The organism is Sphingomonas sp. AC435, from assembly GCF_979253005.1.
On the sequence record NZ_CEEDCJ010000009.1, the window covers coordinates 110,863 to 160,991 of the forward strand.

53 protein-coding genes, 1 tRNA gene and 2 pseudogenes are annotated in these 50,129 nt (G+C 66.9%); 15 read left to right on the forward strand and 41 right to left on the reverse strand.

Translation table 11 applies throughout. The annotated features are described in order from the left end of the window. Positions 1–145: 145 nt before the first annotated feature. The 4 genes from AC0CH8_RS15825 to AC0CH8_RS15840 form a co-directional block, all read right to left on the reverse strand. Positions 146–880, reverse strand: a complete 735-nt coding sequence (locus AC0CH8_RS15825; protein WP_465240728.1) for a Crp/Fnr family transcriptional regulator — start codon at positions 878–880, stop codon at positions 146–148. 116 nt (positions 881–996) lie between these two features. Beyond that, positions 997–1,851, reverse strand: coding sequence for an oxygenase MpaB family protein (locus tag AC0CH8_RS15830; RefSeq protein WP_465240729.1), 855 nt, complete (start codon positions 1,849–1,851; stop codon positions 997–999). A 26-nt stretch (positions 1,852–1,877) separates the two neighbouring features. After that, entirely contained in the window at positions 1,878–2,819 is a 942-nt protein-coding gene (dapF, locus tag AC0CH8_RS15835) for a diaminopimelate epimerase (RefSeq protein ID WP_465240730.1), read from the reverse strand. Between the two features lie 65 nt (positions 2,820–2,884). Next, positions 2,885–3,325, reverse strand: a complete 441-nt coding sequence (locus AC0CH8_RS15840) for a DUF6456 domain-containing protein (RefSeq protein WP_465240764.1) — start codon at positions 3,323–3,325, stop codon at positions 2,885–2,887. Between the two features lie 171 nt (positions 3,326–3,496). On the opposite strand from AC0CH8_RS15840, the gene AC0CH8_RS15845 reads away from it, so the two are divergent. Then, positions 3,497–4,204: a YopT-type cysteine protease domain-containing protein gene (locus tag AC0CH8_RS15845; protein WP_465240731.1), complete on the forward strand. Its 708-nt coding sequence runs from the start codon at positions 3,497–3,499 to the stop codon at positions 4,202–4,204. Here AC0CH8_RS15845 and AC0CH8_RS15850 read toward each other — a convergent pair. From AC0CH8_RS15850 to AC0CH8_RS15880, 7 genes are all read right to left on the reverse strand, one after another. Next, a tRNA-Val gene (locus tag AC0CH8_RS15850) sits at positions 4,192–4,267 on the reverse strand. The genes AC0CH8_RS15845 and AC0CH8_RS15850 overlap by 13 nt on opposite strands. A 27-nt stretch (positions 4,268–4,294) precedes the next feature. Then, entirely contained in the window at positions 4,295–5,257 is a 963-nt protein-coding gene (locus AC0CH8_RS15855) for a winged helix DNA-binding protein (RefSeq protein WP_204198912.1), read from the reverse strand. A 2-nt stretch (positions 5,258–5,259) separates the two neighbouring features. Further along, positions 5,260–6,693 (reverse strand): NAD(P)(+) transhydrogenase (Re/Si-specific) subunit beta, encoded by a 1,434-nt coding sequence (locus AC0CH8_RS15860; RefSeq protein WP_204198913.1) that lies wholly within the window; start codon positions 6,691–6,693, stop codon positions 5,260–5,262. 21 nt (positions 6,694–6,714) lie between these two features. After that, positions 6,715–7,005, reverse strand: a complete 291-nt coding sequence (locus tag AC0CH8_RS15865) for an NAD(P) transhydrogenase subunit alpha part 2 (protein ID WP_055844357.1) — start codon at positions 7,003–7,005, stop codon at positions 6,715–6,717. Positions 7,006–7,078: 73 nt separating this feature from the next. Continuing rightward, positions 7,079–7,306, reverse strand: a complete 228-nt coding sequence (locus AC0CH8_RS15870; RefSeq protein WP_465240732.1) for an endonuclease domain-containing protein — start codon at positions 7,304–7,306, stop codon at positions 7,079–7,081. Positions 7,307–7,489: 183 nt separating this feature from the next. Next, positions 7,490–8,611 (reverse strand): NAD(P) transhydrogenase subunit alpha, encoded by a 1,122-nt coding sequence (locus tag AC0CH8_RS15875; RefSeq protein WP_465240733.1) that lies wholly within the window; start codon positions 8,609–8,611, stop codon positions 7,490–7,492. A 7-nt stretch (positions 8,612–8,618) separates the two neighbouring features. Then, positions 8,619–8,744: an aa3-type cytochrome c oxidase subunit IV gene (locus AC0CH8_RS15880; protein ID WP_204198916.1), complete on the reverse strand. Its 126-nt coding sequence runs from the start codon at positions 8,742–8,744 to the stop codon at positions 8,619–8,621. Positions 8,745–8,902: 158 nt separating this feature from the next. Here AC0CH8_RS15880 and AC0CH8_RS15885 point away from each other — a divergent pair, with 158 nt between their 5' ends. From AC0CH8_RS15885 to AC0CH8_RS15900, 4 genes are all read left to right on the forward strand, one after another. Then, the gene (locus tag AC0CH8_RS15885; RefSeq protein ID WP_204198917.1) at positions 8,903–10,318 is read left to right on the forward strand and encodes a sigma-54-dependent transcriptional regulator; all 1,416 of its coding nucleotides are present in this window, start codon (positions 8,903–8,905) and stop codon (positions 10,316–10,318) included. 89 nt (positions 10,319–10,407) lie between these two features. Then, a complete protein-coding gene (locus AC0CH8_RS15890) occupies positions 10,408–12,225 on the forward strand; it encodes a DUF885 domain-containing protein (RefSeq protein WP_465240734.1) in 1,818 nt (605 codons plus the stop codon). Between the two features lie 67 nt (positions 12,226–12,292). Then, entirely contained in the window at positions 12,293–13,735 is a 1,443-nt protein-coding gene (locus AC0CH8_RS15895; protein WP_465240735.1) for a M48 family metalloprotease, read from the forward strand. A gap of 106 nt (positions 13,736–13,841) precedes the next feature. After that, entirely contained in the window at positions 13,842–14,948 is a 1,107-nt protein-coding gene (locus AC0CH8_RS15900) for a glycosyltransferase family 2 protein (RefSeq protein ID WP_465240765.1), read from the forward strand. Here the strand turns inward: AC0CH8_RS15900 and AC0CH8_RS15905 are convergent. Next, complete coding sequence (locus AC0CH8_RS15905) at positions 14,847–15,572, reverse strand: class I SAM-dependent methyltransferase (protein WP_465240736.1); 726 nt, start codon at positions 15,570–15,572, stop codon at positions 14,847–14,849. The genes AC0CH8_RS15900 and AC0CH8_RS15905 overlap by 102 nt on opposite strands. A 1-nt stretch (position 15,573) precedes the next feature. Continuing rightward, positions 15,574–15,984, reverse strand: a complete 411-nt coding sequence (locus AC0CH8_RS15910) for a GtrA family protein (protein WP_465240737.1) — start codon at positions 15,982–15,984, stop codon at positions 15,574–15,576. A gap of 243 nt (positions 15,985–16,227) precedes the next feature. On the opposite strand from AC0CH8_RS15910, the gene AC0CH8_RS15915 reads away from it, so the two are divergent. Further along, positions 16,228–17,595, forward strand: a complete 1,368-nt coding sequence (locus AC0CH8_RS15915) for a S41 family peptidase (protein ID WP_465240738.1) — start codon at positions 16,228–16,230, stop codon at positions 17,593–17,595. 60 nt (positions 17,596–17,655) lie between these two features. On the opposite strand, the gene AC0CH8_RS15920 is transcribed toward AC0CH8_RS15915, so the two are convergent. From AC0CH8_RS15920 to AC0CH8_RS15935, 4 genes are all read right to left on the reverse strand, one after another. Continuing rightward, positions 17,656–18,495, reverse strand: coding sequence for a hypothetical protein (locus tag AC0CH8_RS15920; RefSeq protein ID WP_465240739.1), 840 nt, complete (start codon positions 18,493–18,495; stop codon positions 17,656–17,658). Between the two features lie 307 nt (positions 18,496–18,802). Then, entirely contained in the window at positions 18,803–19,042 is a 240-nt protein-coding gene (locus AC0CH8_RS15925) for a PIN domain-containing protein (protein WP_465240740.1), read from the reverse strand. Positions 19,043–19,159: 117 nt separating this feature from the next. Further along, a complete protein-coding gene (locus AC0CH8_RS15930) occupies positions 19,160–19,351 on the reverse strand; it encodes a hypothetical protein (RefSeq protein WP_465240741.1) in 192 nt (63 codons plus the stop codon). Positions 19,352–19,497: 146 nt separating this feature from the next. Then, positions 19,498–20,052 (reverse strand): GNAT family N-acetyltransferase, encoded by a 555-nt coding sequence (locus AC0CH8_RS15935; RefSeq protein ID WP_465240742.1) that lies wholly within the window; start codon positions 20,050–20,052, stop codon positions 19,498–19,500. A gap of 439 nt (positions 20,053–20,491) precedes the next feature. On the opposite strand from AC0CH8_RS15935, the gene AC0CH8_RS15940 reads away from it, so the two are divergent. Together AC0CH8_RS15940 and AC0CH8_RS15945 are read left to right on the forward strand one after the other, a co-directional pair. Further along, the gene (locus tag AC0CH8_RS15940; RefSeq protein ID WP_465240766.1) at positions 20,492–22,270 is read left to right on the forward strand and encodes an AcrB/AcrD/AcrF family protein; all 1,779 of its coding nucleotides are present in this window, start codon (positions 20,492–20,494) and stop codon (positions 22,268–22,270) included. A 62-nt stretch (positions 22,271–22,332) separates the two neighbouring features. Beyond that, positions 22,333–22,515: a hypothetical protein gene (locus AC0CH8_RS15945; RefSeq protein ID WP_465240743.1), complete on the forward strand. Its 183-nt coding sequence runs from the start codon at positions 22,333–22,335 to the stop codon at positions 22,513–22,515. On the opposite strand, the gene AC0CH8_RS15950 is transcribed toward AC0CH8_RS15945, so the two are convergent. From AC0CH8_RS15950 to AC0CH8_RS15960, 3 genes are all read right to left on the reverse strand, one after another. Further along, positions 22,502–23,119: a MarC family protein gene (locus tag AC0CH8_RS15950; protein ID WP_055845006.1), complete on the reverse strand. Its 618-nt coding sequence runs from the start codon at positions 23,117–23,119 to the stop codon at positions 22,502–22,504. The genes AC0CH8_RS15945 and AC0CH8_RS15950 overlap by 14 nt on opposite strands. 11 nt (positions 23,120–23,130) lie before the next feature. After that, positions 23,131–24,015, reverse strand: a complete 885-nt coding sequence (gene folD, locus AC0CH8_RS15955) for a bifunctional methylenetetrahydrofolate dehydrogenase/methenyltetrahydrofolate cyclohydrolase FolD (RefSeq protein ID WP_465240744.1) — start codon at positions 24,013–24,015, stop codon at positions 23,131–23,133. 64 nt (positions 24,016–24,079) lie between these two features. After that, positions 24,080–24,388: a YggT family protein gene (locus AC0CH8_RS15960; protein WP_204198947.1), complete on the reverse strand. Its 309-nt coding sequence runs from the start codon at positions 24,386–24,388 to the stop codon at positions 24,080–24,082. Positions 24,389–24,551: 163 nt separating this feature from the next. Here AC0CH8_RS15960 and AC0CH8_RS15965 point away from each other — a divergent pair, with 163 nt between their 5' ends. Further along, entirely contained in the window at positions 24,552–25,271 is a 720-nt protein-coding gene (locus AC0CH8_RS15965; protein ID WP_465240745.1) for a MerR family transcriptional regulator, read from the forward strand. Between the two features lie 34 nt (positions 25,272–25,305). On the opposite strand, the gene argB is transcribed toward AC0CH8_RS15965, so the two are convergent. Together argB and AC0CH8_RS15975 are read right to left on the reverse strand one after the other, a co-directional pair. Beyond that, complete coding sequence (gene argB, locus AC0CH8_RS15970) at positions 25,306–26,217, reverse strand: acetylglutamate kinase (protein ID WP_465240746.1); 912 nt, start codon at positions 26,215–26,217, stop codon at positions 25,306–25,308. 137 nt (positions 26,218–26,354) lie between these two features. Next, the gene (locus AC0CH8_RS15975) at positions 26,355–26,987 is read right to left on the reverse strand and encodes a queuosine precursor transporter (RefSeq protein ID WP_465240747.1); all 633 of its coding nucleotides are present in this window, start codon (positions 26,985–26,987) and stop codon (positions 26,355–26,357) included. 245 nt (positions 26,988–27,232) lie between these two features. Between AC0CH8_RS15975 and AC0CH8_RS15980 the strand changes: the two genes are divergently transcribed. After that, positions 27,233–28,561, forward strand: coding sequence for a NupC/NupG family nucleoside CNT transporter (locus tag AC0CH8_RS15980; RefSeq protein ID WP_465240748.1), 1,329 nt, complete (start codon positions 27,233–27,235; stop codon positions 28,559–28,561). 39 nt (positions 28,562–28,600) lie between these two features. Here AC0CH8_RS15980 and AC0CH8_RS15985 read toward each other — a convergent pair. The 4 genes and pseudogenes from AC0CH8_RS15985 to AC0CH8_RS16000 form a co-directional block, all read right to left on the reverse strand. Then, a pseudogene (locus tag AC0CH8_RS15985) lies at positions 28,601–28,702 on the reverse strand (PEPxxWA-CTERM sorting domain-containing protein); the annotation flags it as partial. Positions 28,703–28,882: 180 nt separating this feature from the next. Next, positions 28,883–30,073, reverse strand: a pseudogene (locus tag AC0CH8_RS15990) (esterase-like activity of phytase family protein); the annotation flags it as partial. A gap of 135 nt (positions 30,074–30,208) precedes the next feature. After that, positions 30,209–30,760: a fasciclin domain-containing protein gene (locus AC0CH8_RS15995; RefSeq protein WP_204198953.1), complete on the reverse strand. Its 552-nt coding sequence runs from the start codon at positions 30,758–30,760 to the stop codon at positions 30,209–30,211. A gap of 109 nt (positions 30,761–30,869) precedes the next feature. Beyond that, positions 30,870–31,739, reverse strand: a complete 870-nt coding sequence (locus AC0CH8_RS16000; protein WP_465240749.1) for a 3-hydroxybutyryl-CoA dehydrogenase — start codon at positions 31,737–31,739, stop codon at positions 30,870–30,872. A gap of 73 nt (positions 31,740–31,812) precedes the next feature. On the opposite strand from AC0CH8_RS16000, the gene AC0CH8_RS16005 reads away from it, so the two are divergent. Next, a complete protein-coding gene (locus AC0CH8_RS16005; RefSeq protein WP_465240750.1) occupies positions 31,813–32,955 on the forward strand; it encodes a DUF1176 domain-containing protein in 1,143 nt (380 codons plus the stop codon). On the opposite strand, the gene egtD is transcribed toward AC0CH8_RS16005, so the two are convergent. The 5 genes from egtD to gluQRS are packed head-to-tail and all read right to left on the reverse strand — an operon-like array spanning position 32,952 to position 36,881. Beyond that, positions 32,952–33,929, reverse strand: coding sequence for an L-histidine N(alpha)-methyltransferase (gene egtD, locus AC0CH8_RS16010; protein WP_204198956.1), 978 nt, complete (start codon positions 33,927–33,929; stop codon positions 32,952–32,954). The genes AC0CH8_RS16005 and egtD overlap by 4 nt on opposite strands. A 1-nt stretch (position 33,930) precedes the next feature. Beyond that, entirely contained in the window at positions 33,931–35,178 is a 1,248-nt protein-coding gene (gene egtB, locus AC0CH8_RS16015; RefSeq protein WP_465240751.1) for an ergothioneine biosynthesis protein EgtB, read from the reverse strand. Between the two features lie 37 nt (positions 35,179–35,215). Then, entirely contained in the window at positions 35,216–35,764 is a 549-nt protein-coding gene (locus AC0CH8_RS16020; RefSeq protein ID WP_465240752.1) for a cob(I)yrinic acid a,c-diamide adenosyltransferase, read from the reverse strand. A 25-nt stretch (positions 35,765–35,789) separates the two neighbouring features. Beyond that, the gene (locus AC0CH8_RS16025; protein ID WP_204198959.1) at positions 35,790–36,017 is read right to left on the reverse strand and encodes a twin transmembrane helix small protein; all 228 of its coding nucleotides are present in this window, start codon (positions 36,015–36,017) and stop codon (positions 35,790–35,792) included. A 9-nt stretch (positions 36,018–36,026) separates the two neighbouring features. Continuing rightward, positions 36,027–36,881 carry a tRNA glutamyl-Q(34) synthetase GluQRS gene (gene gluQRS / locus AC0CH8_RS16030; RefSeq protein ID WP_465240753.1) on the reverse strand — a complete coding sequence of 285 codons (855 nt, stop codon included), beginning with the start codon at positions 36,879–36,881 and terminating at the stop codon, positions 36,027–36,029. Positions 36,882–36,961: 80 nt separating this feature from the next. Here gluQRS and AC0CH8_RS16035 point away from each other — a divergent pair, with 80 nt between their 5' ends. Next, positions 36,962–37,528 (forward strand): HNH endonuclease, encoded by a 567-nt coding sequence (locus tag AC0CH8_RS16035; RefSeq protein ID WP_318293487.1) that lies wholly within the window; start codon positions 36,962–36,964, stop codon positions 37,526–37,528. A gap of 26 nt (positions 37,529–37,554) precedes the next feature. Beyond that, the gene (locus AC0CH8_RS16040) at positions 37,555–37,959 is read left to right on the forward strand and encodes an EF-hand domain-containing protein (RefSeq protein ID WP_204198961.1); all 405 of its coding nucleotides are present in this window, start codon (positions 37,555–37,557) and stop codon (positions 37,957–37,959) included. 39 nt (positions 37,960–37,998) lie between these two features. On the opposite strand, the gene AC0CH8_RS16045 is transcribed toward AC0CH8_RS16040, so the two are convergent. The 3 genes from AC0CH8_RS16045 to AC0CH8_RS16055 form a co-directional block, all read right to left on the reverse strand. Then, the gene (locus AC0CH8_RS16045) at positions 37,999–38,259 is read right to left on the reverse strand and encodes a hypothetical protein (protein ID WP_465240754.1); all 261 of its coding nucleotides are present in this window, start codon (positions 38,257–38,259) and stop codon (positions 37,999–38,001) included. A 36-nt stretch (positions 38,260–38,295) separates the two neighbouring features. Beyond that, positions 38,296–38,595, reverse strand: coding sequence for a hypothetical protein (locus AC0CH8_RS16050; protein WP_465240755.1), 300 nt, complete (start codon positions 38,593–38,595; stop codon positions 38,296–38,298). A gap of 148 nt (positions 38,596–38,743) precedes the next feature. Further along, on the reverse strand, positions 38,744–38,944 hold the full coding sequence (locus AC0CH8_RS16055; RefSeq protein WP_204198964.1) for a hypothetical protein: 201 nt from the start codon (positions 38,942–38,944) through the stop codon (positions 38,744–38,746). A 203-nt stretch (positions 38,945–39,147) separates the two neighbouring features. Here AC0CH8_RS16055 and ppc point away from each other — a divergent pair, with 203 nt between their 5' ends. Beyond that, positions 39,148–41,832 (forward strand): phosphoenolpyruvate carboxylase, encoded by a 2,685-nt coding sequence (gene ppc / locus AC0CH8_RS16060; protein ID WP_465240756.1) that lies wholly within the window; start codon positions 39,148–39,150, stop codon positions 41,830–41,832. 6 nt (positions 41,833–41,838) lie between these two features. Here the strand turns inward: ppc and AC0CH8_RS16065 are convergent, their stop codons facing one another. From AC0CH8_RS16065 to argH, 5 genes are all read right to left on the reverse strand, one after another. Then, on the reverse strand, positions 41,839–42,792 hold the full coding sequence (locus AC0CH8_RS16065; RefSeq protein ID WP_465240757.1) for a zinc transporter ZntB: 954 nt from the start codon (positions 42,790–42,792) through the stop codon (positions 41,839–41,841). Next, positions 42,789–43,544 carry a precorrin-2 dehydrogenase/sirohydrochlorin ferrochelatase family protein gene (locus AC0CH8_RS16070; protein WP_465240758.1) on the reverse strand — a complete coding sequence of 252 codons (756 nt, stop codon included), beginning with the start codon at positions 43,542–43,544 and terminating at the stop codon, positions 42,789–42,791. Before AC0CH8_RS16070 ends, AC0CH8_RS16065 begins: the two co-directional genes overlap by 4 nt. 170 nt (positions 43,545–43,714) lie before the next feature. Then, the gene (gene lysA, locus AC0CH8_RS16075; protein ID WP_465240759.1) at positions 43,715–44,977 is read right to left on the reverse strand and encodes a diaminopimelate decarboxylase; all 1,263 of its coding nucleotides are present in this window, start codon (positions 44,975–44,977) and stop codon (positions 43,715–43,717) included. 122 nt (positions 44,978–45,099) lie between these two features. Beyond that, positions 45,100–45,333: a hypothetical protein gene (locus tag AC0CH8_RS16080; protein WP_204198969.1), complete on the reverse strand. Its 234-nt coding sequence runs from the start codon at positions 45,331–45,333 to the stop codon at positions 45,100–45,102. Further along, positions 45,330–46,694, reverse strand: coding sequence for an argininosuccinate lyase (gene argH, locus AC0CH8_RS16085; RefSeq protein WP_465240767.1), 1,365 nt, complete (start codon positions 46,692–46,694; stop codon positions 45,330–45,332). The genes AC0CH8_RS16080 and argH overlap by 4 nt, the downstream gene beginning before the upstream one ends. A 16-nt stretch (positions 46,695–46,710) precedes the next feature. On the opposite strand from argH, the gene AC0CH8_RS16090 reads away from it, so the two are divergent. Further along, a complete protein-coding gene (locus AC0CH8_RS16090) occupies positions 46,711–47,307 on the forward strand; it encodes a TlpA family protein disulfide reductase (protein ID WP_465240760.1) in 597 nt (198 codons plus the stop codon). Between the two features lie 359 nt (positions 47,308–47,666). On the opposite strand, the gene AC0CH8_RS16095 is transcribed toward AC0CH8_RS16090, so the two are convergent. Together AC0CH8_RS16095 and AC0CH8_RS16100 are read right to left on the reverse strand one after the other, a co-directional pair. Further along, the gene (locus AC0CH8_RS16095) at positions 47,667–48,890 is read right to left on the reverse strand and encodes an NF038122 family metalloprotease (protein WP_465240761.1); all 1,224 of its coding nucleotides are present in this window, start codon (positions 48,888–48,890) and stop codon (positions 47,667–47,669) included. 74 nt (positions 48,891–48,964) lie between these two features. Beyond that, entirely contained in the window at positions 48,965–49,558 is a 594-nt protein-coding gene (locus AC0CH8_RS16100) for a PEPxxWA-CTERM sorting domain-containing protein (protein WP_204198973.1), read from the reverse strand. Between the last annotated feature and the right edge of the window lie 571 nt (positions 49,559–50,129).

The following is a 50,129-nucleotide window of genomic DNA, read 5'->3' on the forward strand; positions in this document are numbered from 1 at the left end:
TGCCGTCATGCCGGGCTCGTCCCGGCATCCACCGGTCGGCAGGTGCAAACGCTCGCGGTGGGGAGCAATGCTGCCGCAGGGACATCCGGACCGGGCGGTCTTTGGCCGGGAACTATCCTGCTCGGCCCACGCCTCGCAAGCGCGCCTATTCAGCGCCGACCTGATCCAGATGCAGGTAGCGCGAGTTGAAATCGGCCACGTCGACGATCCGATCCCAGTCGATCAGGCGGATGTGTCGCCGGTCGCGCGCGATCAGTCCATCGACTTCCAGCGCCTTCAACGTGCGATTGACGTGCACGCTGGTCAGCCCGGTCGCATCGCCCAGTTGTTCCTGCGTCATCGGCAATTCATACTGGAGATGCCCGGCGATCCCGGCCGCCCGCGCGCGCAGCGTGAACTCGCACAGCAGGTGCGCCACGCGCGTTTTCGCATCGCGTCGACCCAGATTGGTGATCCATTCGCGATACACCGATCCCGCCACCAGAGCATCGACCCACAAGGCCTCGCCGATCGCCGGATGAGTCAGCGCCAGTTGCCGCAACCCTTCGCGGCTGACCTCCGCCGTCTCCAGCCGCGTCAGCGACTGGACGTTATGATCCGCGCATCGCAGGAACAGGTGCTGCACGTCGATGAAATCGCCCTGCATCTCCAGCGCCACGATCTGCCGCGCACCCTCCCGCGTCAGCTTCTGGCGATAGGCGATGCCGGAGATGATGAAGGCGCAGGTCGGGCGTGGCGGCTCGCCTTCGCGGACCAGATAGCTGCCGGCTTCGTACTGACGGTGCTGAACAACCATCGCCGCGACAGCCGTCCGATCGGCGGCGCTGAGCCGCGCCCGCATTTCCAGCTTCCGGACGACGATCGCGGCAACATCGGACACTGGCCTACTCCCTGGGGCGGGAGCGCAAGTCTGTCTCTGTCGCCTGAACCCAGCGCGTTAGCCGAACGCCGATTTGCGCTCGCTAACATGGTCCACGAGTGTAACGACAACATAGATCAAGAGGTCGGCTTCAACGCCCAGCGCAGGACGTGTCCGATGCCCGCTGCACCCACCCGGATGCCGGCCCCGGCCCGCGCCTGGGCCGGCGCATCCCAGCCATGCAGCCGCTTCGACCAACGCGGCAATAGATCGATGGCAGCCTTTAACATCAAGGTGTTAGCTGGTCCACCAATCATCCCGCCGACCGGCTGGTCCAGCAGTCGGCGCGCCACGTCGCGCGTGCGGTGATCGACGCGCAGGGCCGGTCGCATCCCTTCCAGATACGCCGCCAACATCGCCCGGCTGGTCGGAACATTTTCTGCACCCAACGCCTGAGCGATTTGCGCCATTTCGGAGATATAGGCGTCCTGCCGCGCCATCGGCATCGCCGGATCGCGATACGCCAGATGCGCGCGCAGGAAACACTCGACCTCCGCCGCATGGACCCAGGTCAGCAACGCCGGATCGTCCGCGGCATAGGGTCGGCCATCGGGCAGCGTCCCCACGACGTGCCGGTGGATGCCGCGCACGCGGGCGATCGACGCGTTCGCCGCCGCCGTCGATCCATAGGTGGTCACGGTCACGAACTGCGCCGTCCGCTTCAGCCGCCCCGCCATGCCGCGCCGAAAATCGCTATGATCCCAGACGCCTGCCAGCGCGCCGGGATGCAGCATCTGCATCAGCAGCGACGCCGTGCCGCCGATCAGCATGCTCGGAAAGTCGCCATGTACCGCCCACGTCGCCGATGCCGGACCGAACAGACCGTCGTCACCCTCGGGCCGCGACAGGTCGAGTTCGGTCGATCCGACCATCGCCCGCATCCGATCGCCCAGCACGGTGCGGACGCGTTCGCCCAGCGCCCGGTCTGTCAACGCCCATTCTTTCAACGCCCGTTCTTTCAATGCCACCGCGCCGCCGTCCGCTCTACGCCGTCCCATGCCGCGATTTCCGAGTCGTACCGGTCGGTCACCGTCAGTTCGCAGACATCGTCCGCACCGATCACGACCTCGCCGACCCACTCGAACGTAGCGTTGCCCGACAGCGTGACCATCGCGTCCTCGCCCGCCACCGCGCGGACCAGCCCGCCGCGGTTGAAGACGGTGACGGGCACGTCCCAGCCGATCCGCCCGGTCAGCCCCGCCGCATAGGTCGATGCCGCCATCGCGCTGCCGCAACTGTTGGTCAGGCCGACGCCGCGCTCGAACGTCCGCACGAACAGGCTGTCGCCGCGCACCTGCACGAAACTGACGTTCGCCCGCCGCGGCAACCAGTCGGGCGCGGCCTCGCAGATGTCGCCGATCGCCGACAGTTCCGCATCGTCGATCGTATCGACGAAGCTGACGAGGTGCGGATTGGGGATCGCCACCGCCGTGAACGCCCGCTCGCTGTTCAGCATCGGCACCGGCTGCTCGATCACCCGCGCCAGATCGCCGAGCGGCCACGCACTGGCATCCAGCGACGCAGGGCCGGCCCGCTCCGACACCGTGTAGACGCCCGGCGCGATGTCGCCGTCCCGCTCCGCCCACGCGGTCGAGCCGTTCAATTGCACGCCGCCGCCGTCGATCTCCAGCGCCTCGAACCCCATCCGCGCGACGCAGCGCAGTCCGTTCAGGCACGTCTCCGCTTCCGACCCATCGACGTTGAACATCCGGAACCCGATCGGCCGCTCCGCCGTGCCGGGGGTCATCAGCAACAGCCCGTCGCCGCCGACCGGTCCGACCCGATCCGCCAGCAGCCGCGCGACCCGCGCCCACTCGGCATCCGACAGCGCGATGTCCCGCGCGTCGATCATCGGGAAATCGTTGCCGGACCCGTGGCACTTTGTAATGGCGAACCGCATGCCTGCCTATCTAGGGGCGCGGGGCGGCGGATGCCACGCGGCGGATGCCCGCAACCGATCAAAGTTCAGCCGATCCGGTAATGGCTCGCCAGCCGGTCCAGCGCCATGGTCAGCACCAGCCGTCCCGACCGCGTCGGCCACCCCAGTTTCTTCTCCGCCGCCGGCAACGCCTCGCCCGCGCACACCACCCGCCACAGCACGTCGCACAGCCCCGGTCCCACGCCCGCGATCGCCGCATCGAACCGCCGTTTCGCCGCCAGTTGCGCGGTCGCCGGGTCCAGCCCGTCGCCCCCGCCGCCATCCACCCGCTCGCTCCACCGCATCGTCACCGACGGCGCCATCGCCGCCCGCTCGTGATCCATCCGCAACCGCTCCCCCGCCGCAACCTGGGCGCGCGTGACCAGCCCCCGCGCCGCCAGCCACGACAAGGGCGACTCGGCGACGTTCACCGCCACCCGCCTGCCCCCGACCGTCGCCGCCGTAATCTCCCGCCGTAGTTCCTGCATCACACCGTCCTTCGCTCTCGATGTGGCGGATGACATGATCCGGCTCCTGCAGGACAGCCGGTGCAGCAATTTTGATGGAGCTGCGTTCCGCCGCGACGATGCTGTCCAAATTGATTGACGAACGGGCGTGGCGACGCGATGCGTATCGTTCGGGATTCAAGGGGATCTGACATGCCGGATATGGACAAGTCTTGGAACAAGGTTCGGGACAAGCTGCCGGAATTCATCGCCCTTGCGCGCAAGTTCAACGCGACAGATATCGTACCTACCTCACAAGCCCTTATTCTTGCTGAACTTAGTCCGGATTCTGGTGGCTGGTGTTTCGGATTGTCGATGGCCTACATCATTGGCATGGCCCGCGGCGACAGCGCCGCGTCGATCATCGGCAACGGGTATCAGGCTGCCGGTTTCGCCGCCGGTAAAACCGATCAGACCCGCATCGGGCAGTGGACCGGCAACATCCGAAACTACCACAGTCGCCAGCACGCGGAATATCAGGTGTCGGAAGATGTCGGCCAGGCGGGTCTCATTACGTCCGAGTGGAATACCGAATATTCGGATTATTTCGGCCGGTTCGGGAAGGTCGCCAAGGGGCTGGTTTCGATCGGCACCGGCTACGCGCTCGTCAATTCTCCCAATCACTCGATGGCGGCGGCGGTCGGCCGGACCTTCAGCTTCTACGACCCCAATTTCGGCTCGGTGACGTTCACGACCGCGCAACAGTTTCAGGATTTCTTCGTCGCGTGGTTCGACAAGGATTTCATCCAGCGGTCGTACAAGGGCACCGCCGGCGGTGCGAAGAACGGCCCGCCCGCAAAGTCGCTGGTCATCAAGCTTTGCGTCTTTCAGGCGCAGCGGCAACGGTCTGGTGGGCGCTGACGGGCTCGAACCGCCGACCCTCTCGGTGTAAACGAGATGCTCTACCAACTGAGCTAAGCGCCCCCGGTGGGTCCGGGTGGACCAGTCCTGCTACGCGATCGGCAGGCCGGCTCGCCGGACCGCCGCCACATAGGCATGCATCCCCTGCCGCGCTTTTTCGGACAATGCAACAAAGGCGCGGCGGCGATCGCTCGGATCGGGTTCGCGCACCAGCAACCCGATCGCGGTCAGCTTCCCGATCCAGCGCAACGCCGTCGTCGACGCCACCGCGGACGCGATGCACAGGCTCGACACCGACACGCGTTCGCCCTCCAGATGCGCGGCATACAGGTCCAGCACCATGTCCCACGCCGGATCCTCGAACAGCCCCTCGCCCAGGAAACCGTCCCGCAATCGCCGCGCGCGGATGGTCTGGCGGACCAGCGCGGCCACCTCGGCGGCGTCGATCCCGGCCTGCTCCGCGCCCGGTTCGATGCCGAAGCCGTTGCGCCGGTCCGCGACCACGCTGGCATCGTTCCGCGGCGGCTCCACCCCGTTCGCGCGCGCATCACCCTCTCGCGCCAGTCGCGCGAGCAGGTCGGCGATCCGCGCGACCTCCTCGTTCAGACGCGCCAGCGGCGACGGCTCGCCCTCGCGGACGTGGTCGCGGAGCATCGGGTCGCCCAGCCGCCCCGCCGCCGCCGCAACCGCCGCCAGCCGGTCGAACGCGTCCGGCTCCACCAGCAGCGCCTGATCCCGCGTCAGCAGCAGCGCCGCAACGAGATCGATCTGCGCGGTGCCCAGCGCCACCACCAGCGGCAGGCCCAGCGCGGTCGCCACCGCATCGATCCGCGGCAGCGTACCGAGCAGCACCGCCTCCTGAACCCCCTCCGCCTCGACCAGCAGCATCGGCCGCCCGGCATGCCGCCCCAGTTCCACCGCCAGGACATCCCAGCCCAGCGTCGCGAGCATCCGCCCGCCGCACCGCGTCACCGCCGCCTCGTAGCCGCGATCGGAATCCCCGATCGCCAGCGCCGCGAAGCTGGCGGGCGCGGCGCCCCACCCGGTTGCCACGGTCAGCCGATCGCCTTGACGATCTCTTCGACCATCTTCTTCGCATCGGCGAGCAGCATCATCGTATTGTCCATGTAGAACACGTCGTTGTCGACGCCGGCATAGCCGACCCCGCCCATGCTGCGCTTGATGAACAGCACCGTCTTCGCCTTCTCCACGTCCAGCACCGGCATGCCGTAGATCGGCGACGTCTTGTCGGTCTTGGCGGCGGGATTGGTCACGTCGTTCGCGCCGATCACGAACGCGACGTCGGTCTGCGCGAATTCGGAGTTGATGTCCTCCAGCTCGAACACCTCGTCATACGGCACGTTCGCCTCCGCCAGCAGCACGTTCATATGCCCCGGCATCCGCCCCGCGACCGGATGGATCGCGTATTTCACGCGCACCCCGTGCTCTTTGAGCTTATCGCCCATTTCGCGAAGCACATGCTGCGCCTGCGCCACGGCCATGCCGTATCCCGGCACGATGATGACCTGTTCGGCCTGTTGCATCAGGAACGCCGCATCCTCCGCCGATCCGCGTTTCCACGGGCGGTCGACCTTGTCGCCGCCGCCGCTCGTGTCCGCCACCGCGCCGAAGCCGCCGGCGATCACGCTGATGAAGCTCCGGTTCATGGCCCGGCACATGATATAGCTCAGGATCGCGCCCGACGATCCGACCAGCGCCCCGGTGATGATCATCGCCGTGTTGCCCAGCGTGAAGCCCATCGCCGCCGCCGCCCAGCCCGAATAGCTGTTCAGCATCGACACCACGACGGGCATGTCCGCGCCGCCGATCGGGATGATGAGCAGGAACCCGATCGCGAACGACAACAGGGTCACGGTCCAGAACACCCACGGCGCCTGATCCTGCGTGAAATACATGACGAGCCCGACGATCGACCCCAGCACGCCCAGGTTCAGCATGTGCCGCCCTGGTAACAGGATCGGCTTGCCGCCCATGTTGCCGTTCAGCTTCAGGAACGCGATGATCGACCCCGAAAACGTGATCGCACCGATGGCCACGCCCAGCCCCAGCTCGATCCGGCTGGCGGGATGGATGACGGCGAAGGGCTCGCCGATCATCGGCACGACCAGTTCGGCGATTCCGAATGCGGTCGGGTTCAGATACGCCGCCACGCCGACCAGCACCGCCGCCAGCCCGACCAGCGAGTGGAACGCCGCGACCAGCTGCGGCATCGCGGTCATCGCGATCCGGCGCGCGATGACGAAGCCGATCCCGCCGCCCACCGCGATCGCGACGAGGATCTCCGGCAGGCTGGCGATCTCGTGCGTCACCAGCGTCGTCACGACGGCGATGCCCATGCCGATCATACCCAGCCGGTTGCCCCGCTGGCTGGTCGCCGGGCTCGACAATCCCCTGAGCGCGAGGATGAAGCACACCCCCGCCGCGAGATAGGCGAGCGCCACCCACGGATTTACGGCGACTTCATGCATGGCGGCCCCCTCTCGCCCCCGTCACGCGGACGGACGCTCTTTTTTCTTGTACATCGCCAGCATCCGCGCGGTGACCGCGAAGCCGCCGAAGATATTGACGCTCGCCAGCACCACCGCCCCCAGCCCCAGCCACTTCGCCACCGGCGACCCGGCCGCGGCCGACGCGACCAGCGCGCCGACGATGATGACGGACGAGATGGCGTTGGTCACCGCCATCAACGGCGTGTGCAACGCCGGCGTCACCGACCACACGACGTAATAGCCGACGAAACACGCCATGACGAAGATCGACAGGATCGCGATGAAGGTCATGATCGGCGCTGCTCCATGGAACGGACGATGGCGGTGACGACGCTCTCGAGATCGGCAAGGACATCCCTGGCGGTCAACCGTGCCACCCTGATGCCGCGTTGCGCAAACCCAGTGTCGCGATCAGCGTCGCGCTTCGGTCGATCGCCGCGAGTATGCGATCCCCGTCCACCTCGACGATCAGCCGCGCTTCATGACAATAGAAGTCGGCGACATAGGGCCCGGAAGGATGCTGCCGCCGGAACTTCCATCCGCCCGGTCGCGCGCGCAGGGCCTGCAACAGCAGCACCTCGGGCAACGACATGTCCGATCGCAACACTCGCGCCCTTTGGCTGGTCAATACCGTCCCTTGCAACATCTCAAGTCCTCCCCTGCAAGGGGAGGTGGCAGGCCGCAGGCCTGACGGAGGGGTGACGCGTTCTCCGGAGAGGCCGACACCCCTCCGTCGCGCCGTAGCGCGCCACCTCCCCTTGCAGGGGAGGAACAGTCACGAGAGCAACCTCGAATGCACCACCGCGCCGCCCTGCGTCAGGCGGATCGCGTCGCCGATCTCCGCGTCCAGCACCGGCCGGCCGGCCTCCTTGTCCCAGAATGCGCTCAGGAAATTGTACAGGTTGCGGCTGAACAGCGCCGACGAGTCCGCCGCCAGCCGGCTCGGTACGTTACGGTGGCCGACGATCCTGACGCCGTGGCGCACCACGACTTCGCCCGGCCGCGATCCCTCGACGTTGCCGCCCTGCTCCACCGCCAGATCGACGATCACGCTGCCCGGTCGCATCGTCGCGACCTGCGTGTCGGTAATCAGGCGTGGTGCGGCGCGGCCGGGGATCAGCGCGGTGGTGATGACGATGTCCTGCTTGGCGATATGACCGGACACCAGCTCCGCCTGCGCTGCCTGATATTCCGGGCTCATCTCGCCGGCATAGCCGCCTGCGCCCTCGCCCTCGATTCCGGCGACCTTCTCGACGAAGATCGGCTTGGCGCCCAGCGACTGGATCTGCTCCTTCGTCGCGGAGCGCACGTCGGTCGCCGACACCTGCGCACCCAGCCGCCGCGCGGTCGCGATCGCCTGAAGCCCGGCGACGCCGACCCCCATCACGAAGCATTTCGCCGCGCTGACCGTGCCCGCCGCCGTCATCATCATCGGAAAGGCGCGGCCATATTCCGCCGCCGCGTCCAGCACCGCCTTGTACCCGGACAGGTTCGACTGCGACGACAATATGTCCATCGACTGCGCGCGCGTGATGCGCGGCATCCATTCCATTGCCAGCGCCTCGATCCCGGCCGCGGCATAGCCGTCGATCCGCGCCCGCTCCGCCACGGGGTTCAGCGACGCGACCAACCACGCGCCCGGCGTGGCCCCGGTCAGCGTGGATGCGTCCGGCCCCTGCACGCCCAGCACGATGTCCGCACCGGCCAACGTCGCCGCGCGGTCGCCCACGCTCGCACCCGCATCGGCATAGCCGCCGTCCGCAAAGCCCGCCGCTTCGCCCGCTCCCGACTCGACCGCAACGGTCGCGCCCAGGGCGGCGAACTTCTTCGCGGTTTCGGGCGTCGCGGCGACGCGTTTTTCGCCGTCCGCAGTTTCCTTGAGGACGGCAATCTTCATGACCGGATCAGGCCGCGATCAGCCAGATGACGATCGCGACGATGATCGCGACGCCGACGGAGCCCCACTTCATCATGCCGATCATCCGATCATAGCTGGCGACGTGCGCGTTCAAGTCGGTGTTGCCGGCCATAGTACCTCTACCCAAGTCCCGAAGAAGGATGTTTCGAATTCGGACCCTAATCACGCGATCCGTTACCCTCAAGCCCCTTGACGTGCCCATTCCGGACTTAAGCCCGCCTTTACCCGTCAAGGACTATGCCGCGTACCGAACGGGGACGGACGACACGCATGACGCGAAATGGGCAGCGACTGCTTCTGCTGATCGATGACGAGCCGGCCCAGCGCCGGCTGGTGTCGGCGCTCGCCGCCCGCGCGGGGTGGCGCTCGGTCTTCGCCAGCGATGCGGAGATGGCGATCGCCACGCTGGGGACTCAGGACGGGATGCAGTTGGACGCGATCCTGCTGGATCACTGGGGCACCGATGCGGAATCCGACGCGCTGCTCGCCGAATTGCGGTCGCGCCGTCCCGCCCTGCCGATCCTGGTGCTGACCGCGAACGGGTCGGTCGCGCATGCCGTCGCAGCGATGCGCGCCGGCGCGACCGACTTCCTCGTCAAGCCGCTCGCCCCCGAACGGCTGCTCGCCGCGCTCGACACCGCGGTCGGCGGCACCACCGCGGGCGAATTGCGCCCGCTGACCGAGAAGATTCCGGCGCTGCTCGCCTTCGACGAGATCGTCGGGTCCGCACCCGATTTCCGCACCGCCTTGGCGATCGCCGCCAAGGCCGCGCGCGCCCGCGTGCCCGTGTTGCTGGAAGGCGAAAGCGGCGTCGGCAAGGAGGTCGTGGCGGAGGCGATCCACGCCGCGTCGCCGCGCGCGAAGAAGCCGCTCGTCGCGGTCAATTGCGGCGCGATTCCCGCCAACCTCGTGGAATCGGAGCTGTTCGGTCACGAGAAGGGCGCGTTCACCGGCGCCTTCGAACGCAAGATCGGGCGTTTCCAGGAAGCGGACGGCGGCACGCTGCTGCTCGACGAGGTCGGCGAGATGCCACTGGAGGCGCAGGTCAAGCTGCTCCGCGTCCTTCAGACGGGAGAGGTCCAGCCGCTCGGCAGCCGCCACCCGCGCGAGGTCGATGTGCGCGTCATCGCCGCGACCAACCGCCGCCTGATCGACGAGGTCGAGGCGGGGCGCTTCCGCGAGGACCTCTATTACCGCCTCAACGTCGTGCAGGTGACGATCCCGCCCCTGCGCGAACGCACCGGCGACATTCCGGCCCTCGCCCGCCATCTGCTCGCGCGGATCGCCAAGCAACCCGGTCTGCGCCCGCTCGGCATCACCGACGACGCGCTGCAACTGCTCGGCGATTACGAATGGCCGGGCAATGTCCGCCAGCTTCAGAACGCGCTCTTCCGCGCCGCCATCCTCTGCGAGGGCGACGCGCTGACCAGCGCCGACTTCCCACAGATCGCCGCGATGGGCCGTCGCGGCAGCGCGATGCGGACTGCGCCGGAGGGGGGCGGCGTCACCCTCTTCTATCCCGACGGCAACATGCGCCCGCTCGAGGATATCGAGGCCGACGTGATCCGGCTGGCGATCGGCCACTATCGCGGCCGGATGACGGAGGTCGCGCGTCGCCTCGGGATCGGCCGCTCGACGCTGTACCGCAAGCTCGGCGAGCTCGGGATCGACAACGCCGCGGCCTGATCGCCGGCTTTTCCGTCGCCACGCTGACGGGCTTTCCCCTGCCGCCGCCACCGGTTAGTCCTCCCTCGCGTCATTTGCGGGAGAGCTTCATGAACCGTCGTCATTTCATCGCCGGTGGCACCGCCGCCAGCGCCCTTGCGCTGTCGCCGCTCGCCCGCGCCGCGGCGCAGACGGCCGCACCAGCCGCGCCGGGCGACGCCGCGCTGAAGACGGCCTTCGACGCCATCCTTGCCGAACGCGTCCGCGAATCGCCGCAATTCGCCACCTCGCTCGGCTTCGACAAGGGCGCGAACGCCGACCTACGCTCCCAGCTTGGCGACAACTCGCTCGCCGCCCGCGCCAGGGATCTCGCCCGCGCCAAGGCGCAGCGCGCGACGCTGACCGCGATCGATCCCAAGACGCTGTCGCCACAGGCTGCGATCGACCGCGACGTCGTGCTCTACTCCACCGATCAGGGGATCCTCGCCCCCGAACGCTTTGGCATCGACGCGGCGACCCAGCCCTATCGCATCACGCAGCAGCGCGGCGTCTATTTCAGCCTGCCCGACTTCCTCGATTCGACGCACAGCATCGCCAATGCCGCCGATGCGGAGGCGTATATCGCCCGCCTCGACCAGATGGGCACCGCGCTCGACAATGACACGGAGGTGCAGCGCGCCGACGCCGCCCGCGGCTATGTCGCGCCCGACTTCTCGCTCGACCTCGCGCTCGGCCAGATGGCGAAGCTGCGCAGCCCCGCGGCCTCCGCGAACATGCTCGTGACGTCGGTGGAGCGCCGCGCCGCCGCCGCCAAGCTCCAGGGCGACTATGCCGCCCGCGCCGCAAAGATCGTCGAGACCAAGGTCTATCCGGCGCTCGAGCGCCAGATCGCCGCGATGAAGGCCCTGCGCGTCAAGGCCCGCAGCGACGCCGGCCTGTGGGCGATCCCGCAGGGCGAGGCGATCTACGCCGCCGCCCTCGCATCGGCGACCACGACGACCCTCTCGCCCTCCGAAGTGCATGCGATGGGCCTCGAACAGGTTGCCGACCTCTCGTCGCAGCTCGACGTCATCCTGAAGCAGCAGGGCATGACCAAGGGCAGCGTCGGCACCCGCCTCGCCGCGCTCAACGCTTTGCCGGCGCAGCTCTACCCCGATACCGCCGCCGGCCGCACCGACCTGATCGCGAGCCTGAACGCCAGCGCCGGCGCGATGCAGGCGAAGCTGCCGCAGGCGTTCACCAACGCCCCCGACGCGCCGCTGGAGATCAAGGCGGTGCCCGTCGAGATCCAGGACGGCGCGTCGAACGGTTACTATTACCGCGCCCCGCTCGACGGTTCCCGCCCGGCGATCTACTGGATCAACCTGAAATCCGTCGCCGACTGGCCGAAATACACATTGCCCTCGCTCACCTATCACGAGGGCGTGCCCGGCCATCACCTCCAGATCTCGACCGCGCAGCGCGCCGACGTGCACACGCTGCGCAAGATCAGCTTCTTCGGCGCGTATCTGGAGGGCTGGGCGCTCTATGCCGAGCAACTCGCCGACGAGCTCGGCGGCTATGCCGGCCCGATCGAGCGAGCCGGCTACCTTCAGTCCTTCCTGTTCCGCGCCGCCCGGCTGGTCGCCGACACTGGTATCCACACCAAGCGCTGGACCCGCGATCAGGGGACGCAGTATTTCGTCGACACCGTCGGCTTCGCGCGTCCCCGGTCGCAGCGCGAGATCGAGCGCTACTGCACGATGCCGGGTCAGGCGTGCAGCTACAAGATCGGTCACGCCAGCTGGCTTCGCGCGCGCGCAAAGGCGCAGGCCATCGCCGGTCAGCGTTTCGACCTGAAAAAATTCCACGACGTGCTCGACGCGGGCGCGGTGCCGCTGGTGATGCTCGAACAGCTTACCGAACAGGCAGCGCGCCGGATGGCCTAGGGGAGCCCCGACCGGAGCGGAACTCTGGCCGGATCGGCGCTTTCTGTCCGCAAAGGGAGATACCAGCATGATCCGGCCTACCCACTGTGCGCTGCTGCTCGCCGGCATCGCCGCCCCACTCGCCGGGCCGCTAGCCGCACCGGTAACGGCCCAGCAGACCCGCGCGATCTCCGCCTCGGACAAGCAACAGGGCGCGCAGGCGAACCCGCAGCTCGTCGCCGAATATGGCGGCGCGTACCGGGGACCGCAGGCGGCCTATGTCGAACGCATCGGCCGCCGCGTCGCGGTCCAGTCCGGCCTGTCGAACGCGACCGGCGACTTCACGATCACGACGCTGAACTCGCCGGTCGAGAACGCCTTCGCGATCCCCGGCGGCTATGTCTACGTCACGCGGCAGCTGCTCGCGCTGATGAACTCGGAAGCCGAACTCGCCTCCGTACTCGGCCACGAAGTCGGCCACGTCGCCGCCCGTCACTCCGCCAGCCGCAACACACGCTCGAAGATCGGCTCGATCGGCGCCGCCATTCTCGGCGCCGTCACCGGCAGCAGCGCGGTCGGCCAGCTCGCCGGCACCGGCGCGCAATTGTACACGCTGGGCTATGGCCGCAGCCAGGAATATCAGGCCGACGGCCTCGGCGTTCGCTACATCACCGCCGCCGGCTACGACCCCTATGCCGCCGCCGCGATGCTGACGCAGCTCGACGCCGAGACGACGCTGACTGCGCGTATCGCCGGCCGCGACGCGAAGGGCACGCCCAGCTGGGCCTCCACCCACCCGAACGGCGCGGACCGGATCGCCCGCGCGCGCAAACTGGCGCAGGACACCGGTCGTCCGCCCGCTACCGGCGCTCAGGACACCGCCTTTCTGCGCATGCTCGATGGCCTGCCCTACGACGACGATCCCGCGCAAGGCGTGGTCGACGGCCAGACCTTTCGCCACCCCGAACTGCGCGTCCGCTTCTCGGCACCCACCGGCTACACGATCGCCAACGGCACGGACGCGGTAACGATCGCCGGCAGCGGCGGTCAGGCGATGTTCCAGGGCAGCCAGGCGTCCAGCCCCGATGCGGCGATCACCGCCCGATTCCGCGCGCTCGGGGCCGATGTCGGCGAGAGCGAGTCGCAGTCCGGTACCGCCAACGGCCTGTCCTACACATACCGCACGATCCGCGCGGCCGCGAACAACCGCGCCGTCGACGCGACCGTCGTTGCCTATCGCTTCCCGTCGGCGATCTACACCTTCACGCTGGTGACGCCCGGCGGCGCAGGCATCGGCCCATTCCAGCCGCTGCTTGCCAGCGTCGCCGCACTGACCCCAACTCAGGCAGCGGCGATCAAGGGTAAGGTCGTCCGCGTCGTCGCGATCAAGCCCGGCGACACGATCGAATCGCTGTCGGCGCGCATGTCCTATCCGAACTATCGCCGCGAACGCTTCCTGACGCTCAACGGCCTGTCGGCGAACGACCGCCTGCAACCCGGCCGTCTCGTGAAACTGGTGGTGACGGGCTGACCCTACCGGCTTCTGCTTCCCTTCACGTCAGGGGATGGGAGCAAGCCCCCGCCACCCCCGCAACAACGCCGATGACGCCCCACGCCGCGGCGGCTATGACGGTCGGATGCCCGCCACCTCGCCCGCCCTGTCGATCGTCATCCCCTGCTACAACGAGGCGGCGTGCCTCGACATCCTGCACGCGCGCGTGTCGGCGGCGGCGCGCGCGGCGGTCGGCGACGATTACGAGGTCGTCCTCATCAACGACGGATCGCGCGACGATAGCTGGCCCGCGATGCAGCGGTTGAGCGCGACCGACCCGCACCTCGTCGCGATCAACCTGTCGCGCAATCACGGTCACCAACTGGCGCTGACCGCCGGACTGGACCTGTGCGCCGGGCAACAGATCCTCATCATCGACGCTGATCTTCAGGACCCGCCCGAACTTCTGTCCGACATGCGCCGCATGATGGCCGATCTCGACGCCGACGTGGTCTACGCCGTCCGTCGCAAGCGGGAAGGGGAGACGCTGTTCAAAAAGGCCACCGCCAAGCTCTTCTACCGCGTGCTCGACCGAGTCACCGATACCGACATCCCGCTCGACACCGGCGATTTCCGCCTCATGAGCCGCCGCGCGCTGGACGCGTTGCTGTCGCTGCCCGAACAGGCCCGCTTCATCCGCGGCATGGTTGCCTGGGTGGGCTTTCGTCAGGTGCCGTTCCCCTATGATCGCGCCGAACGGCTGGCGGGGGAGACGCATTACCCGCTCGGCAAGATGATCCGCCTCGCCTTCGACGCGGTCACCGGCTTCTCGACCGCACCCCTGCGCTGGGCGAGCCATGTCGGCCTCGCGCTGACCGGTGTGTCGCTGCTGCTGTTCGTCTATATCGCCGTCGGCTGGCTGTCGGGGTCGGCGGTGCAGGGCTGGACCTCGACGATGCTCGTCACCGTCTTCCTCGGCGCGGTGCAGATGTTCGTACTCGGCATGATCGGCGAATATCTCGGCCGACTGTATATCGAATCGAAGCGCCGCCCGCTCTACCTCGTCGCCGATGTCGCCGGCCCGGTGCGGGGCCATGCGACGCTGGGCTTCACCGCCGCGCCCGCCCCGCTCCCTACCGACCCGGCGACGTCAGGGCTTGGCGAGCGTGACGAGGGAGACGCCGGGCGGCATCGGCAAGCGGCCGACCAGATGCCGCTCCAGCCGGAAAATGGCCTCGAACATCGTATTTAGCGGCTTGGCCGGCGGCGAATCGTCGCTGTCGTCGCGCCCCGTCATCCGCCCCGCGATCCGCGCCGCCGCCGCCAGCGGGAACAGCAGCGTGTTGAAATAGCCGAGCTTGTCCGGCTTCAGCCCGGCCCGCTCGATCGCCGTCTTCAGCGTCGCCTTCGAATAGCGGCGGTGGTGGTGGTTCACCACGTCGTGCGCGCTCCACATCCACTGGTGTGCGGGCACCGCGATCAGGATCTTGCCGCCCGGCTTCAACAGCGACTTCATCGCCGCCAGCGCAGCGACATCGTCCTCGATATGCTCGACCACATCGAGCACCGCGACCAGGTCGTACGCGCCCCGCTCCACCCCCGGCAGTTCGGGCAGCGGCGCGTCGCCGACCGGCTGCCCCAGCCGCTCGCTCGCGATCGCGCGCGCCGCCGGATCGATCTCGATCGCCTCGACGGAGCCGAACTTCGCCAGCATCGGCAGATTATGCCCGGTGCCGCACCCGATCTCCAGGATGCGTGCGCCCGCCGGCACGTCGCCGTACCGCGTCAGGTAGTCGGCCAGGATGTCGCGTCGCGCCCGGTACCACCAATGGGTGGAATCATGCGCCGCCATGCGGTCGTAGACTATGCGGTCCATATCACCTGAACACCCAATTGCGTTGCAGCCCGAACGTCACCAGCGGCACCACGAACACCGCCGGCACCAGCGGCCACCATGTCGGCCCATGCACGAACGGCCCCGTTACCAGCGCCCAGGTAAATCCCTGGTTGAGCAGGAAACCCAGCGCCTGCACCACCGTGAAGCGCACCGCCGTGCCGCGATCGCGGGTGCCGTGCCCGCGGAAACTGACCGCACCGTGCGCGAACCGGCCGACCGCGGTCGCCAGCACGAACGCGACCAGCACCGCCAGATTGGGGTTCATGACATAGGTGGCGAGCGGCCAATACACCGCGGCATAGAACAACGTCACGGCCACGCCGGTCACGCCGAACCGGACCAACTGGCCCAGCACGCCGCTCGTCCGCCATTGCTCGATCCTGGATGCCACGCTTGCCTGCCTGTTGGGTTGCCCGCCCTAGGGGGTGGAGGGGGCGGGGGCAATGGTGGGGTGGCCGCACGCGGCCGGCACCTCTGGCGGACCTTCGAAGACCCGGATGGCTATCGCACTGTGATACGGAACGCAGACCGGAATACCTGAACCTTTCCCGCAAACGATCCCAATCGAAAAAGTTAACAGCCGCAACTGTATTGTTATGACAATACACAGCGCCTATGGTTCAATGGAAAGGCGATGGCGGTGACACTGACTGGTAAGCTCATCCGATATGCCGCGAGTGCGACACTAGTCGCAGCGGGCATCTCTCCTGCCTTGGCCGGCTCATGGGTGCCGATGGTGACAGCGGGTAAGGCTGTCGACGGTGTTTGGCGATCACGCGGCTACGGGCATATCCTTGTCGTGCAAGACGGGGCGCGTACACTATATCATGTCGCTGGCGCGTTCTGTTATCGTGATCCAACTGGCGACACCGACGACGATGCTTATCGGCTTGTGTCCATCGTAAGCCCGACGCACATCGTATTTGCAGCCTCGGCCGACCAGACACACTATGGGTTCGATCGCATCGCCGCGCTTCCGCGTCGCTGCACCATGCAACGAGGTTGGACGGCGCACGATCTTGGCGAGGTAATTGCCGCCACCTTCGCCGATCTTTATCCCGGCTTCGGCCGACGCGGACGAACGTTGGGCACGCTCACCGCTGCCCTTGCCACTCCGGGCACTTCACCTCCCAACCTCGGCTTTTTCCAGCGCGCTACCCAGGCGCTCGCGAGCCTCGACGATGCTCATGTAGGCTTGCAGGCCACGATCGACGGTGTCGATCACGACTTCGAGGGCGGTGAAGCGCCAACCATATTGAGCGCACAAGCCAACCCTGCTTTGGGGACCGATCCCGCAGGGAGGGAGCGAGCCTGGTCCAAATCATATCGAGAGGGCATTGCCGGTCTGCTCGAGGGCGGTGGGCATCAGGTCGCGAACCGCCGCATCCTGTGGGGCACGATCGGGCGGATAGGCTACCTCAACATCGTTGCGATGGGCGCGTTCGACAAGGACGCGGCACCGAACGATACGAAGGCGCTGGACGCGGCGCTCGACGAGGCCTTGATCGCTTTCCAAGGACTTCCGGGCGTGATCGTGGACGTTACCAACAACCGCGGTGGGTATGATGCGATCAGCCTCCACATCGCCGGTCGGTTCGCGGGCGAGCACCGGTCAGCCTTCTCGAAGCGAGCGGTCGGAGCGAAGGGCGCGTATCAGCGGTTCGAGGTCGTTCCGACCGATCGCGTCCGGTATGTCGGCAAGGTCGCGCTGCTGACCAGCGACGTGACGGTCAGTGCGGGCGAAACGTTCACCCTTGCGATGCGGGCGCTGCCAAATGTGAGGCAGATCGGCGGGAGGACGCGAGGTGCATTATCCGATCAACTCGCCAAGCCCCTGCCGAATGGCTGGACGTTGACGCTGCCAGCCGAGGACTATCGCGATCCCGGTGGCCGGTCGCAGGAAGGGGTCGGCATCGATCCCGAGCGATCCTTGTCCCCCTTCAAACCCGATCACCAAACCATGATCCGGCGGGTAGTGCAGAGCATGTCACCTCCAAGCTAAGTGGCATGATCCTGCTTTCCCGTTTCAGCATCCGTTTCGAGACGGTACCGGACCCCTTAATTAAAGTACCGGCTTGCCGGCCGCCTTTTTGGCGGCTTCCACCTGGGCGTGCCGCCTTAGTTCAAGGAATTCGTCGCGCTTCGCCGTCATGGATTCCATTTGAGCTTGATCTACAAGCAATACATCGACGTTCGTGACTAGATTAGTGGTGCGATCGGGCACGCGATAAAAAATCAGTAGGCCAATCGCGCAAAGCTCCTGCGGCACGATGATACCCACTCCCGGTCGCGGACCACGGCCCTCCATTTTACCATATACCGGCATCATAGTTTTTACACGCAACGCTTCTTCGGACGACCGCACGGTAATTCCCGTCACACAGGCGTTAGGGTAGCTGGAAGGAAGTGAATCCAGCATTTTGAATAACCCGCCGCGCTTCTTGCCGCTCCGGGACCACTGCACGTATTGCTCTACGCCGCTACCACCGAGGTCGCGCCAATACGTCTCGTTCCCCGCCTTGCTTCGGACAGCGGCACGGTAGCTTTCCAGAGTTGGAGCCTTTCCCGCCTTAAAGGCAATCGAGCGCCACACGAGAAAGGCACGGGAACTTGATGGTGGCTCGTCGAACCGGACCACAACCGTCTCACGGGTCGAATCGTCCTCCTTGTCCGCCTGTACGGCATGTACAAACGGACTATCAGCAGCCACTTGATACTTACCGTTTATCTTCGCAACGGAGAAGCCGCGGCTCGCCAGTGCGCCAGTAGCTTGAGCAACGCTGCTGCCGAGCAGTACGCCTGCACTGTCGAAGGTGGTGCCATCCTGAGCAATCGCGCTTGTATGAATGTTCATGACCAGAGCAGCCAGCAGGCTGACCCTGAAGGTCTGAGTCTTCGTCATGTGCGCTTCTCCCCCCAAGCGACCTAAATATGCCGGCGTCCGCTGAAGTACGCAACACGTCTGACTGACCATTCCCAACGCGAACCGTTTACAATGGAGATGTCCGGCCTAGCCTCTCACTGGCCATCATACAGGAAGCCATCGTAAATGGGCGGTCCGTCTCGAAAACGACGGTCTATCAAGACAGGCGAGGGGGGCTGGGCCGATCGCGGCATCGTGTGGATCAGCAGACGATGACATCCAGATAATCAGGCCGATCAGCCGATACTGCGCGAATCGCCCCGTCGCGCGTGACCAACGGCACCTTTCAAACCCGAGCTGTCGCAATCAGAAAGCAGTCACCGGGGTCTCTGTGGCCGGTTTCGACGGCGACCTTGGCTGCCTCTATGGCAATCCGCTGGTGGATCGGCACGACCCGCGCTCGCGTCACCGCAACAGCATCGCGAAACCACTGATCCGGCGCATCATCGCCAAGGTGCGGACGATCGGCCACCCGGTTTTTCTGCGAAGCGACCGCCAGTTCCCATGCCGTTATCGGCGACGCCAAAAGCGCACCGCCTCTTGGCTATTGCCGATCGCCACCAACGACTCTTCTGTGAGGGGATCATTGCCGGTTACAAGCCAATAGAGAGTGTGCGTGTCGAGAAGGACGCCTGCCAAGCGATTACGACTTGGCCGCAGTCAGTCGGCGAGGTTTGTTGCCTTTCAATGCCTGCGAGGCGATCGGCTTCGTCAGGTCAACGCCCTTCTTCAGCGTCAAACCCTTGAGCGCACCAGCGCCTAGAACCGTGACAAGCCGGCCTGTCTTCGTGTCGCGAACAACCGTGCTAGTCGATGTGGCATGGGGCTTCGCCATACCCGCAATATACTCCTTCCCGCGCCAAGCTCCAAGCGACCGATCGTAATCCACTTGTCCGGGATGGGTCGGTGGCAGAGTGATCGGAAACGTACGATAGGCCGCCCGGCATTTCCCAGAGGGATCGAGAAATGGGAATGGTGATCTCAACGCTTCCGGGTGGGCGAAGCTGCCGTATTGTCGCTCACGGGCTGGCATAGCTCAACGCGTCGGTGGCTCCGCGACTTGAATGTATCAGGGCCGACCCGCCGAAGCTCTCTGTAACCTAGCGACCGCCAGAACCTTTCCGCCGCCTCATTCACCTCAAAGACAGCCAGCCGTATCTCCTGCGCTCCGTGCGCCGCCACCCACCGCTCGATCGCGGCATGGATCGATCGGCCGATGCCTTGGCCTCTCACCAAGGGATCAACGACTAGGAAGCCGAGATACCAAACACCATCGCATGGATAGTCACGCAAGGCGGCGGCCACGGCTATCAGCCCGCTTCCTCCCCGCCAGCCCATAACGACCTGATCGGCCAAACTCTTTTCCGCTGGAACATCACGAAACAGGTCCAGCGCATCCGCCAGCGTCGCCGGCTCCCCATCCTGTAATATGAAATAGTCGGTGCAACGGGCATATAGGTCAGCGACTTCGCCGGCATCATGCTCTGTCAGGATCAGCGGCGGTTCATTGAAGGCAGCATCAAGCGGGGGCATCATCCATGCCTAGCCAACTCGTCGAGCAGGTTCGACCTTTCTCGAATAGGAAGGAATGGCGGGACAGTGGCCCGACCGGTTGCTCCGGAAGTCATCGAGGCCTTCTCGTTTTCCCAGAACCTGTTCCCGATTGCTCTTCCCCGAAATGGCCGATCGGGGACGGAGAAATGAGAAAGGTTGCATTTAACGGACGACCATGATCGGCCGCCTGAATGTACGCCGTGAAGAACTCCGGGACATAGCCGATCACCGGCATTCCGCTTGACAGAAGCAACATCGCAGCCGCACGCCGGCACCTCGCCGCCGCGCCCCACCCCCCGTTGCTCCCGGCCCGGACACTCCCTAGAGCGGCAGGCCACACCGCGGGGCGGACAGGGTTCGGGGAAGCAGCGTCTTGATCGCCAATGAAGATCAGTCCCGGCACGTTCGGCCGCAATCCGGCATCCCCGTATCCGGCCCGCTGGTCCGGGACCTCGAACGGCGCTGGCTCGGCTTCGCGCTGCTGGCATGGGCGGTCGTCGCCGCATGGTATGTGTTCGATCGCTGGACCAGCATCCACTGGCTGTCGCTGGGCGATACCGACGACAATATGCGCCTCGCGCAGGTGCGCGCGTGGCTCGCGGGGCAGGACTGGTCCGACCTTCGCCAGTACCGGCTGAACCCGCCCGCCGGCTTCGACATCCACTGGAGCCGCATCGTCGACCTGCCGATCGCCGGCCTGATCCTGTTCTTCCGCCTGTTCACCAGCAACGCCTGGGCCGAGCGGCTGGCGTGCGGCATCGCGCCCCTGCTGCCGCTGTCGATCGTGTTCGTCGCCCTGTCGGCGATGGTCCGCCGTCTCGTCGCGCCGATGGCGTGGACGCTGGCGCTCGTCATCCTCGTCACCGGCGCGACCGCGACGATGCTGATGTTCATGCCCGAACGCATCGATCACCACGGCTGGCAGCTCGCCTGCCTCGCGGCGACCGTGGCCGGTCTCGGCGACCATCGCGGGGCCCGAGGGGGGGCGCTCGTCGGCCTCGCCAGCGCGATGTCGCTCGCGATCGGGCTGGAATTGCTGCCCTATGCGGCGATGGCGGGCGCGATCATCGCGCTGCGCTGGGTATGGGACGCGCGAGAGGCGCGGCGGCTGGCCGTCTACGCGCTGACGCTGGGCGGCGGCGGCGCGATCGGCTTCGCGCTGTTCGCCTCGAACGCCAATTACGCGATGCGCTGCGACGCCTTGACGCCGGTCTGGCTCAGCGTCGTCGTCGCGGCCGGCGCGCTGCTGCTGCTGCTCGCGCTGGTATCGCCACGGTCGGCGGGTGTCCGGCTCGGGCTGGCGCTCGTCGCCGGCGCCGTGATCGCCGCCGGTTTCGTCCACTTCTTCCCGCAATGCCTCGGCCGTCCAGAGGGCGTCTCGCCCGAACTGGCGCGCAACTGGCTGGACAATGTCCGCGAGGCGAAGCCGATCTACAAACACCCGTTCCGCGTCGCCTTCCCGATCGTCGCGCTCCCCGTGGTCGGCCTGATCGGCGCGTTCGTCGCCGCGTGGCGCGCCCGCCGCGGCCCGCAGGCGGTCGGCTGGGCCGCGGTCGCGCTGTTCAGTGCGTTCGCGGTGGCGATGCTGTTCTGGCAGGCACGGGCCGGCCCCGCCGCGCAGTTGCTGGCGATCCCGGGGGCGGTGGCGCTCGCGTGGCTGTTGCTGCCGTGGTTGTTCAACCACCGCCTGATGCCGGTGCGCGTGTTCGGCACCGTGATCGGCTTCCTGGTCGTGTCGGGGCTCTTCGCCGGCCTCGCGATCCAGTATCTGCCGATCGACCGGCCGACCAAATACACCCGCCGCGTCAATGCCGCGACCGGGGAGTGCCTGCGCACGTCGCGGCTGATGACGCTGGATCGCATTCCGAAAGCGACGCTGTTCACGTTCGTCGATCTCGGCCCGCGCCTGATCGTCGTCACGCATCACGATGCCATCGCCGGCCCGTACCACCGCAACGGCGACGCGATCCTTGACGTGCAGCATGCCTTCGGCCGCTCGCCGATGGAGGCGCGCGCGATCATGAAGCGCCACGGTGCGACGATGCTGCTGGTCTGTCCGAACATGGCGGAGGCAACGATCTATCGCGCGCGCAATCCCGGCGGCTTCTACGACCGGCTGGCGAACGGGCGGACGTTCGACTGGCTGACGCCCGTGCCGTTGGTGCGCGGGTCGCCCTACCGGCTGTACCGGATCGACTAGGAAACGATCCGTTTCATCCTCGGGACGCCCTTAACCATCGACTTCTCCGTATACGCTTTCCGATGCAGACGTTCAGCCCCACCGATCAGCATAGGCAGCTTGCGGCGATGATCGCGGAGTCGCTGTCGCTCGCCGACACGCTCGGGCTGCACCGCGTCGGCATCGGATTGAACGACGCGCTCGAACAGCTGACCGGCTTCGGCTACGCCCCGCCGGGGACGGAGCCCGCCGTCAACGCAGCGTGACCGCCAGCCCGTCCATCACGAACTGAACCGCCAGCGCCGCCAGCAACACGCCGAGCAGGCGCGTGATGACCGCCTCGATCTTCGCACCCAGCATCCGCATCAAAGGCCCCGCCGCCAACAAACTCACAAGCGTCAGCAACAGGATAGACGCCAGCGCCGCCATCACCACCGCGGAGCGTTCCAGCCCGTCGTTGCGGCTCATCAGCAGCATGACGGACGCGATCGACCCCGGTCCGGCGATCATCGGCATGGCCATCGGGAAGATCGACACGTCCTCCGCTTCGTCGGAGGAGATGTTGGCGGCGCGATCCTCGCGCCGCTGCGTCCGCTTTTCGAACACCATCTCCAGCGCGATGAGGAACAGCATAATTCCGCCCGCGATGCGGAAACTGGCCAGGCTGATCCCAAGTCCACGCAGCAGCGCCTCGCCGAACAGCGCAAACACGACGAGGATCGCGGCCGCGACACCGACCGCGCGCACCGCCATCGTGCGGCGGTGGATCGGCGTCGCGCCCGCCGACAGGCCGGCATAGATCGGCGCGCAGCCGGGCGGATCGATGACGACGAAAAACGTGATCAGCGACGAGACGAACAGCTCGAGCAGGCCGGACGTGCTCACAACTCCGGCTCGGCGACGCCAGCGCGGCGGCTGGCCGCGACCAGCGTATTGCGCAACAGGCACGCGATCGTCATCGGCCCGACGCCGCCCGGCACCGGCGTGATCGCCCCTGCGACCTGAACTGCGCTATCGAAGTCGACGTCGCCGACCAGCCCATCGTCGGTGCGGTTGATGCCGACATCGATCACCGTCGCGCCGGGCTTGATCCAGCCACCCTCGATCATCTTCGGAATTCCGACCGCCGCGACGACGATGTCCGCCCGCCGCACCGCCGCGAACAGGTCGCGCGTGCGGCTGTGCGCGATCGTGACCGTGCAGCTCTCGGCCAACAGCAGCTGCGCCATCGGCTTCCCGACAATGTTCGACCGTCCCACCACTACGGCGTCCAGCCCCGCGAGATGGCCGTGCACCGCCTTCAGCATCATGATGCAGCCTAGTGGTGTGCACGGCACCAGTGCCGGCAATCCGGTCGCCAGCCGCCCCGCATTGACGGGGTGGAAGCCGTCGACATCCTTTGACGGATCGATCGCGGCGATCACCGCGTGGCTATCGATGTGCGACGGCAGCGGCAATTGCACCAGAATGCCGTCAATCCCGTCGTCGGCGTTGAGTTCGGCGACCAGTTCCAGCAGTCCGGTCTGGTCGATATCGGCCGGCAGGCGATGCTCGATGCTGTTCATGCCCGCGGCGGTCGTCGCCTTGCCCTTCGAGCGGACATAGACAGCAGACGCAGCATCCTCGCCCACCAGCACCACCGCCAGTCCCGGCTGGCGTCCCGTCGCGGCGGTGAAGGTCGCGACACCCTCTGCGACGCGCTGCCGCAGGACGGCGGCATGCGCCTTGCCGTCGATGATCGTGGCGGAAGAAATAGGAGCCGTCATGGCCGTCCCATAAAGCCCCGGCGTCGTTTTCGCCAGCGTAGCGATCGCCGATCGGCGCGGGGGTTCAGACCGCGGTCGTCGCCGCCATGTAGTTCATCATGATGTTGGGCAGTACGATGTTGGACAGGATGTACACGATCAGCAGCACGACCATCGGCGACAGGTCGAGTGCGCCGAAATCGGGCAGGATCCGCCGGATAGGCCGATAGAGCGGCTCGGTGATCCGCTGCAGCGCATTCCACACCGTCCGCACGAAGTCGCTGTACGTGTTGATGACATTGAACGCGATCAGCCACGACAGGATCGCCTGCACGACGATGATCCACCACAGGACGTTGAGGAGCAGCTGGACGATCTGAAGGATGGCGATCAAGACGGGAACTCTCCGAAACGGGTGTCGTCAATATCTATAGGGTGTCGCGGGCGGCGCGAACACCCGATGCCATGCAAAAACCGCTTGAAGCTGACGCAGCGTCATCCGCTACCCGGCGAATCATGCACACGCCACCGACATCGCACCACTCGGCACCGCCGACGTGGTCCGCCGCACCGGGCTGAGCGCCCGCGCGCTCCGCTTTTACGAGGCGCGCGGGCTGGTCCGCCCGCTGCGCACCGCCGCCGGCCGCCGCATCTTCGGAGTCGCGGAACTGGACCGCGTCGGCCGCATCGTCGCGCTGAAGGCGGCGGGGTTCACGCTGTCCCAGATCGGTGCGGTGCTCGCCGACCGTCCGCTCCCGATCGCCGGGATCGTCGCCGCACAACTCGCAGCGCTCGACCGGCGGATCGATGATCTCGCCGCCGCCCGCGCGGTGTTGATCGCCGCCCGGTCCCGCCTCGACCGCGGCGAGCCGCTCGATGCCGCGACCCTCTGCTCGCTGATTTCACAAGGAGACAGGATCATGACGCACGCCGACTGGAAACAGGTCGTCGACCGCTACTACACGCCCGAAGAACAGGCCCGCTGGGCCGATCGCATGCCGACCGGCTTCGATCAGCAGGGCTATGCCGACCAGTGGGAGGCGCTGGGTACCCGCATCGCCGCCCTCCCGCTCGACCCAGCATCGCCGCAGGCCGTCGAACTATATGACGCGTGGCAGGCGCTGCTCGCCCCCTTCACCGCAGTCGCCACGCCGGAAATGATGACAGGCGCGACGAAACTCTACGACGCGATGCCGGAATGGCAGGGCGATCGCCAGCCACCCTTCTCGCCGGAGGTGTGGAGCTTCATCAAGGTCGTCAAAGCCGCTCGCGGCTAGCGTGCGGGAGTGAAGGGGCGGCCGATAGCGTCGGCTATCGCGCCGCCTTCGCGCTCACCAACGTGCCCGCACCCTGCCGCGTGAAGATCTCCAGCAGCATCGCGTGAGGGATGCGGCCGTCGAGGATGACCGCAGCGTCGACGCCGGACTGCACCGCCGCCACGCACGTCTCGATCTTGGGGATCATGCCACCGGTGATCGTCCCGTCGGCGCGCAGTTGCTCCACCGCGACCGGGTCGAGCGAGGTCAGCAACTCGCCCTGCTTGTCGAGCACCCCCGCCACGTCGGTCAGCAGGAAGAACCGCGACGCCCCCATCGCCGCTGCGATCGCGCCGGCCATCGTATCGGCGTTGATGTTGTACGTCGTCCCGTCCGCGCCAACGCCGACCGGCGCGACGACCGGGATGATGCCCGCGTGCGACAGCGTGTCGAGAATGCGCCGGTCGATCGCGATCGGCTCGCCGACAAAGCCCAGATCGACATGCCGCTCGATTCCCTGCAACGGATCGGGATCGCGCAGGCCGACCTTCTCCGCCAGCACCAGCCCGGCATCCTTGCCGGAGATGCCGACCGCGCGTCCGCCCGCCTGTCCGATCCAGCCGACGATATCCTTGTTGATCGATCCCGCGAGAACCATCTCGGCGATCTTCGCGGTCTCCGCGTCGGTCACGCGCAGTCCGTTCACGAACTGCGACTCGACGCCCAGCCGCTTCAGCATCGCGCCGATCTGCGGACCGCCGCCGTGGACGACGACCGGATTGATCCCGACCGCCTTCAGCAGCACCACGTCCTCCGCGAAGTCGCGTTGCAGCTCCGGATCGCCCATTGCGTGGCCGCCATATTTCACGACGAAGGTCTGGCCGGCGTAACGCTGAAGATACGGCAACGCCTCGGTCAGCGTCTCCGCCTTGGCGAGCAGGGCGGCGTCGGGAGAATGATCGGTCATGCTGCGCCCTTAACGATCGTGACGAGGAGACGAAAGCGGATGTCGGTGTAAGCAGGGCGCCTTATGAGGCGTTCAGCGCGACAAGCCGCCACACCGCCGGTTCCGCATCGATCGGCCATCCCGGAGAGGTCGCCGCCCTACCGGTCCAGCCGCCGCCCCAACCCAACGAACAGGTAGATTGCCGGCGGCACCAACACCGCCGACAGCACCACCTTTGCCAGCATCTGCCCGGCCAGCAACTCGCCGATCGGAAACACGCCGAGGAACGCAATGGACACGAACAACAGCGTGTCGACGATCTGGCTCAGGATACTGGCGATGCCTGCGCGCAGCCACAGCAGCGTCGATCCCTCCCGTCCCTTCAGCCACGAAAAGATCGTGACGTTGAGCGTCTGCGAGATACCATAGGCGACGATCCCGCCCAGCCAGATGCGCGGCGTGCCGCCCATCATCAGCGCGAACGCGTCGCGCCTGGCCGGCTCCATCTGCGGGCTCGCCGGCACCGCCAGCACCACGACCGCCAGCAGGATCGACACGATCAGGGGGACGAAGCCGATCCGCACCAGCCGGTTGGCGATGTCGCGCCCGTGCAGTTCCGCGACCGCCGACGACGTCACCACCAGCAGCAGGAACGCGAAGATCCCCGCCTCGACCGCGAGCGGCCCGAGGGCCACCTGCTTGTTGCCGAGCACGCCGGCGATGCACACCATCCCGCCGTAGAAGATCGAAAAAGCGAACAGCGAGCGTGGGATGCGGAGGGCGGTATCCATCGCCGGAGTGCTAGCGCCCACCGTCGACGGGCACAATCGCGGCCGTGGCATCGCCGTTCATGCTTTTGCGCGCTCCCTGTTCCTGCATTGCCGGCTGCCCGCCACCACGGGGCTGTCCTACGCCCGCGATTATTGCCATAACGTGCGGCAATATCGAGGTTCGGGGCGTGCAAACGTCTCAAGAAGGGGCTGTTTGCCGTGACGTTTGGGACCAATCGCGCGTTTTCCGGCCGGGCGGGCCGTTCGTGAGCCGCTTCCTGATCGGTATCGCCGGCATCGTCGTCATTCTCGGTATCGCCGTCCTCCTGTCCAACGACCGGCGCGCGATCCGGCTGCGCGTCGTCGGCGCGGCGTTTGCGCTTCAGGTCGGGATCGCGGTGCTGGTGCTGTATGCTCCCTGGGGCCGCTCGGTGCTCGCCTTCCTGTCGGGCGGCGTCGCGGACCTGCTGAGCTACGCCAAGGCCGGCACCGACTTCCTGTTCGGTCCGCTCGCGACGCCGGCGATCGGCGGCAACAGCTTCGCGATCGCGGCGCTGCCCGTCATCATCTTCTTCGCCAGCCTCGTGTCGATCCTCTATTATCTCGGCGTCATGCAGCTGGTCGTGCGTTGGATCGGGGGCGGCATCGAAAAGGTGATCGGCGTATCGAAGGTCGAGTCGCTCTGCGCGGCGGCCAACATCTTCGTCGGTCAGTCGGAATCACCGCTCGTCATCCGCCCCTATCTCGCCGGCCTTACCCCGCCGCAATTGTTCACCGTCATGACCAGCGGCATGGCCGGCGTGGCGGGCACGATTCTCGCAGCCTATGCCTCGATGGGCATCTCGATCGAATATCTGCTCGCCGCCAGCTTCATGGCCGCGCCGGGCGGTATCCTGATGGCCAAGATCATCATGCCGGATGCACGCGTCCCGGTGCAGGGCGAACTGCCGCTCGGCGATGTCCACGCGAACGACGTGCACCTAGCCGAGGCGCGGATCAGCGGCGTCGGCCCCGCCGCTTTGCTGCCGGAGGGAACACCCGGCGAGCCGTTGCCCGACGCGACGCATGATGAGGAACGCCCCGCGAATCTCATCATGGCCGCCGCGCAGGGGGCGCAGACCGGCGTCAAGCTGGCCGTGGCGGTCGGGGCGATGGTGCTGGCGTTCGTCGCGCTCGTGGCGCTCGCGAACGGGCTGCTCGGCGGGTTCGGCAACATGATCGGGCTGACCGGCCTGTCGTTCCAGGGGCTGCTCGGCTATGTCTTCGCGCCCGTGCTGTTCCTGCTCAACGTGCCCTGGCGCGAGGCCGGGATCGCGGGTGGCCTGTTCGGGCAGAAGATCGTTCTGAACGAGTTCGTCGCCTATATCTCGCTCGGGCAGCAGGCGGCGGCGTTGTCGCCGCGCACGGTCGCGATCGTCACCTTCGCGCTGTGCGGCTTCGCGAATTTTTCGTCGATTGCGATCCAGATGGCGGTGACGGGCAGCCTCGCCCCCAATCAGCGGCCGATGATTGCAAAATTGGGCATCCGAGCGCTGGTCGCCGGCAGCCTCGCGAACCTGATGTCCGCCGCGCTTGCCGGCCTGCTGATCGGCTGAAACCGGGGGGAGGGGCCGCAGCCCCTCCCCCTTTATGCTTCAGGCGAAACGCAACGCTGTCCGCCGGCGCCGCATCGCTCCGCCGACCAGACCGAAGCCCGCGATCATCATCGCCCACGTCGCCGGCTCCGGCACCGCGCCGGTCAGCGACAGATACTCGGCGCGCGACAGTTTGAAGCTGTAGACCAGATTGGGGATCAGCGACTGGCCGGTCGGGCATGCGCCGCCCAGCGCCACCTGCGACCGCACCGTGTTGGTCGCATTGACGCACACGTCGAACTGCGTGCCACTGCCGTTCTGCGTGACGGAGAAGTCGTTGTCGGTTGCGACGATCAGCGTGATGCCGCCATCCGCCGTGCGCGGTCCGAAGGTGAAGCCCTCGATCTTCTCCGGCACCTGCAATCCACGCGCCTTCAGCGCGGCGGCAATGTCGATGAACGGCGTCGCATCCTTCTTCGCCGCAACCACGCCAGTCGGCAGCGTGTTGGTGCCCGCCAGGCTGATGCTGGCCACGTTCGTCGCCCCCGTCAGGTCGATCTGGTAGATTCGCTTGGACGCGACTTCGGTCGACGCCGTATCGTCGACGCTCAGGCCGCGGTTGTCCCGCTCCAGCACCAGGAACTTGCCATTGCCGAGCGATTGGATCGCCGACACGCCAATCGACCGGCCCTGATTGTTCGCCCCGAACGTGTCCGTCACGCGCGCGTTGATGTCGGCACGATCCTCGAGCTGATAGATGAACTGACCGGTCGACTGGCCGGTCGCGATATCGAACGCGACGATACGGACGTTGCGGCTGAAGCGGCCGTCGGCACTGCCGTTGTTGGCGCGGCCTTCCTCGACCAGCGGGTCCTGCAGGATCGCATAGGCGGTCTTGCCGTCCGGCGTCACCGTCAGCCCCTCGAACCCGCGATTGTCCTGACGACCGCTGGTGATCGTCGGGCGACCATCGACATAGTTCGGCGTTCCGTTCGCCTCTTTCGGCAGCAGGTTGGCCGGTGTCGTGAAACTGCGGATCATTCGGCCGTTCGCGTCGAACTCGTACAAGGACGGACCATATTCGTCGGATACGAGGATGTTACCGTTCGCCAGCCGCGCCAGCCCCTCGGAATCGAACGAGCGACCAAGCGTCGCGCTATTCCCGTTCAGCAGGCGCGGGTTCAAGCCATTGAACGCCTGACCGGTCATGTCGGTAAACACCGTCGTCCGCTGCAACGTGAAGCCGCCGATCGCGCCGGTCGAATCGATGTCGAGCGAAAATGCCTGCATGCGCGGTGCATAGGACAGCACGCCACCGCCCGGCCCGCGATCGGTGATGCCATAGAATAGTCCGTCGGTGGCGTTGTAGACGAGGTCCGACCCGAACCCGCCCAGTCGGTTGTTACCGATGCCCGCAAAGCCCGACAGGTCGGTGCCATTGGCGATCGACAGGCTGGAGACGAAGCTGGCGGCGTGGGCCGGCAGGGCCGGGATGGCAACGGCGATCAGTAACGTAGCGATACGGCGCATCATGGTTCACTCCTGTTAACCGTTCGGCCAGACAGGATGGCGATGACGCGCCCATGACGCTTCAGCGACGGGACGAAGACTCCCGCGGGCCTTGGTGGTTCTTCGGCACCAGCCGGAGAACCACCAAAGCCCCGTTTGTTACGGCATCATCACCGTGTCGATGACGTGGATGACGCCGTTCGACTGATACACGTCGGCGATCGTGATCCGGCCCATATTGCCCTTGGCGTCCATGATGCCCCAGCCGGCACCCGCCTTGTGGAACGTCAGCGGCTCACCCTGCACGGTCGTGTAGGTCGCGGTACCGCCGTTCGCCTTCGCCTTTGCCGCGATCTCCTTCGCGGTGATCCGGCCGGGTACGACGTGATAGGTCAGGATGCCGGTCAGCGTCGCCTTGTTCTCCGGCTTCACCAGCGTGTCGACGGTCCCGGCCGGCAGCTTCGCGAACGCCGCATTGGTCGGCGCGAAGACGGTAAACGGTCCGGGGCCGGACAGCGTGCCGACCAGATCGGCCGCCTTCACCGCCGCGACCAGCGTCGTGTGGTCCTTTGATGCCGCAGCATTCTCGACGATGGTCTTGGTCGGGTACATCGCGGCACCCCCGACCTTGGGATTCTTCTGCGCGTAGACCGCTCCGCCGCCCGCGACCATCGCGACCACGGCCACTGCGTTCAGGATATTCCGGTTCATGCTGCTCTCCTCCGCGCCGTCCAGCGACGCGGAGGAGATACGGACGGCTCATGGTTATTGATGCAAAGCAACTTTGCGTACGGGCAACGTGCGTTACCCGCGCGCAAGATCAGCGCGTCGGCACTGGCGTCTCGCCCGAATAGTCATAGAAGCCGCGCCCGGTCTTCTTCCCATACCAACCCGCCTCTACATATTTCACCAGCAGCGGCGCGGGCCGGAACTTGGGATCGCCCGTCCCCTCGAACAACACGCGCGTGATCTCCAGACACGTGTCCAGCCCGATGAAATCCGCCAGCGTCAGCGGCCCCATCGGATGATTCAGGCCCAACTGGCAGGCGGCATCGATATCCGGGATCGTCGCGACGCCCTCGCCCAGCGCGAAGCACGCCTCGTTCAGCATCGGCATCAGCACGCGGTTGACGATGAACCCCGGTGCGTCGTTGGCGCGCACGACACGCTTGCCCAGGGCCTGCGCGTAGCGCTCCACCGTCGCCACCGTGTCGTCCGACGTGGCGAGGCCGCGGATCAGTTCGATCAGGCCCATCACCGGCACCGGGTTGAAGAAATGCACACCGACGAAGCGCGCCGCGTCGGGCGCAGCCTGCGCCAGCCGGGTGATCGGGATCGACGAGGTGTTCGACGCCAGCACCGCGTCGGCGCGGAGCACCTTGCTGACATCGGCGAAGATCTGGCGCTTGATCGCCTCGCGCTCCGTCGCCGCTTCGATGACCAGTTCGCAATCGCCCATCGCCGCCACCGACTCGACCGGTTCGATCAGCATCAGCGCAGCGTCCCGCGCGTCGCCGGTGATCTTCTCCTTCGTCACCGCCCGGTCGAGCTGCTTGGCGATCCCCGCCTTGCCCTTGTCCGCCTGTGCCTGCGACACGTCGGCCAGCAGGACTTTGAATCCTGCCTGGGCAGACACTTGCGCGATGCCTGCGCCCATTTGCCCCGCCCCGATCACGCCGATAGTCCGCATGCTGCTCTCTCCTCTATGTCCGCGCGCATAGCGGCTGCGGAACGCGCTCGCCAGCATCGGGGTTTGTCCCTGCATGCGTATCGCTTTGCCCGCCGCTACGGCGCTCGTCTTCGGCTCCGTCCTGCTGGGGGCGTGCACCGTCTCCGACGCGCCGGAGTCCGCGCCCAGCCCGACTCTCAACGCCGCCGCCGCCTCACCACAGGCGGCACCGACACCGACACCAGTGGCGGACGCCGCCCCGACACCGGTGAAGCCGGGCGAACAGAAGACGTTCGGCGACTGGATCGTCGCGTGCGACAATACCGCCCTGTGCCAGATGGCCTCGCTGGGGCCGGAGGATGGAGCCTACCCGTTCCCGCCGGTGACGATGGCCGTCTTGCGGCAGCCGGGACCGGACGGCGCGATCGATCTGTCCTTCGACGTCGCGGGCGACGAAAAGCCCGTCCGCCCCGTAGCAGTGACGATCGACAGTCGCCGCATGCCGCTGCCGGCGCTGAACGGCTCGGCCGCTGCCGCGACCGTCGCAGCGATGGCGAACGGCACGACGCTCGCGGTGCTGGAGGCCGGCGACAAACGCCGCGCCACCCTGTCGCTGAAGGGCGCGTCCGCCGCCATGCGCTGGATCGACGCGCAACAGGGTCGCGCCGGCACGGTAACCGCGCTGGTCGCGAAGGGCGACAGGCCCGCAGTGACGGTCCCGGATCGCCGCGCAGCTCCCGTCATCCGCGCCGTGGTCGCGACCGGTAGCACGTCGAAGCCGACGCCGAAGCAACTTGCCGACATGAAGCGGCTGGCGGCCTGCGGCGACGACAGTTTCGCCGCCAAGATGCCGCCGGAGGTGCACGCGCTCGGCGGCGGCACGACGCTGGTGATGCTGCCCTGCTCGTCGGGGGCGTATAACCTGTCGTCGGCCTTGTTCGTGATCCGCGGCGATGCTGTCGAGGTCGCCAAGGCCGATGTCCCCACCGGCTTCGGTCCCACCCCCGCCGCCGCCGAGGACGCGACGACCTCCGTCGTCAACGGCGCGTGGAAAAACGGCGAACTCACCAGCTACGCCAAGGGTCGCGGCCTTGGCGACTGCGGGGTCATGCAGACATTGGTCTGGGACGGCACCCGCTTCCGCCTGTCCGAACAATCGGAAATGGGCGAGTGCCGCGGCAATCCCCATTACATCACCACCTGGCGCGCGCAGGTGGTGCGGCAACAGCCCGACTAGGGCGCGACGCGTTCCGCCTGCGCCTCCGCCAGGTACACCGCGAACAGCCCGTCCGGATCGGTCCACTCCGCTACCGGCGTCCATCCACCCGCGCGCAACAGGATGCGGGCATCGCGTGCACCGTATTTGTGGCTGTTCTCGGTGTGGATCGACTCGCCCGCCGCGATCGCGAACGGCCGCTTGTCGACGTCGAACGTCGCGTCGCGCGTGGCGGTCAAGTGCATCTCGACCCGTGCGCGATCGTCGTTCCACCGCGCCTCGTGCCGAAACGCGTCGATCGGCACCGTCCCGTCGAGTTCGCGGTTGATCCGCTCCAGCAGGTTCATGTTGAACGCCGCCGTCACCCCCGCCGCATCGTCATAGGCGGGAACGAGCACGTCCGCATCCTTGATCCGGTCCATCCCGATCAGCAGCATCGCGCCCTCGCCCAGCGACGCCTTCATGGCGCGCAATAGGTCGGTCGCCATCGCCGGCGTCATGTTGCCGATCGTGCTGCCCGGGAAGAACCCCAGCTTCGGTGCGTCTGCGATCGTCCGCGGCAGCGTCAGTGGCCGCATGAAATCCGCCTCGAACGGCAGCACCAGCAGGTTGGGGAAGCGTGCCGCCAGCACCTTCGACGACGCGCGCAGGAAATCTCCCGAGATATCGATCGGGACATAGGCGGACGGCGCGATCGCCTCCAGCAGCAGCGGAGTCTTGGTCGAGGAGCCGGAGCCGAACTCGACCACCGCACGTCCCTCGCCGATCCGCGCACGCACATCGTCGCCGATCCGCGACAGGATCGCGACTTCGGTTCGCGTGGGGTAATATTCCGGCAGATCGGTGATGTGTTCGAACAGTTCCGACCCGCGACGATCGTAGAACCAGCGCGCCGGGATCGCGCGCGGTCGGCGCTCCAGTCCCGCCAGCACGTCGGCGCGGAAGGCCGGATCGGCGAAGCTGCGCGTGCCGTCCGCGTCGTCCTGCTTGAGCATGTCAGAGATCCCTGGCGAGCCGCACGCCGGTGAACTGCCACCGTTGATGCGGGTAGAAGAAGTTGCGGTAGCTGGCCCGCGCGTGACCACGCGGCGTCGCGCACGATCCGCCTCGCAGCACGAACTGCCCGCTCATGAACTTGCCGTTGTATTCGCCGACCGCACCCTCGACCGGCTTGAAGCCGGGATAGGGGCGGTACGCGCTGCCGGTCCATTCCCAGACATCTCCGAACAGGCCGCCGCCCGGTCGTGGCTCGACCGGACCCGCATCGGCCATCTGGTTGCCACCGGCGGGGTCAAGTCCGGCCGCCGCCGCTTCCCATTCGAACTCGGTCGGCAGGCGCGCGCCGGCCCAGGCGGCATAGGCGTCCGCCTCGAAGAAGCTGACATGCGTGACGGGCGCGGCCGGATCGATCGCGCGCCGACCGTCCAGGCCGAAGCGCGTCCAGACGCCGTCCTGCTCCTCCCAGTACAACGGCGCGACGATCGCCTCCGCCTTCACCCACGCCCAGCCGTCCGCCAGCCACCAGCGCGGCTCGCGGTAGCCGCCATCGGCGATGAACGCCTGCCACTCGCCATTGGTGACCGTCCGGTCGGCGAGCGCATGCGGGGTCAGTAACGCACCATGACGCGGCCCTTCGCAATCGAACGCGAAACCATCGCCGGCATGACCGATCTGGACGATGCCGGTCCGGCCCTCCACCCATGCGATCGGCCCCGGCATCGCCACCGGCACCTTGCGCGCCGCCGGCCACAATGCCGGCTCCAGCGGGTTCTCGGAAAAGCCGTGCAGAATATCGGTGACGAGCAGTTCCTGGTGCTGTTCCTCGTGGTGACAGCCGAGTTCGACCAGTTCCAGCGCCGTGTCCGGCAGTGTCGACAGCGCTGCGACCAACGCCGCGTCGACGTGCGCGCGGTACGCCCGCACCTCGCCCAGCGATGGACGCGTCAACATGCCGCGGCGGTCGCGCGCATGGCGGCGACCCTCTGCCTCGTAATAGCTGTTGAACAGGAACGGCCAGCGCGTGTCGTGCAGCCGATATCCGGGCACGTGATCGCGGAGCACGAACGTCTCGAAGAACCACGTGGTATGCGCCAGATGCCATTTGGTCGGCGACGCGTCCGGCATCGACTGCACCGTCGCATCGGCATCCGACAGCGGCCCTGCCAGCGCCAGACTCAATGCCCGGACTGCCTTCAGTCGCTCGCCAAGGGGCGACCGTGCGTCCGCTACCGCCGCTATCGTCATGCCCGCGCCTTTCGCCAATGTTGCGCGGACCTTAAGCTCAGCGCGTTCCCCCCGGAACCCACAGAACGTCGCCTGCGCCGCTTTGGTTCAGCGCCCGCGCAGCTACGAACAGGTAATCCGACAGTCTATTGATATAGGTTGCAGCTACGCGGCTCGCCTCCGGCATCGCGGTCACCGACCGCTCTGCGCGCCGCACGACCGCGCGTGCGAGATGCAGGCCCGCCGCACCGGCATCGCCACCGGGCAGGATGAAGCTGGTCAGCGGCGACAGGTCGGCATTCAGTGCATCGATCGCCCGCTCCAGCCGCTCGACCTGCGTCGGCACGATACGCAAAGCGCCGTCGATGCCACCGGGCGTCGCGAGGTCCGCCCCCAGGTCGAACAGGTCGTTCTGGATGCGAACCAACTCGTCGCGCACCGTCCCGGCCGGGACTGCAACCAGTGCCACGCCCAACACGCTGTTGGCCTCGTCCACGTCGCCGATCGCGGCAATGCGCGGATCGGACTTCGCGACGCGCGATCCGTCGACCAGCCCGGTGGTGCCGGTGTCGCCGGTGCGGGTGTAGATTTTGGTGAGCTTGACCATCGGGGGGATCAGCGCGCGGACAGCGTCAGGTACGGCCCGCCGCGAACAGGATCACGACCACGATCAGCACCGCCAACGCCTGGAAGAAGATGCGCTGCTGCATCATGCGGTTGGATTTGAGCGATGCCTGGCTCGGCCCCTCGCCATGCACCTGCGCATGCGATTCCTGAAGGAAGGAGACGACGCCGCGGACGAGCGCCACGACCGTCGCGATCATCGCGGCGATCAGCAGGATGACGAGGAACGTGTTCATGACACTAATCTAGGCGGTCCGCGCCGAAAAACCAGAGGGCAAGCAGCCCGCCCGCAGCAGGTCGGCCAGGGCACGACCATCCTCCCCCGCCTCACGCAGGGCTGCCAACGTCGGCGCACCGTGCCGCTTCGCCAGCCGCTCGCCGTTCGGGCCGGCCAACAGCGGATGATGACGATAGCGCGGCGTCGGCACCCCGAGCAGCGCCTGCAACAATCGGTGGATATGCGTCGCGGCGAACAGGTCGATACCGCGCACCACGTCCGTCACGCTCTGCGCCGCATCGTCGACGGTGACCGCCAGATGATAGCTGGACGGCGCATCCTTGCGCGCCAGCACGACATCACCCTGCGCCGCCGCCTCGCACGCAACGGGTCCCGCGGTTTCGTCCCACCAGATCAGCGGCCCGGTCCGCGCCAGCGCCTTCGCGACATCCAGTCGCCAGCAATGCGGCGCATCCGTGTCGTCGTCACGCGGCCGGTTTCGGCAGATACCGGGATATACCGCCTCCGATCCATGCGGCGCCGACAGGCTGGCCGCGAGCGCGGCACGCGTGCAGTAGCAGCGATAGACCAGCCCCATCGCATCCAGCTTCGCAAGTGCTTCGGCGTACAGGTCCAGCCGCTGCGACTGGAACACCGGCCCATCCCAGCGAAGCCCCAGCCAGGCGAGATCGGCCAGGATGTCCGCGACATGCTCCGGCCGACTCCGCGTCCCGTCGATATCTTCGATCCGCATCAGGAACCGCCCGCCCCGTATAATCGCGAAGTCGTGCGCGCGAATCGCGGAGGCGGCATGGCCCAGATGCAGCCGTCCGGTCGGGCTGGGGGCGAAGCGGGTAACTATCCCCCCTTGACCCGGAATCATGCTCCGTGCTGTCATCATGGCGTCACGCCGATGGGCGACAGCGCCCGCGAGATCATCGGCGAATTCGCTTGGGAGGGCGCGTGTTTCATCCCGACCTGATCCGGCACCCCGACAGTTGTCCCACGCTCGTGCTCAACGCGGACTATACGCCGCTGTCCTATTACCCGCTCAGCCTGTGGCCGTGGCAGACCGCCGTCAAGGCGATGTTCCTCGACCGCGTCGACGTCGTCGCGCATTACGAGCGGGAGGTGCACAGCGCCAAGGTGTCGCTGAAGCTGCCGTCCGTGATCGCGCTGAAGCAATATGTGAAGCCGTCGCAATTTCCCGCCTTCACCCGCTTCAACCTGTTCCTGCGTGATCGGTTCGCCTGCCAATATTGCGGCGTCGCGCGCGATCTGACCTTCGACCATGTCGTCCCGCGCGCGCAGGGCGGGCGGACGACATGGGAAAACGTGGTCACCGCCTGCGCCCCCTGCAACCTGAAAAAAGGCGGTCGAACGCCGAAACAGGCGGCGATGCCATTGTATGTGGAGCCTATACGCCCCACCAATTGGCATCTGCAGGAACATGGGCGGTCCTTCCCGCCCAATTACCTGCACGATACGTGGCATGACTGGCTCTACTGGGATATCGAGCTGGAAGCCTGAACGACTGGGCTGAATTGGGGATATCGATGCGGATCGTGGTGGCGGGCGTGATGGCGCTCGCAGTGGCGGCGTGCGGCGACAAGGCGCAGGACAATATGGCGGCGGCCGATGCGAAGGCCGCGAACTTCACGCCGCCCTCCGTTACGTCGCGGCTCGATTACGGCGGCGCGATCAGCCGCCGGTTCCGCACGCTCGACCGCAATGGCGACGACGCGCTGACCACGGACGAACTGCCCCGCGCCAACACGCGGCTGACCACCCTCGACCGCAACGGCGACGGCAAGATCACCCAGATCGAATATTCCGAAGGGCTGCTCGCGCGGTTCGATGCGATGGACCTGAACCACGACGGCACCGTCACCTCCGAGGAGCGTGAAGCCTATCGCGGTGGTCAGCGCGGCGCGCCGACCCCGGTCGCGCCGGGGCCGTAAGCCCTGGTTCCGTGAAGACCAGCCGCCCTACCAGCCGCCCTACCAGCCTCTGGGCGAATGGCCGACGCGCTTGGCCACCGCCGCCTCCACCTCGTTGAGCTGCGCGCGGCTGAGAACGCCCGCCGCCAACAGGCTGCGCATCAGTTCGTCGCACAGCGCGGCGAGGAAGTGCAGCTCGTTCCGCTCCTCCGCGCCACGCCCATCATCGCCCAACCCGCCGTCGCCGAGCCCATCGTCAACCGTGAGAAGCTCCACCGGGCTGGCGTCATCGCGCCAGCCCTGATCCAGACCCATATCCATGCCGTCATCTCCTCTACGCGTGTACGCTGACGATGATTACTCCTCCTCGACGTCCCCATAGGGGTTGCCGAGGAATTCGGCTTCGAGGCGACCCAGTTTCTCGCGCCGCTGGAGGAGGAGTTTGGTTAACAGCGGCATGATCTCGATCGCCGCATCGACCTCGTCCTTCCCCGCCTCCTGATCGCACAGCACCTGCATCTGCCGCTTCACTTCGTCCTCGGTCGCCTGAAGCAGGCCCTGCGCCATCCGAAGCTGCGATCTCTGCACATCCTTCGCCAACCGACGCGCCCTGCGCAGCAGGGTGAGCTTGTCGGTGATGTCGATGATGATGGCCACCACGTCCGAATGGCAGCGTCCTGACGGATGTTCCTCAATTACTGGCGCATCGACGCGCCTAAAATGGCGTTAATCGAGCATCGTGGTTAACGTCTGCAGCCACCGCCCCGAACCGGGACATCGCGCATGAAAATTAACCTGCTGCGTGTCAGGACCGCCGGATGGCCTGTTGCACATCGCGGCATCGCGCCTCCCACCAGGGGAAGACGGCGGATTGTGCCGCCATACCGTCGAACTGGTCTTCCATCGTCGACCGAAGGCGTTCGGCCAGCGCGCGCAGCGGCTCCGCGCCGTCGCCGATGAGCGGATCGGCGGCAATGCGCTCGAGCTCGCCGATATCCGCCGCCATCGCCGCGAACTCCCGCGCAACGCCAGCGGAGCGGCTCCCGAAGGGGTCGCTGGACTGACGGATCGGAGCATGGTCATGCCGCACATCTCCCGAATACGCCGAAGACGTTTAACGATTCTGAAGATCGCGACCGGCAGGTCCGCTGTTCGCCGGGCAAGAGCATCATGGTTGACGCCCGCCCTGCCGCAGCGCAGCATCGTCGCATGGCCAGCCTTCCCCCCATCGCGAACAATCCCGACATCCGATACCTCGGCGCGCTGCTCGGCGACGTGATCCGCGCCTATGGCGGCGAGCGGCTGTTCGCGGCGACCGAGACGATCCGCCGTGCCTCGGTCGAACGGCACCGCGGCCTGAACGACGGCGCGTCCGTCGACCTCCAGCTCGAAAAGCTCGACCTCGACGAGACGCTGGATTTCGTTCGCGGCTTCATGCTGTTCTCGATGCTGGCGAACCTCGCCGAGGATCGTCAGGGCATCGCCGCCGACGAGGGCGCGGACGTCGCCTCCGCGCTGCGCCGGCTCGCCGACGAGGGCGTCGATGCCGCGTCGGTACTGGCGCTGCTCGACCACGCGCTGGTCGCGCCCGTGCTGACCGCCCACCCGACCGAGGTGCGGCGCAAGAGCATGATCGACCATCGCAACCGCATTGCCGAACTGTTGGCGATCCGCGACGCGGGGCACGAGGAAACGACCGAAGGCGATCTCGTCGACGAGGCGATCACGCGGCAGATCGCCCTTTTGTGGCAGACGCGCGTCCTGCGCCGCGACCGGCTGGGGGTGGCGGACGAGGTGGAAACCGCGCTGTCCTATTTGCGCGACGTGTTCCTGCCGGTGTTGCCCGCCCTCTACCAGCGCTGGGACCGCGCGCTTGGGCATCGCACGCCGCCCTTCCTGCGGCCGGGAAGCTGGATCGGCGGCGACCGCGACGGCAATCCCAATGTCACCGCGGCCTCGCTGACGCTGGCGCTGGGCCGCGCGAGCGAGGCGGTGCTCGGCTATTATTGCGATACGATCCACGCGCTGGGGGCGGAGCTGTCGATCTCCTCGCTGCGCATCGACATCGATCCCGCGGTCGAGGCGCTGGCGAATGCAAGCGGCGATACCGCCACCAGCCGTCAGGACGAACCGTTCCGCCGTGCGCTGTCGGGCATCTACGCGCGCCTCGCCGCCACCTATCAGGCGCTGACCGGCAAGGGCGCGCCCCGGCCCGGCGCGCTCCGCGGCGAACGCTACCCCAACCCACAGGCGTTCCGCGCCGATCTGGTCACGCTCGCCCGCGCGCTGGCGACGATGGGCGCGGTTAAGGGCGGCGACGGTGCCTTGCGGTCGAGCGGCGCGCTCGGCCGGCTGGTCCGCGCGGTCGACGTGTTCGGATTTCACCTCGCCGCGCTCGACCTGCGCCAGAATTCCGCGGTGCACGAACGCGTCGTTGCGGAACTGCTCGCGATCGCCGGGGTCGACACCGACTATCTTGCGCTCGACGAGGCGGCGCGGATCGCGCTTCTCCGCCGCGAACTCGCATCGCCACGTCCGCTAACCAGCCGCTTCCACGCCTATTCGGACGAAACAGCGTCCGAACTCGCGATCGTCCAGGCCGCGGCGGAGGCGCATGCCCGTTACGGCCCCGCCGCGATCGGCATCTACATCGTGTCGATGGCCAAATCGGTGTCCGACCTGCTGGAGGTGCACCTGCTGCTCAAGGAAGCTGGCCTCTACCGTCCTGGCGACACGCCGACTGCCGCGATTATGGCCGTGCCCCTGTTCGAGACGATCGAGGATCTGGCGGCGGCACCGGCGATCATGACCGACTGGTTCGCGCTGCCGGAAGTGGCCGCGATCGCCGCCGCCCGCGGGCATCAGGAGGTGATGATCGGCTATTCCGATTCGAACAAGGACGGTGGTTACCTGTCCTCGACCTGGGGTCTGTCCAAGGCATCGACGGCGCTCCGCCCGGTGTTCGAGGCGGCGGGCGTGGGCATGCAGCTGTTTCACGGTCGCGGCGGCGCGGTCGGGCGCGGCGGCGGCTCCGCCTTCGCGGCGATCCGTGCGCAGCCGACCGGCACCGTGCAGGGCCGCATCCGCATCACCGAACAGGGCGAGGTGATCGCCGCCAAATACGGCACGCGCGAAAGTGCGGCGACCAATCTGGAGGCGATCGCGTCGGCGACGTTGCTCGCCAGCCTCGAACCCGTACGCCTGTCCAATTCGGAGAACAGCGCCTTCTCCGCGGCGATGGAGACGCTGTCCGGTCACGCCTTCCGCGCCTATCGGGACCTCGTCTACGGCTCCGACGATTTCCGGACCTTCTTCCGCCAGATGACTCCGATCGCGGAGATCGCGAACCTGAAGATCGGCAGCCGCCCCGCCAGCCGGACCAAGTCCGACCGGATCGAGGATCTGCGCGCGATCCCGTGGGTGTTCAGCTGGGCACAGGCGCGCGTGATGCTGCCCGGCTGGTACGGCGTCGGTCAGGCCATCGCTGCGTTCGAGGACAAGGGCCTGCTGCGCGAGATGGCGAAGGGCCGGCCACTGTTCGCCTCCACCCTCGCCAACATGGAAATGGTGCTGGCGAAGTCGGACATGACCGTTGCGGCGCGCTACGCGGAGCTGGTCGAGGACGGTCTGCGCGACCGGTTCACGACCATCCGCGACGCGTGGCACCTGACGCAGGACGGTCTGCTCGCCACCACCGGTCAGTCGCGCCTGCTGGAGGATCACCCCGCGCTCGACGCCTCGATCCGGCTGCGGCTGCCCTATATCGAGCCGCTCAACCTCCTCCAGATTGAATTGATGAAGCGCCACCGCGCCGGCGATCAGGACGAGCGGATCGGGGAGGGTATCCTGCTGTCGATCAACGCCATCGCGACGGGCCTGCGCAACTCGGGCTGACGCGCGTCAGCCCGAAAACCAGTGCTTCCGCAGGAACCACCCGATCACCCCGACCGAAATCGCGATGCACATGCCGGCGATCATGTCGAACGCCCACGGCTCCTTGGCGAACGGCAGCCCTTCCACGTTCATGCCGTACAGACCGGTCAGGAACGTCAGCGGCAGGAACACCATGGCCACGATCGAAATGACGAGCGAGCGGCTGTCGATCTGCTCCGCGCGCAGGTCGGACAGCGTTTCGTGCATCAGCGCAGAGCGTTCGCGGATCGATTCCAGTTCCTCGGCCATGCGCGCGGCGCGGTCGGCGGCGGCGGCGATGTGGAGGCGGTCGTCGTCGCCCAGCCAGTCGCCCGACAACGACGCCAGCTTCTCCAGCGCTGCCCGCTGCGGACTGAGGAAACGCCGATAGGTGATCGCCGCGACCCGCACCTTGCTGACAGTGCGGCGCAGGTCGAAGACGTGGTTGGGGTCGAGCCGCTCCTCGCAATCGTCCAACTGATCGCCCAGATCGGCGACGTCGGGATCGAGGTCGTTGGTGATCGCCGCGGCAAAGGCGGTGATGAGGTCGCCGGGATCGCGAATCTCGCCCTTCGCGACCTCTTCCTTGACGACGCCGACCGCAATCATCGGCTTGCGCGTGACCGAGTAGCAGCGGCCTTTCACGGCCCAGATACGCACCGACGCCAGCAGGTCCGAACTGTCGAGCGGATCGTGCGACCGGCCGCGCAGGTTGAGGAACGCGCCGTGACCGATCGCCTCGCACCGGGGGCGCGTTTCCGTCGCGGTCAGCGCATCGACGATATAGTCGTCGAGCTGCGCCACATCGTGCAGCCACGCGATCGTCTCCGCGTCGATCTGCGGCAAATGCACCCAGACGAGCTGGCACTGCTCCGCCATCGCGCGATCGAGGTCGATCGCCTCCGCCTGGCCGTCGACGATCCGGTAGCAATACGCCTTCATGCCATGTCCAGCCGGATCGAGAGGCCGGGTTCTCCGGTCGGTTCGCCCGCGATCCGCGCGGCATCGGCGCGGGCGCGGTCGAGGATCGCGCGCGGCACGTCCGCAGCGTGGAAGACGCGATCGGCGGAGGCGAGCAGTCTCGCCTGACGCAGGGTCAGGTCGTCCGGGTCGGGCGAGGACAGCGCGATGCGGACGAGCGTCGCGGGCGCGGGCGCCTGCGGATCAGTAAGCCACGCGGCAACGTCGCGCTCCTCCAGCGGATCGAGCGGGCCGGCAGGGGCGAGTGCGGCAGCGATGGCGCGACGCCGCTCGCCACTGTCGGGAAAGCGCGCGCGCAGCGTCGCGCGACCGGCGTGGAGCCCCTTCGCGAGCGTGCCCAGCGAGGCGGGCAGCAACGCCTCCAGCCGCTGACGCAACGCGGCGGCAAGGCCGGCGGAGACGCCGCCGGTGCCGATCGCGACCAGCACAGGGTCACGGTCTACGATCGCGGGCAGCGTGAAGTCGCAGTGATCGGGCCGGTCGACGGCGTTGACGAGGATGCCGCGCGCCTTGAGCCGCGCCACCGCGGCCAGCGCCTCCGCCTCGTCGTCGAGCGCGACGATCGCGAGCGCAGCCGCTGCGTCCTCACCGACGACAACCGCCCCGGCGCGGTCGAGCAGGCGGCGCTTGGCGTCGGCGGCCTCCCCCTCACCCAGCAGGATCACGGGGCGACCGGCAAGGCGCACGAAGAGCGGGAGGCTGTGGAGGGTCATCGGCCTGCGTTGCTCATCCGATGGGGCTTTCTGTCTCACGTCATGCCGGGCCGATCCCGACATCCACCAGTGCGCGAACCGGTTAGCCGGCGGTTGTGGCGAACCGTGGATGCCGGGACAAGCCCGGCATGACGGCTGGGTTTGCTACCCCTCGTGCACCCGCGAACGGACTACCCCTCCAGCCAGTCGGGTACGCGCTCCGCCGCGATCAGCGCCTCCGCCGCGACGCGGTCGGCGACCACCGCATACCGATCGCCGTCGACCAGCACTTCGGGCACCAGCGGGCGGCTGTTGTAGGTCGACGCCATCGTCGCGCCGTACGCCCCCGCCGTCCGCAACACCGCGAGATCGCCCGACGCGACCGCATCGATATCGCGGCCCATCGCGAAGGTGTCCCCGCTCTCGCACACCGGGCCGGCGATGTTCGCGGTCATCCGCTCGCCGGTCGGCTCCACCGCAACGAAATCGTGATAGGCATCGTACAGCGCGACGCGGGCGAGGTCGTTCATCGCCGCATCGACGATGACGTAGGGGTGGACGACGCCCGGCTTCACCCAGATGACTTCGGTCGCCAGCACGCCCGCATTGCCGGCGATGACGCGGCCGGGTTCGAACATCAGCTCCACGTCCCACCCTTCGGTGACGCGCGCGACCATCGCGCCGTAGTCGGCGGGAGACGGCGGCATGTCGCCACTCTTGTACGGCACGCCCAGACCGCCGCCGAGGTCGACATGCGTGACCGTGTGGCCGCTCGCGCGCAACTCCGCGACGAGATCGCCGACGCGCGCATAGGCCGCCTCCAGCGGGGCGAGGTCGAACAACTGGCTGCCGATATGGATCGCGATGCCGCGCAGGTTCAGGCCCGGCAGACCCGACAGGCGCGCATACATGCCCGCCGCCTGATCGACCGGCACGCCGAACTTGTTCTCCTTCATGCCGGTCGAGATCTTGGCGTGCGTGCCAGCGTCGACATCGGGGTTCACGCGCAGCGTCGCCGGCGCGACCAGCCCGCGTTCGGCGGCCAGCGCGGCGAGGACGACGCCCTCCTCCTCCAGTTCCAGGTTGAACTGGCCGATGCCGGCGTCGAGCGCGGCGGCCAGCTCGGCGCGGGTCTTGCCGACGCCCGAGAAGACGATGTCGGCGGGCGGCATCCCGGCCGCCAGCGCCCGCTTCATTTCGCCGACCGACACTACGTCCGCACCATAGCCTTCGTCGGCGAGGACGCGGAGGACGGCGAGGTTGGGATTGGCCTTGATCGCATAGGCGAGGTGCTTGCGCGGCACGTCCTTCAACCCCTCACGGAACACCTGCGCGTGGCGGCGCAAGGTGGCGGCGGAGTAGATGTAGACGGGTGTGCCGACCGCCTTTGCGATCGCGGGTACGGATACGTCCTCGACGTGGAGGACACCGTCCCGATAGGCGAAATGGTCCATGCGATTCCTAAGCTCGATAGCCCCTCCCCTTCAGGGGAGGGGTTGGGGTGGGGCCTCTCCGCCAGCGACGGGCTTGCGGAAGCACCCCACCCCCCGCCCCCTTCAAGGGGAGGGGTGAAAGATCACTGCGGCGGCAGGTTGAAATCGTCGGAGCGGCGCTCTTCCGAACGGCGCAGCAGCTCGTCGTTGCGGAGCGGGCGTTGCTGCGTCGTCGGGGTCAGCAGCTGCGCCGGCGTCGGCGTCGCGCGCGCGCCGACTGGGGCGACGGGCAATTTACCACCGGGCGGCGGTTGCAACCCGTCCGCCGCGCCGCACCCGGCGAGCAGCAACGCCGCGAAAAGAACGAGACGCGTCATGCTTCCCCCCTGGCGACGGCGATCGCCGCGCGGACATTGGCCGGCGCGGTGCCGCCGAAGCTGGTGCGACTGGCGACCGAGGCGTCGACCGACAACACGTCGAACACCCGCGCGTCGATCCGCGCATCGATCGCCCGCAAATCGCCCAGCGGCACTGCGTCGAGCGTCACCCCCAACGCCTCCGCCCGCGCCACCGCGCGGCCGGTGATGTGATGCGCCTCACGAAACGGCACCCCCGCCTCCCGCACCAGCCAGTCGGCGAGATCGGTGGCGGTGGCATAGCCCGATTCGGCGAGCGCGCGCATCCGGTCGGTGCGGAACGTCGCGCTCTCGACCATACCGGTCATCGCCGCAATGCTGAGGCCGAGCAGGTCGTGCGCCTCGAACACAGGCGGTTTATCGTCCTGCATGTCCTTGGAATAGGCGAGCGGCAGACCCTTCATCGTCATCATCAACGACACGAGGCAGCCGGTGATCCGCCCCGAATGACCGCGCACCAGCTCGGCCGCATCCGGGTTGCGCTTCTGCGGCATGATCGAGCTGCCGGTCGACCATTGATCGCTGAGCGCGACGAAGCCGAAGGGCTGCGACGCCCACAGCACGAACTCCTCAGCCAAGCGCGACAGGTGCAGCGAGCATTGCGCCGCCGCGGCAAGGTAATCGAGCGCGAAATCGCGGTCGCTGACCGAGTCGAGCGAGTTGCGCGTCGGCCCGTCGAACCCCAGCGCCTCTGCGGTCGCGTGCCGGTCGATCGGAAAGCCAGTCCCCGCCAGCGCCGCCGATCCCAGCGGACACAGGTTCATCCGCGCCCGCGCATCGGTAAAGCGCGACACGTCGCGCGCGATCATCTCGTAATACGCCATCAGATGATGGCCGAGCGTCACCGGCTGCGCCGATTGCAGGTGCGTGAAGCCGGGCATTACGGCCCCGGCATGCTCCTCCGCCCGCACCAGCAGCGCCGCCTGGAACGCCGTCAGCGCATCCAGCACCTGATCGATCGCATCGCGCACCCAGAGGCGGAAATCGGTCGCAACCTGATCGTTGCGCGACCGCGCGGTGTGAAGGCGACCGGCGACGGGGCCGATCGCATCCGCCAGCCGCGCCTCGGTCAGCATGTGGATATCTTCCAGCGACAGGTCGTCGGGCACGCCGTCCCGCTCATAGCCGGCGGCAACCTGCGTCAATCCCTCGGCAATGGCTTCTGCATCGGCGGGCTGGACGATGCCCTGTTTCCCGAGCATGGCGACATGCGCGCGGCTGCCCGCCACGTCCTGACGCCACATTCGCTGGTCGAAGGGGAGCGAGGCGTTGATCTCGCGCATCACCGCGGACGGCCCTTCGGCGAAGCGGCCGCCCCACATGCTGTTGGAGGTACTCATGCGCTCGATCGGTCTCGTTCTCGTCGCCGGGCTGGCGGTCGCCGGTTGCGATAGGGCCTCGACCCCCGCCGGGCAAGAACAGGCGTCTCCGGACCAGATGGCGAATGCCGTGTCGCCCGACGAAGCCGCGCCGTCGGGTGCTGTCGCGGCGAAGCCCGCCGGCACGATCGACCGCAGTCACAAGGGGGAAGCCGCGCCGACGCTGGCGTTCGTCGACCCGGAAGGCAAGCCGGTGACGCTGGCGACCTATCGCGGCACGCCGGTGCTGCTGAACCTGTGGGCGACATGGTGCGGTCCGTGCGTGAAGGAGCTGCCGACGCTCGACGCGCTGGCCGTGCGCGAAGGGGCGAAGTTGCGCGTCGTGACACTGAGCCAGGACATGGACCCGGCCAAGGCGACCGCGTTCCTCGCGGAGCGCAAATTCAAGGCGCTGAAATCGTGGACCGACCCGAAGATGGCGTGGGTGCCTGCGGTCGCGAGCAACCTGCCGACCAGCATCCTGTTCGACGCGCAGGGCAAGGAAGTGTGGCGCACGATCGGCGACCTCGACTGGACGGGCGAGGCGGCGACGAAGGCGGTGGCCGAGGCGGGGTGATCGTCGCGGGCGGGTCGCTCTCCCTCTGTCCCACCCAGAGGAAATCGGGAGCCTGTCATAACCACGGCACCGGCCGAGCGCGCCAGATGCTTCGCCCTGATCTGCGAGGCCAACGACCTCGAACACTGGCGCGCCGAACGGAGCTACCCGTAGATCAACAGCAAGGTCGAGCGCGTGAACCGGGCTATGTGCGCTTTCACGACGGGCGCCATGAGCGGTTGCGAACGCACCTCGCCGCTTTCATGGTTGGCCGCCACATCTCCCGCCGCAGCAAAACGCCCGGCAGCCGTTCACACGGAACGAGGCGCTACCGGGAGCACCCGGTAGCGCCTCGTGGCGACGGTTGGGCGGCCTCGCGATCAGGCGAAGGACAGCTTGACCGTCATGGCACGCCGCCGCCGCAGCGCGCCGCCGGCGAAGCCGACGCCCGCGATCATCATCGCCCAGCTCGCCGGCTCCGGCACCGCGCCGCCGAGGAAGTTCCGGTAGATCGATGCCGTGCTCATCCGGTAGCCGGGGCGGCTCAGCGGATCGAACGCGATATCCCAGCCGATCATGTCGTACGCCGCCAGATCGAGCGCGGTCACCTCCAGGGTCTGCCCGAACGCGATGGTTGGATCGAGGATCCCCTCCGACGGGTCGCCGCGCGGCGAGTCCTTCCAATGCGATGCCTGTTGCCCGTCGCCGTTCAGGCGACCGGTGGACATCAGCGAGTTGCCGAAGAGCTGGGTCCGCCCACCATCGGCCGACGTGTAGGGCGTGTTCTGCGTCGACCAGTCCAGACGACCGGGCGCGCTGTAGCGGAAGTAATCGAGAGGTGTGAGGATCACGCTCGTCTCTGCCGCCCCGGGAAACTGCATTCCCCTCGGCCCGGTGACCGCGTCATAGATGTCCACGCCGCTGACGAACCCCAGGGCATGTCCGATCTCGTGGATGGCGGTGCCGATGAAATCGAAGCTGTTGGCGGCGATGCCGTTTCGCGGATCGAAGTCGAAGTTGAAATCGCTGCTGAACGTGATCGCGCCATCGAAGGCGTTCTGATTGATGGGAGTACCGTTGGCATCCCTGGTCAGGCCCAGAGCCTTGGCGTTGGCCACGTTGACCGAGGCGACGCCGTTATTGATCGAACCGTCATTATCGAACCGCGTGCGGGTATCGATATAGGCGGTGCGCGTGACGTTGAAGGCATTCGCCGTCGCGGAGAGGTAGGTTTGTCCCCGGTCCCCGTTCGCCAGTGGCTGGAGCGATCCGACCGCCATACGATCCAGTGACGAGGTCGCGTCCGATGCGAGCCGGCCATAGACAGCGGAATTGTCCACGAAGGCGCGAGCCGAAGCGGTCTGACCGACGATGTTGGAGCCCAGCGAGGAGAAGCCGATGCTGAGATTGATGTTGGTGTTGTCACGCAGGACGGACGACCAATAGCTGGCAGCGACCTCGAAGCCGAGGCGGGCCTGCGATCCGACCGCGGCTCCGCCGGAGTCGATCAGGGTAAAGGTCACCGCCTGCGCCGGCGCGATCGAAAGGCCCGCCAGCGTGGTCGCGGTGGCCGTGAGCAGAAGTTTGCGAAGCAATGCGTGCATGGATCACCCTACGAATTTCAGAACATCATCAGGAAATCGGTCCGGCACCTGCCGGACCGATGAGTCGGTTGGTGTCAGGCGGCGGCGGCGAGCGCATTCCGCGAACGGCGACGCAGAGCGCCCCCGACCATACCGATCCCGCCGATCATCATCGCCCAGGTCGCCGGTTCCGGCACCGAGTTGGCGTAGGAGACGCTGTACCTCGCCAGATCCTGGCTCAAGAATCCCGGTTGACCAAAGAATGCAACAACTCCGAAAGTAGCATTCTCGAATCCGGAGTCAGGCAGATCACGATTGATGTTTGTACCAAGCGGATAGAAGAGAGAAAGCACAATAAAGTCCGTCGTCTCAGGGATTTGCGAGTAGAAGGAAATGATATCCAGGAACGCGTCGCTGCTAACGTCGATGGACAGCGGTTGCGTTGCACGCGTCTCTCCGAAGAGATCAAAAGAATGCTGCCACGGGGGAGTTCCTGTATAGACAGCAATGTCAGTTCCTGGCTGACTGAAGTCCCGGCGGGAGGCTGTTCTCGTATCGAACGTAAATCGACCCGACACGTCGCCATTCAGTCGATTTGTCGTACTGGCATATTCGATGGTCACGACACGAGCCTCCGCGGCCCCGGACCACAACGCAAGCGCTGCAACTGCACCAAGATACTTGATCATCTTATGAGCCCCTTATTACGCCAATTGTCTCGGTACGAGCATTGCCCGGATCGACCGGGATCGCCTGTGTGAACGATCGGTTAACAAGGTGTAGCAACAACCACGGCCGAGTCAAAAATACATTTCGCAGGTGAACTCAAGGCATTAGCCGGTTTGTACGGCCCCACCTGATGACAACAGTATCGTCATATTTGAAACTTATATTCACTATAGATTAGGTGTTACTATGTTGCGTAGCGGTATGATGTTTGCGGTGAAGCGGTCTTTTGTCTGGGCGAACGGAGTGTGAGGGGAATGACTGCGCTTGACCGGCGAGCCGGTGAATTGGCGGAGCGCTATTCCTCCAAGGTTTCCAGCGACCCCCACGCGGCGGAGCCGACATGCGGCAGACTTCGGTTCCCGTTTCGGCACCTTTCCAGATGGTCGCGATATCGCGCGCGTCTTCGACAAGGGCGTCCGTGTCGATGCTTCGTCGCTCAGCGGGACATGGGGTCCTAGGGTCAGGACCCATTGATGTGAGAGGCGCGATCTGATTCAGGCTCTGAGAGGAGACTGGAATGAGCGACCTGTT

What these genes read in the sequence shown, in the direction of transcription:
- AC0CH8_RS15995 (WP_204198953.1), bottom strand. Translation starts at nt 30,760, where the DNA reads ATGAACCGGAATATCCTGAACGCAGTGGCCGTGGTCGCGATGGTCGCG.
- AC0CH8_RS16055 (WP_204198964.1), bottom strand. Translation starts at nt 38,944, where the DNA reads ATGGCGGCGGATATCGGCGAGCTCGAGCGCATTGCCGCCGATCCGCTC.
- AC0CH8_RS15930 (WP_465240741.1), bottom strand. Translation starts at nt 19,351, where the DNA reads ATGGCGAAGCCCCATGCCACATCGACTAGCACGGTTGTTCGCGACACG.
- argB (WP_465240746.1), bottom strand. Translation starts at nt 26,217, where the DNA reads ATGACCGATCATTCTCCCGACGCCGCCCTGCTCGCCAAGGCGGAGACG.
- AC0CH8_RS15875 (WP_465240733.1), bottom strand. Translation starts at nt 8,611, where the DNA reads ATGAAGATTGCCGTCCTCAAGGAAACTGCGGACGGCGAAAAACGCGTC.
- AC0CH8_RS16065 (WP_465240757.1), bottom strand. Translation starts at nt 42,792, where the DNA reads ATGAAGGCGTATTGCTACCGGATCGTCGACGGCCAGGCGGAGGCGATC.
- AC0CH8_RS16040 (WP_204198961.1), top strand. Translation starts at nt 37,555, where the DNA reads ATGCGGATCGTGGTGGCGGGCGTGATGGCGCTCGCAGTGGCGGCGTGC.
- AC0CH8_RS16090 (WP_465240760.1), top strand. Translation starts at nt 46,711, where the DNA reads ATGCGCTCGATCGGTCTCGTTCTCGTCGCCGGGCTGGCGGTCGCCGGT.
- AC0CH8_RS15975 (WP_465240747.1), bottom strand. Translation starts at nt 26,987, where the DNA reads ATGGATACCGCCCTCCGCATCCCACGCTCGCTGTTCGCTTTTTCGATC.
- AC0CH8_RS16045 (WP_465240754.1), bottom strand. Translation starts at nt 38,259, where the DNA reads ATGGATATGGGTCTGGATCAGGGCTGGCGCGATGACGCCAGCCCGGTG.
- AC0CH8_RS16080 (WP_204198969.1), bottom strand. Translation starts at nt 45,333, where the DNA reads ATGACGCGTCTCGTTCTTTTCGCGGCGTTGCTGCTCGCCGGGTGCGGC.
- AC0CH8_RS16000 (WP_465240749.1), bottom strand. Translation starts at nt 31,739, where the DNA reads ATGCGGACTATCGGCGTGATCGGGGCGGGGCAAATGGGCGCAGGCATC.
- AC0CH8_RS16005 (WP_465240750.1), top strand. Translation starts at nt 31,813, where the DNA reads ATGCGTATCGCTTTGCCCGCCGCTACGGCGCTCGTCTTCGGCTCCGTC.
- folD (WP_465240744.1), bottom strand. Translation starts at nt 24,015, where the DNA reads ATGACGGCTCCTATTTCTTCCGCCACGATCATCGACGGCAAGGCGCAT.
- AC0CH8_RS15890 (WP_465240734.1), top strand. Translation starts at nt 10,408, where the DNA reads ATGAACCGTCGTCATTTCATCGCCGGTGGCACCGCCGCCAGCGCCCTT.
- AC0CH8_RS16070 (WP_465240758.1), bottom strand. Translation starts at nt 43,544, where the DNA reads ATGACCCTCCACAGCCTCCCGCTCTTCGTGCGCCTTGCCGGTCGCCCC.
- AC0CH8_RS16095 (WP_465240761.1), bottom strand. Translation starts at nt 48,890, where the DNA reads ATGCACGCATTGCTTCGCAAACTTCTGCTCACGGCCACCGCGACCACG.
- gluQRS (WP_465240753.1), bottom strand. Translation starts at nt 36,881, where the DNA reads ATGATTCCGGGTCAAGGGGGGATAGTTACCCGCTTCGCCCCCAGCCCG.
- AC0CH8_RS15865 (WP_055844357.1), bottom strand. Translation starts at nt 7,005, where the DNA reads ATGACCTTCATCGCGATCCTGTCGATCTTCGTCATGGCGTGTTTCGTC.
- AC0CH8_RS16100 (WP_204198973.1), bottom strand. Translation starts at nt 49,558, where the DNA reads ATGATCAAGTATCTTGGTGCAGTTGCAGCGCTTGCGTTGTGGTCCGGG.
- AC0CH8_RS15905 (WP_465240736.1), bottom strand. Translation starts at nt 15,572, where the DNA reads ATGGACCGCATAGTCTACGACCGCATGGCGGCGCATGATTCCACCCAT.
- AC0CH8_RS15885 (WP_204198917.1), top strand. Translation starts at nt 8,903, where the DNA reads ATGACGCGAAATGGGCAGCGACTGCTTCTGCTGATCGATGACGAGCCG.
- AC0CH8_RS15840 (WP_465240764.1), bottom strand. Translation starts at nt 3,325, where the DNA reads ATGCAGGAACTACGGCGGGAGATTACGGCGGCGACGGTCGGGGGCAGG.
- AC0CH8_RS16020 (WP_465240752.1), bottom strand. Translation starts at nt 35,764, where the DNA reads ATGGTCAAGCTCACCAAAATCTACACCCGCACCGGCGACACCGGCACC.
- egtB (WP_465240751.1), bottom strand. Translation starts at nt 35,178, where the DNA reads ATGACGATAGCGGCGGTAGCGGACGCACGGTCGCCCCTTGGCGAGCGA.
- AC0CH8_RS16025 (WP_204198959.1), bottom strand. Translation starts at nt 36,017, where the DNA reads ATGAACACGTTCCTCGTCATCCTGCTGATCGCCGCGATGATCGCGACG.
- egtD (WP_204198956.1), bottom strand. Translation starts at nt 33,929, where the DNA reads ATGCTCAAGCAGGACGACGCGGACGGCACGCGCAGCTTCGCCGATCCG.
- AC0CH8_RS15895 (WP_465240735.1), top strand. Translation starts at nt 12,293, where the DNA reads ATGATCCGGCCTACCCACTGTGCGCTGCTGCTCGCCGGCATCGCCGCC.
- AC0CH8_RS15915 (WP_465240738.1), top strand. Translation starts at nt 16,228, where the DNA reads ATGGCGGTGACACTGACTGGTAAGCTCATCCGATATGCCGCGAGTGCG.
- AC0CH8_RS15870 (WP_465240732.1), bottom strand. Translation starts at nt 7,306, where the DNA reads ATGTCGTTGCCCGAGGTGCTGCTGTTGCAGGCCCTGCGCGCGCGACCG.
- AC0CH8_RS15900 (WP_465240765.1), top strand. Translation starts at nt 13,842, where the DNA reads ATGCCCGCCACCTCGCCCGCCCTGTCGATCGTCATCCCCTGCTACAAC.
- AC0CH8_RS15845 (WP_465240731.1), top strand. Translation starts at nt 3,497, where the DNA reads ATGCCGGATATGGACAAGTCTTGGAACAAGGTTCGGGACAAGCTGCCG.
- dapF (WP_465240730.1), bottom strand. Translation starts at nt 2,819, where the DNA reads ATGCGGTTCGCCATTACAAAGTGCCACGGGTCCGGCAACGATTTCCCG.
- AC0CH8_RS15860 (WP_204198913.1), bottom strand. Translation starts at nt 6,693, where the DNA reads ATGCATGAAGTCGCCGTAAATCCGTGGGTGGCGCTCGCCTATCTCGCG.
- AC0CH8_RS15920 (WP_465240739.1), bottom strand. Translation starts at nt 18,495, where the DNA reads ATGACGAAGACTCAGACCTTCAGGGTCAGCCTGCTGGCTGCTCTGGTC.
- AC0CH8_RS15935 (WP_465240742.1), bottom strand. Translation starts at nt 20,052, where the DNA reads ATGATGCCCCCGCTTGATGCTGCCTTCAATGAACCGCCGCTGATCCTG.
- ppc (WP_465240756.1), top strand. Translation starts at nt 39,148, where the DNA reads ATGGCCAGCCTTCCCCCCATCGCGAACAATCCCGACATCCGATACCTC.
- AC0CH8_RS15945 (WP_465240743.1), top strand. Translation starts at nt 22,333, where the DNA reads ATGCAGACGTTCAGCCCCACCGATCAGCATAGGCAGCTTGCGGCGATG.
- AC0CH8_RS15880 (WP_204198916.1), bottom strand. Translation starts at nt 8,744, where the DNA reads ATGGCCGGCAACACCGACTTGAACGCGCACGTCGCCAGCTATGATCGG.
- lysA (WP_465240759.1), bottom strand. Translation starts at nt 44,977, where the DNA reads ATGGACCATTTCGCCTATCGGGACGGTGTCCTCCACGTCGAGGACGTA.
- argH (WP_465240767.1), bottom strand. Translation starts at nt 46,694, where the DNA reads ATGTGGGGCGGCCGCTTCGCCGAAGGGCCGTCCGCGGTGATGCGCGAG.